The organism is Crossiella sp. SN42 (genome assembly GCF_023897065.1).
Lineage (GTDB): Bacteria > Actinomycetota > Actinomycetes > Mycobacteriales > Pseudonocardiaceae > Crossiella.
In genome coordinates this window covers 1-56,274 of record NZ_JAMHIV010000030.1, presented here as the reverse complement: position 1 = coordinate 56,274, position 56,274 = coordinate 1, and the positions used below count along the sequence as shown (strand labels likewise).

52 protein-coding genes (1 of these 52 only partly in view) are annotated in these 56,274 nt (G+C 73.2%); 33 read left to right on the top strand and 19 right to left on the bottom strand.

The annotated features are described in order from the left end of the window. On the top strand, window positions 1–966 hold the 3' portion of the coding sequence (locus M8C13_RS31880; protein WP_252484468.1) for an SGNH/GDSL hydrolase family protein. It extends 132 nt beyond the left edge of the window; the window shows 966 of its 1,098 coding nt (coding positions 133–1,098); its start codon lies off the left edge, out of view; it ends in the stop codon at window positions 964–966. Window positions 967–987: 21 nt separating this feature from the next. On the opposite strand, the gene M8C13_RS31875 is transcribed toward M8C13_RS31880, so the two are convergent. After that, the gene (locus M8C13_RS31875) at window positions 988–2,016 is read right to left on the bottom strand and encodes a DUF3466 family protein (protein ID WP_252484467.1); all 1,029 of its coding nucleotides are present in this window, start codon (window positions 2,014–2,016) and stop codon (window positions 988–990) included. Window positions 2,017–2,164: 148 nt separating this feature from the next. On the opposite strand from M8C13_RS31875, the gene M8C13_RS31870 reads away from it, so the two are divergent. Both M8C13_RS31870 and M8C13_RS31865 read left to right on the top strand, forming a co-directional pair. Then, window positions 2,165–3,370 (top strand): aminotransferase class I/II-fold pyridoxal phosphate-dependent enzyme, encoded by a 1,206-nt coding sequence (locus M8C13_RS31870; protein ID WP_252484466.1) that lies wholly within the window; start codon window positions 2,165–2,167, stop codon window positions 3,368–3,370. A 136-nt stretch (window positions 3,371–3,506) separates the two neighbouring features. Then, the gene (locus tag M8C13_RS31865) at window positions 3,507–5,348 is read left to right on the top strand and encodes a BTAD domain-containing putative transcriptional regulator (protein WP_256510058.1); all 1,842 of its coding nucleotides are present in this window, start codon (window positions 3,507–3,509) and stop codon (window positions 5,346–5,348) included. Window positions 5,349–5,360: 12 nt separating this feature from the next. Here the strand turns inward: M8C13_RS31865 and M8C13_RS31860 are convergent, their stop codons facing one another. From M8C13_RS31860 to M8C13_RS31840, 5 genes are read right to left on the bottom strand one after another with little or no spacing between them, the layout of a single operon-like run. Next, window positions 5,361–6,551: a cytochrome P450 gene (locus M8C13_RS31860; protein WP_252484464.1), complete on the bottom strand. Its 1,191-nt coding sequence runs from the start codon at window positions 6,549–6,551 to the stop codon at window positions 5,361–5,363. After that, a complete protein-coding gene (locus tag M8C13_RS31855) occupies window positions 6,548–7,699 on the bottom strand; it encodes a cytochrome P450 (protein ID WP_252484463.1) in 1,152 nt (383 codons plus the stop codon). Before M8C13_RS31855 ends, M8C13_RS31860 begins: the two co-directional genes overlap by 4 nt. A 2-nt stretch (window positions 7,700–7,701) precedes the next feature. Continuing rightward, window positions 7,702–8,745, bottom strand: a complete 1,044-nt coding sequence (locus tag M8C13_RS31850) for an acetylserotonin O-methyltransferase (RefSeq protein ID WP_252484462.1) — start codon at window positions 8,743–8,745, stop codon at window positions 7,702–7,704. Then, window positions 8,742–9,770 (bottom strand): Gfo/Idh/MocA family protein, encoded by a 1,029-nt coding sequence (locus tag M8C13_RS31845; RefSeq protein ID WP_252484461.1) that lies wholly within the window; start codon window positions 9,768–9,770, stop codon window positions 8,742–8,744. Before M8C13_RS31845 ends, M8C13_RS31850 begins: the two co-directional genes overlap by 4 nt. After that, window positions 9,767–11,128 (bottom strand): NDP-hexose 2,3-dehydratase family protein, encoded by a 1,362-nt coding sequence (locus M8C13_RS31840; RefSeq protein WP_252484460.1) that lies wholly within the window; start codon window positions 11,126–11,128, stop codon window positions 9,767–9,769. Before M8C13_RS31840 ends, M8C13_RS31845 begins: the two co-directional genes overlap by 4 nt. Window positions 11,129–11,237: 109 nt before the next feature. Between M8C13_RS31840 and M8C13_RS45165 the strand changes: the two genes are divergently transcribed. Genes M8C13_RS45165 through M8C13_RS31810 form a run of 5 tightly spaced genes read left to right on the top strand, consistent with a single transcriptional unit; the run spans window position 11,238 to window position 16,819 of the window. Continuing rightward, window positions 11,238–14,357 (top strand): AMP-binding protein, encoded by a 3,120-nt coding sequence (locus M8C13_RS45165; protein WP_308202877.1) that lies wholly within the window; start codon window positions 11,238–11,240, stop codon window positions 14,355–14,357. Window positions 14,358–14,389: 32 nt separating this feature from the next. Beyond that, complete coding sequence (locus M8C13_RS31825) at window positions 14,390–14,860, top strand: MarR family winged helix-turn-helix transcriptional regulator (RefSeq protein WP_252484459.1); 471 nt, start codon at window positions 14,390–14,392, stop codon at window positions 14,858–14,860. Window positions 14,861–14,917: 57 nt separating this feature from the next. Continuing rightward, window positions 14,918–15,595, top strand: a complete 678-nt coding sequence (locus M8C13_RS31820) for a VC0807 family protein (protein WP_252484458.1) — start codon at window positions 14,918–14,920, stop codon at window positions 15,593–15,595. 11 nt (window positions 15,596–15,606) lie between these two features. Continuing rightward, entirely contained in the window at window positions 15,607–16,044 is a 438-nt protein-coding gene (locus M8C13_RS31815) for a DUF1772 domain-containing protein (protein ID WP_252484457.1), read from the top strand. A 31-nt stretch (window positions 16,045–16,075) separates the two neighbouring features. Beyond that, window positions 16,076–16,819, top strand: coding sequence for a tyrosine-protein phosphatase (locus M8C13_RS31810; protein ID WP_252484456.1), 744 nt, complete (start codon window positions 16,076–16,078; stop codon window positions 16,817–16,819). Here M8C13_RS31810 and M8C13_RS31805 read toward each other — a convergent pair. From M8C13_RS31805 to M8C13_RS31795, 3 genes are read right to left on the bottom strand one after another with little or no spacing between them, the layout of a single operon-like run. Further along, window positions 16,797–17,792, bottom strand: coding sequence for a zinc-binding dehydrogenase (locus M8C13_RS31805; RefSeq protein ID WP_252484455.1), 996 nt, complete (start codon window positions 17,790–17,792; stop codon window positions 16,797–16,799). The two genes, M8C13_RS31810 and M8C13_RS31805, sit on opposite strands and share 23 nt — an antisense overlap. 9 nt (window positions 17,793–17,801) lie before the next feature. Then, window positions 17,802–18,404, bottom strand: coding sequence for a malonic semialdehyde reductase (locus M8C13_RS31800; RefSeq protein ID WP_252484454.1), 603 nt, complete (start codon window positions 18,402–18,404; stop codon window positions 17,802–17,804). Beyond that, window positions 18,401–19,585: a nucleotide disphospho-sugar-binding domain-containing protein gene (locus M8C13_RS31795; RefSeq protein WP_252484453.1), complete on the bottom strand. Its 1,185-nt coding sequence runs from the start codon at window positions 19,583–19,585 to the stop codon at window positions 18,401–18,403. Before M8C13_RS31795 ends, M8C13_RS31800 begins: the two co-directional genes overlap by 4 nt. Window positions 19,586–19,712: 127 nt before the next feature. On the opposite strand from M8C13_RS31795, the gene M8C13_RS31790 reads away from it, so the two are divergent. Genes M8C13_RS31790 through M8C13_RS31720 form a run of 15 tightly spaced genes read left to right on the top strand, consistent with a single transcriptional unit; the run spans window position 19,713 to window position 31,969 of the window. Then, on the top strand, window positions 19,713–20,762 hold the full coding sequence (locus M8C13_RS31790) for an LLM class flavin-dependent oxidoreductase (RefSeq protein ID WP_252484452.1): 1,050 nt from the start codon (window positions 19,713–19,715) through the stop codon (window positions 20,760–20,762). Window positions 20,763–20,796: 34 nt separating this feature from the next. Further along, on the top strand, window positions 20,797–21,117 hold the full coding sequence (locus tag M8C13_RS31785) for a TcmI family type II polyketide cyclase (protein ID WP_252484451.1): 321 nt from the start codon (window positions 20,797–20,799) through the stop codon (window positions 21,115–21,117). After that, complete coding sequence (locus M8C13_RS31780) at window positions 21,114–21,533, top strand: cupin domain-containing protein (protein ID WP_252484450.1); 420 nt, start codon at window positions 21,114–21,116, stop codon at window positions 21,531–21,533. The genes M8C13_RS31785 and M8C13_RS31780 overlap by 4 nt, the downstream gene beginning before the upstream one ends. Next, complete coding sequence (locus M8C13_RS31775; protein WP_252484449.1) at window positions 21,533–22,795, top strand: beta-ketoacyl synthase; 1,263 nt, start codon at window positions 21,533–21,535, stop codon at window positions 22,793–22,795. The genes M8C13_RS31780 and M8C13_RS31775 overlap by 1 nt, the downstream gene beginning before the upstream one ends. After that, window positions 22,792–23,988 (top strand): ketosynthase chain-length factor, encoded by a 1,197-nt coding sequence (locus M8C13_RS31770; protein ID WP_252484448.1) that lies wholly within the window; start codon window positions 22,792–22,794, stop codon window positions 23,986–23,988. The genes M8C13_RS31775 and M8C13_RS31770 overlap by 4 nt, the downstream gene beginning before the upstream one ends. After that, complete coding sequence (locus M8C13_RS31765) at window positions 23,970–24,218, top strand: acyl carrier protein (protein ID WP_252484447.1); 249 nt, start codon at window positions 23,970–23,972, stop codon at window positions 24,216–24,218. The genes M8C13_RS31770 and M8C13_RS31765 overlap by 19 nt, the downstream gene beginning before the upstream one ends. Before the next feature lies 1 nt (window position 24,219). Beyond that, the gene (locus M8C13_RS31760) at window positions 24,220–24,678 is read left to right on the top strand and encodes an SRPBCC family protein (RefSeq protein ID WP_252484446.1); all 459 of its coding nucleotides are present in this window, start codon (window positions 24,220–24,222) and stop codon (window positions 24,676–24,678) included. Continuing rightward, on the top strand, window positions 24,675–25,115 hold the full coding sequence (locus M8C13_RS31755) for an anthrone oxygenase family protein (RefSeq protein WP_252484445.1): 441 nt from the start codon (window positions 24,675–24,677) through the stop codon (window positions 25,113–25,115). The genes M8C13_RS31760 and M8C13_RS31755 overlap by 4 nt, the downstream gene beginning before the upstream one ends. A gap of 21 nt (window positions 25,116–25,136) precedes the next feature. Beyond that, complete coding sequence (locus M8C13_RS31750) at window positions 25,137–25,865, top strand: SDR family NAD(P)-dependent oxidoreductase (protein WP_252484444.1); 729 nt, start codon at window positions 25,137–25,139, stop codon at window positions 25,863–25,865. 2 nt (window positions 25,866–25,867) lie between these two features. Further along, window positions 25,868–26,182: an antibiotic biosynthesis monooxygenase gene (locus tag M8C13_RS31745; protein ID WP_252484443.1), complete on the top strand. Its 315-nt coding sequence runs from the start codon at window positions 25,868–25,870 to the stop codon at window positions 26,180–26,182. Next, window positions 26,179–26,499, top strand: coding sequence for an antibiotic biosynthesis monooxygenase (locus tag M8C13_RS31740; protein ID WP_252484442.1), 321 nt, complete (start codon window positions 26,179–26,181; stop codon window positions 26,497–26,499). The genes M8C13_RS31745 and M8C13_RS31740 overlap by 4 nt, the downstream gene beginning before the upstream one ends. After that, entirely contained in the window at window positions 26,496–28,808 is a 2,313-nt protein-coding gene (locus tag M8C13_RS31735) for a PEP/pyruvate-binding domain-containing protein (protein WP_252484441.1), read from the top strand. The genes M8C13_RS31740 and M8C13_RS31735 overlap by 4 nt, the downstream gene beginning before the upstream one ends. Window positions 28,809–28,810: 2 nt before the next feature. Further along, a complete protein-coding gene (locus M8C13_RS31730; RefSeq protein ID WP_252484440.1) occupies window positions 28,811–29,980 on the top strand; it encodes a nucleotide disphospho-sugar-binding domain-containing protein in 1,170 nt (389 codons plus the stop codon). Beyond that, window positions 29,970–31,157 (top strand): glycosyltransferase, encoded by a 1,188-nt coding sequence (locus M8C13_RS31725; protein ID WP_252484439.1) that lies wholly within the window; start codon window positions 29,970–29,972, stop codon window positions 31,155–31,157. The genes M8C13_RS31730 and M8C13_RS31725 overlap by 11 nt, the downstream gene beginning before the upstream one ends. Further along, window positions 31,154–31,969 (top strand): bifunctional 2-polyprenyl-6-hydroxyphenol methylase/3-demethylubiquinol 3-O-methyltransferase UbiG, encoded by an 816-nt coding sequence (locus M8C13_RS31720; protein WP_252484438.1) that lies wholly within the window; start codon window positions 31,154–31,156, stop codon window positions 31,967–31,969. Before M8C13_RS31725 ends, M8C13_RS31720 begins: the two co-directional genes overlap by 4 nt. A 428-nt stretch (window positions 31,970–32,397) precedes the next feature. Here the strand turns inward: M8C13_RS31720 and M8C13_RS31715 are convergent, their stop codons facing one another. From M8C13_RS31715 to cysC, 3 genes are read right to left on the bottom strand one after another with little or no spacing between them, the layout of a single operon-like run. Continuing rightward, window positions 32,398–33,741: a nucleotide disphospho-sugar-binding domain-containing protein gene (locus tag M8C13_RS31715; RefSeq protein ID WP_252484437.1), complete on the bottom strand. Its 1,344-nt coding sequence runs from the start codon at window positions 33,739–33,741 to the stop codon at window positions 32,398–32,400. Window positions 33,742–33,746: 5 nt separating this feature from the next. After that, entirely contained in the window at window positions 33,747–34,634 is an 888-nt protein-coding gene (locus M8C13_RS31710) for an FkbM family methyltransferase (RefSeq protein ID WP_252484436.1), read from the bottom strand. After that, window positions 34,628–35,635, bottom strand: a complete 1,008-nt coding sequence (cysC, locus tag M8C13_RS45850) for an adenylyl-sulfate kinase (protein WP_374213212.1) — start codon at window positions 35,633–35,635, stop codon at window positions 34,628–34,630. Before cysC ends, M8C13_RS31710 begins: the two co-directional genes overlap by 7 nt. Window positions 35,636–35,683: 48 nt before the next feature. Here cysC and M8C13_RS31695 point away from each other — a divergent pair, with 48 nt between their 5' ends. From M8C13_RS31695 to M8C13_RS31685, 3 genes are read left to right on the top strand one after another with little or no spacing between them, the layout of a single operon-like run. After that, the gene (locus M8C13_RS31695; RefSeq protein ID WP_252484435.1) at window positions 35,684–36,628 is read left to right on the top strand and encodes an NAD(P)-dependent oxidoreductase; all 945 of its coding nucleotides are present in this window, start codon (window positions 35,684–35,686) and stop codon (window positions 36,626–36,628) included. Then, window positions 36,628–37,944: a lipopolysaccharide biosynthesis protein RfbH gene (gene rfbH, locus M8C13_RS31690; protein WP_252484434.1), complete on the top strand. Its 1,317-nt coding sequence runs from the start codon at window positions 36,628–36,630 to the stop codon at window positions 37,942–37,944. Before M8C13_RS31695 ends, rfbH begins: the two co-directional genes overlap by 1 nt. Further along, window positions 37,932–39,119 carry a nucleotide disphospho-sugar-binding domain-containing protein gene (locus M8C13_RS31685; RefSeq protein WP_252484433.1) on the top strand — a complete coding sequence of 396 codons (1,188 nt, stop codon included), beginning with the start codon at window positions 37,932–37,934 and terminating at the stop codon, window positions 39,117–39,119. Before rfbH ends, M8C13_RS31685 begins: the two co-directional genes overlap by 13 nt. Here M8C13_RS31685 and M8C13_RS31680 read toward each other — a convergent pair. From M8C13_RS31680 to M8C13_RS31660, 5 genes are all read right to left on the bottom strand, one after another. Beyond that, window positions 39,097–40,290: an FAD-dependent monooxygenase gene (locus tag M8C13_RS31680; protein ID WP_252484432.1), complete on the bottom strand. Its 1,194-nt coding sequence runs from the start codon at window positions 40,288–40,290 to the stop codon at window positions 39,097–39,099. The genes M8C13_RS31685 and M8C13_RS31680 overlap by 23 nt on opposite strands. Window positions 40,291–40,299: 9 nt before the next feature. Continuing rightward, on the bottom strand, window positions 40,300–41,355 hold the full coding sequence (locus M8C13_RS31675) for an NAD(P)-dependent oxidoreductase (protein ID WP_252484431.1): 1,056 nt from the start codon (window positions 41,353–41,355) through the stop codon (window positions 40,300–40,302). 2 nt (window positions 41,356–41,357) lie between these two features. Beyond that, a complete protein-coding gene (locus M8C13_RS31670) occupies window positions 41,358–42,104 on the bottom strand; it encodes a bifunctional 2-polyprenyl-6-hydroxyphenol methylase/3-demethylubiquinol 3-O-methyltransferase UbiG (protein WP_252484430.1) in 747 nt (248 codons plus the stop codon). A 68-nt stretch (window positions 42,105–42,172) separates the two neighbouring features. Then, window positions 42,173–43,108, bottom strand: coding sequence for an NAD-dependent epimerase/dehydratase family protein (locus tag M8C13_RS31665; RefSeq protein WP_252484429.1), 936 nt, complete (start codon window positions 43,106–43,108; stop codon window positions 42,173–42,175). Between the two features lie 9 nt (window positions 43,109–43,117). Further along, window positions 43,118–44,062 carry an amidohydrolase family protein gene (locus M8C13_RS31660; RefSeq protein ID WP_252484428.1) on the bottom strand — a complete coding sequence of 315 codons (945 nt, stop codon included), beginning with the start codon at window positions 44,060–44,062 and terminating at the stop codon, window positions 43,118–43,120. Window positions 44,063–44,160: 98 nt separating this feature from the next. Here M8C13_RS31660 and M8C13_RS31655 point away from each other — a divergent pair, with 98 nt between their 5' ends. The 4 genes from M8C13_RS31655 to M8C13_RS31640 all read left to right on the top strand — a co-directional run bounded on the left by M8C13_RS31655 (window position 44,161) and on the right by M8C13_RS31640 (window position 47,519). Beyond that, a complete protein-coding gene (locus M8C13_RS31655) occupies window positions 44,161–45,168 on the top strand; it encodes a methyltransferase (RefSeq protein WP_252484427.1) in 1,008 nt (335 codons plus the stop codon). Window positions 45,169–45,240: 72 nt separating this feature from the next. Next, complete coding sequence (locus M8C13_RS31650) at window positions 45,241–45,927, top strand: VC0807 family protein (RefSeq protein ID WP_252484426.1); 687 nt, start codon at window positions 45,241–45,243, stop codon at window positions 45,925–45,927. Next, complete coding sequence (locus tag M8C13_RS31645) at window positions 45,924–47,159, top strand: sulfotransferase (RefSeq protein WP_252484425.1); 1,236 nt, start codon at window positions 45,924–45,926, stop codon at window positions 47,157–47,159. The genes M8C13_RS31650 and M8C13_RS31645 overlap by 4 nt, the downstream gene beginning before the upstream one ends. A 9-nt stretch (window positions 47,160–47,168) precedes the next feature. Beyond that, window positions 47,169–47,519, top strand: a complete 351-nt coding sequence (locus M8C13_RS31640; RefSeq protein WP_252484424.1) for a hypothetical protein — start codon at window positions 47,169–47,171, stop codon at window positions 47,517–47,519. Here M8C13_RS31640 and M8C13_RS31635 read toward each other — a convergent pair. After that, the gene (locus M8C13_RS31635) at window positions 47,516–51,229 is read right to left on the bottom strand and encodes a hypothetical protein (protein WP_252484423.1); all 3,714 of its coding nucleotides are present in this window, start codon (window positions 51,227–51,229) and stop codon (window positions 47,516–47,518) included. The genes M8C13_RS31640 and M8C13_RS31635 overlap by 4 nt on opposite strands. Before the next feature lie 110 nt (window positions 51,230–51,339). After that, the gene (locus M8C13_RS31630; protein ID WP_252484422.1) at window positions 51,340–52,512 is read right to left on the bottom strand and encodes a nucleotide disphospho-sugar-binding domain-containing protein; all 1,173 of its coding nucleotides are present in this window, start codon (window positions 52,510–52,512) and stop codon (window positions 51,340–51,342) included. Window positions 52,513–52,614: 102 nt separating this feature from the next. On the opposite strand from M8C13_RS31630, the gene M8C13_RS31625 reads away from it, so the two are divergent. The 3 genes from M8C13_RS31625 (at window position 52,615) to M8C13_RS31615 (ending at window position 55,724) form a co-directional block, all read left to right on the top strand. Continuing rightward, a complete protein-coding gene (locus M8C13_RS31625; protein WP_252484421.1) occupies window positions 52,615–53,580 on the top strand; it encodes an ABC transporter ATP-binding protein in 966 nt (321 codons plus the stop codon). Next, window positions 53,577–54,395, top strand: coding sequence for an ABC transporter permease (locus tag M8C13_RS31620; protein WP_252484420.1), 819 nt, complete (start codon window positions 53,577–53,579; stop codon window positions 54,393–54,395). The genes M8C13_RS31625 and M8C13_RS31620 overlap by 4 nt, the downstream gene beginning before the upstream one ends. A gap of 675 nt (window positions 54,396–55,070) precedes the next feature. Continuing rightward, complete coding sequence (locus tag M8C13_RS31615; protein WP_252484419.1) at window positions 55,071–55,724, top strand: fasciclin domain-containing protein; 654 nt, start codon at window positions 55,071–55,073, stop codon at window positions 55,722–55,724. The last annotated feature ends 550 nt before the right edge of the window (window positions 55,725–56,274 follow it).

Genomic DNA, 56,274 nt, shown 5'->3' with positions numbered 1-56,274 from the left:
AAGTCCGCGCAGTACACCTGGCCCGGCGTCTACTTCGAAGGCCGCTTCCGCGGCACCGGCGTCGGCATCGTGCTCAACGACGCGGTGAACGACTACGACGTGCAGATCGACGGCAAGACCGTGGCCACCCTGGTGACCCCGGGCCGGACCACGCACTGGGTGCGCGGTTTGAGCAACGGCGCGCACCGCGTCCGGCTGGTCAAGCGCACCGAGAGCACCTGGGCCGCGGGGGAGTTCGGCGGGTTCGTGGCCGCGCCCGGCGGCGCGGTGCTGGCCAAGCCGCCCGCGCGGGCCAGGCAGATCGAGTTCATCGGCGACTCGATGACCGCGGGCTACGGCAACATGTCCACCTCGCGCGACTGCTCGGCCACCGGCGGGGTCAGCCGCAACACCAACACCGACCAGAGCTTCGGCGCGCTCACCGCACGCGCCCTCAACGCCGACTACCAGGTCAACGCGCAGTCCGGCCTGGGCATGGTGCGCAACTACAACGGCGGTTCCCCCGAGCTCACCTACCGCACCTTCTACGACCGCGGCTTGCAGCACGTGCCCGGCGACGTGTGGCACAACCCGGCCTGGCGACCGCAGCTGGTCGTGGTCGGCCTGGGCGCCAACGACTTCTCCACCGCGATCAACCCCGGCGAGCAGTGGACCCCGGAGCGCCTGGTCGCGGCGTACAAGGCCGCCTACCACGGGTTCCTGGACAAGCTGAGGGCCCGCTACGGCCCCGGCACGACGATCGTGGTCAGCGCCACCGCGGTGTCCAGCACCACCACCTTCGCCGATGCCACCGGGCAGGTCGTGCAGGAGCGCAACCGCAAGGGGGACAACCGCATCCGCCACTGGTTCTACAACGACCCGGCGCTGGACCGCCTCGGCTGTGACTGGCACTTCTCCCAGCACGACCACCGGCTGATCTCCGGCCTGCTCACCGACTACCTGGCGAAACTGCCCCTGAGTTGGTGACGGCGATCCAGCACCGCGTGGTCAGCGGTCCCAGCGGGTCGCGCGGCTGAAGGTGCGCGGGTCGCCGCTGAGGCCGACCACCGTGCCCGAGTTGTTCACCCCGGAGGTGAGCCCGGCCTCCTCACCGTGCAGCACCGGCAGCACGGTGAGGGTGCCGTCCAGCTCGCGCAGCACGGGCCTGCTGTCGCCGAGCTCGTGGAAGCGCGACTCGATGGTGATCAGCCCGTCGTCGTTGATGTCGTTGGCGATCCCCGCCCGGCCACCGGGCACCAGGCCGAGGTCGGTGACGGTGCCGTCGAGGTTCCAGCGCACCGGCCTGCTGCCGGAGAGACCGACGATCACGCCGTGCCGGTTGACCGCCTCAGCGCGGCTGGAGGTCTGGCCGGGCAGCGCGGGCAGCGGCGTGACGGTGCCGTCCGGCAGCCACCGGACCGCGACCTGGGTGTTGCCCACGCTGGAGGAGCCCACCGCGGTGCCGTCCGCGCCGACCGCGCGGGCCAGGGACCGCTCGTGCCCCGGCAGCGGGTCCAAAATGGACATCGCGCCGTCGGGGCTCCAGCGCAGGCCGCGCTCGAACCACCGGTCCTCGGTGTAGTAGAAGGAGTGGCCGACCACCACGCCGTCATCGTTGACGCCCACGGCGTAACCGCTGCTGTTGCCCTGCTCGTCGGCAGGCAGGGTGAGCACCTCGACCCGGCCCTGGGCGTCCCAGCGCACCGGCCGCTCCAGCTCCGGGTCCTGGGTGTCGCCCACCACGACCCCGCTGCTGTTGATCGCCCAGGCCTGCGTGGACTTGCGCCCCTCGGGCCGGGCCAGCTCGGTCATCGAACCGTCCGGCGCCCAGCGCACGGCCCGCCGGTAGTCGCTGTTCCTGGACTCGCCGACGATCACGCCGTGGTCGTTGATCGCGGTGGCGTGCGAGCTGCCGGTGCCGGGCAGCACCCCCAGGTCGGCAGGCGTGGCCGCGGCCATGGCCGGTGTGGCGCCGCCGAGGACCAGCAGCGCGGTCAGCGCGAGCGTGCCCGCGACGGACGCACGTCGAATACGCACGAAGATGTTCCTTCCCCAGTGGGTTGAGCTTCCCGGGCAGCGTATATCGCCGGTGAGCCGCGGCGGACCAGCGTCGCCCCAGTCCGGTCCTACCGGCGCCGCTCAGGATCGGGCCGCTGGTTCCGCCGGGCGTCACGGGGGTGGGTTTGTGAAGGCTGTCGTGGGTGAGCTGGCCCGGTTCGGCGGGACACCGGAGTTCCGCACCCCGCTGCGCCTGGGCAGGCCCAACATCGGTGACCGGGCGCGGTTCTTCGCCAGGCTCGGCGGCGCGCTGGACCGGGGCTGGCTGTCCAACGGCGGGCCGCTGGTGGCCGAGTTCGAGGACCGGGTGGCCAGGATCACCGGCGCCCGGCACTGCGTGGCCACCTGCAACGCCACCCTCGCCCTGCAACTGGCCATCCGCGCCGCGGGCTGGCGGGGCGAGGTGATCGTGCCCGCGCTGACCTTCGCCGCGACCGCGCACGCGGTGGCCTGGCTCGGGCTCACCCCGGTGTTCTGCGACGTGGACCCGGTCACCGGCGGCCTGGACCCCGGGCACGCCGCCACCCTGATCGGCCCGCGCACCTCGGGCATCCTCGGCGTGCACCTGTGGGGCCGGGGCCACCGCCTGGACGAGCTGACCGAGCTGGCCCACCGGCACGGCATCGGGCTGCTCTTCGACGCCGCGCACGCCTTCGCGTGCAGCTGGCGCGGGCGGCCGATCGGCTCCTTCGGCGCGGCCGAGGTGTTCAGCTTCCACTCCACCAAGTTCGTGCACGCCTTCGAGGGCGGGGCGCTGGTCACCGACGACGACGCGCTGGCCGAGCGCGCGCGCAGCCTGCGCAACTTCGGCCTCACCGGGCCGGATGAGGTGGCGCAGGTCGGGGTCAACGCCAAGATGAGCGAGGCGTCCGCGGCCATGGGACTGACCTCTGTGGACAGTCTGGAGGAGTTCCGCGCGCACAACGCGCACAACCACGCCCGCTACACCGCCGGCCTGGCCGCCGCGCCGGGAATCCGGTTGCTGGCCTTCGACCCGGCCGAGGACAACAACTTCCAGTACGTGGTCGCCGAGGTCGACGAGACGGTGACCGGGCTGGGCCGGGACACCCTGCACGAGGTGCTGCTGGCCGAGAACGTGCTGGCGCGCCGGTACTTCCACCCCGGCTGCCACCTGATGGCGCCCTACCGGGACGGCACCCGGCTGCCGCACACCGAGGCGCTGGCCGCGCGCAGCCTCGCCCTGCCCACCGGCACCGCGGTGGGCGCGGAACAGATCGACCGGCTCTGCCGCCTGCTGCGCTTCGCGGCCAGGAACGGGCGGGCCATCCAGGACCGGATCGGCGCCGAGCCGGTGATCGCCCGCGCGTCCTGAAATACCGGAATTCCACTGTTCCTTTACCGGCTCTTGGGAATTCGGCCGGTTTGTTGCAGAAGGGAGAAGCTGGCGGTAGCGTGTAGTTGTCCACCTTTTCTGGGTGATGAATTAATGCATTGCTGGGGTGTTCATAATGCGTATTTCCGTGCTTGGACCGCTGGCGGTGACCGCCGGCGGGGAAAACATCACGCCCAGTGCGCAGAAACTGCGAAGTTTGCTCGCACTGCTGGCCTTACGCCACGGCCACGTCGTCACCACCGGCACGCTGATGGAGGAGATCTGGGGCGACCACGCGCCGGCCAGCGCGCTTGCCACCCTCCAGACCTACATCTACCAGGTGCGCAGGCTGATGATCGGGGCCGATCCGGCCGAGCGGCGGACCCTGCTGACCAAACCGCTCGGCTACCTGCTGGAGCTCGCCGACGGCGACCTGGACCGGGACGTCTTCGAGCAGCTGGTCGCCCAGGGCCGCACCGCGCTGGAAAGCGGCGAGCCGGACAAAGCGGCGGAAATTCTCGCCGGTGCGCTGAAACTGTCCTCGGCCGCGCCGCTGGCCGATGTCGAGGCGGGCCCGGTGCTGAGCGCGCACCTGAACCAGCTCGCCGAGGCCAAACTCCAGGCGGTGGAATTGCGCATGGAGGCCGAACTCCAGCTGGGCCGCCACCGCGAGTTGATCAGCGAACTGAAGTCGCTCACCGTGGAGCACCCGTTCCACGAGAACTTCCACGCCAAGCTGATGATGAGCCTGGAACGCTGCGGCCGCCGCTCCGAGGCCCTGGAGACCTACCAGCAGCTGCGCCGCACCCTCATCGAGGAGCTCGGCATCGAGCCCTCGGCCGGGCTGCGCGGCCTGCAGGACGCGCTGCTGCACGCCGACGAGGCGCCCTGCCCGCCGCAGCTGACCGGCGCGCTGAACCTGGGCACGCTGGGCGCGTTCACCCGGCCCGCGCAGCTGCCGCCGGACATCGGCGACCTGGTCGGCCGCGCCGCGGAGATCCGCCGGGTCCGGGAGCTGGCCACCGCGGACCGGGACGGCACCGCGGTGCGCGTGGTGTCGCTGACCGGGATGACCGGGGTCGGCAAGTCGGTGCTGGCGGTGCGCGCCGCGCACCAGGCGCGGGCGGAGTTCCCGGACGGCCAGTTCCACGCCGAGCTGGGCGGTTCCGGGGAGGATCCGGCTGATCCGTTCGAGGTGCTCGGTGACTTCCTGCGCGCCACCGGGCTGCCCGGCGAGGCGCTGCCGGGCACCCTGGCCGAGCGCAGCAGCCTGTTCCGCAGCTGGACCGCGGAGCGCAAGGTGCTGGTGCTGCTGGACGACGCGGCCGCGGCGGGGCAGGTGCGCCCGCTGCTGCCCGGGGGCGCCGGGTGCGCGGTGCTGGTCACCAGCCGCACCTACCTGCCCGGCCTGGCCGGGGCAGGCATCGTGGAGGTGGACACCCTGCCGCTGCCGGACTGCCTGGAACTGCTGGCCAGGCTGGCCGATCGGGCGCGGATCCAGGCCGAACCGGAGTCCGCGCGGGCGATCGTGCAGCTGTGCGGGCAGCTGCCGCTGGCGGTGCGCATGGTCGGCGCGAAGCTCGCCGCCCGGCCGAGGACCCCGCTGTGCCGGGTGGCCGCCCGGCTGGCCGATGAGCGGCGGCGGCTCACCGAGCTGCGCTTCGGCGAGCTGGACCTGGGCGCCCGGCTCACGCCCAGCTACCGGCGGCTGGCCGGTCCGGCGCGGCGGGTGCTGCAACGGCTGGCCCAGCACAACGCCACCATCTTCATCGCCGCCGGGGTGGCCGCGCTGATCGGCCTGGACGCGCCCGCGGTGGAGGTGCTGCTGGACCAGCTCGCCGACGCCAGGTTCCTGCAGCTGGCCGATCTGGACATCAGCGGCGAGACTGGGTTCGTGCTGCCCGCGCTGGTCCGCTCGTTCGTGCTGGGCGCGGCGGGCGCCGAGGACCAGCCCGCCGCGCTGGACACCGTGGCCTGAGCCACGCCCGAGCTACCAGGTCACCGGCACCGCCAGGAACCCTTCCAGCAGGGCGTGTTCCTGGCGGTGCAGCTCGGTCGAGGGCACCGCCAGCCGCAACGTGGGGAAGCGGCGCAGCAGGCTCTCGGTGGCCACCTGGAGCTCCAGCCGGGCCAGGTGGGTGCCGACGCAGTAGTGCGGGCCGAGGCTGAAGGTCAGGTGCTCGTTGCCGGTGCGGGTGATGTCGAAGCGGCGCGGGTCGGCGAAGACCGTCTCGTCCTGGTTGGCCGAGTCCACCGCGGGGATCACGCTGGACCCGGCTGGCAGCACGCCCTCGTCGAGCGGGATGTCCTCGGTGGCGTAGCGCAGCATGGACACCGAGGAGCCGACCAGCTTCCAGCGCAGCAGCTCCTCGATCGCCTGCGGCAGCAGGCCGAAGTCCGCGCGCAGCAGGGCCAGCTGGTCCGGGTGCGCCAGCAGCATGGCCACCCCACCGGCCAGCTGGGTCGCGGTGGTCTCGTAGCCGACCAGCAGCATCAACCGGCACCACCAGTGCAGCTCGTACTCGGTGAGCCTGCCGTCCTCGTTGTCCCGCACCGAGATCAGCGCGCTCACCAGGTCCTCGCCGGGGTCGGCGCGTTTGGCCGCGATGAGCTTCGCGATGTACTCGCTCAGCTCCAGCATGGATCGGCGGATCCGCTCGGGCTCGTGCCCGCCGATGGACAGGAAGGCATCGGTCCAGCCGCGGAAGGCGGCCACGTCCCCGGCGGGCACGCCGAGCAGGTGGCAGACCACCCGGATGGGCAGCGGGAAGGCCAGCGCCGCGTTCAGGTCCACCGGTCCGTCCATTGTGGACATTCGGTCCAGCAGCTCGTCCACGATGCCCTGCACCAGCGGGCGCAGGGCGGCCACCCTGGCCGGGGTGAACGCCTTGGTGACCAGCCGCCGCACCCTGGTGTGCGCAGGCGGGTCCGGGTCGATGTTGACGTCCTGGAACAGCGCGTTGCCGCGGCTGATCCGGGCCGCGCCGGGCCGGTTGAGGTTGCGGCTGAGCCGGTGGTCGGTGAGCAGGCGGCGCACGTCGGCGTAGCGGGTCACCAGCAGCGCGGTGTCCCCGCTGGGCAGCCGCACCGGCAGCACCGGCCGCTGTCGCAGGGTGGCCAGCTCGCGCGGTGGTTCCAGCGGGCTGGGACGGCGGAACGGGTAGGCGATCGGGTCGGTCATCGGGGCTCCTCCGGCGCGGGTGACCAGGTGACGGGAACGGTGGTGAAGCCCTGGAAGAACGCGTCCTCCTGCCTGCGCAGCGCCGAGGTGGGCACGGCCAGCCGCAGGCCGGGGAAGCGCGCCAGCAGGCTGGTGAGCGCGATCTGCAGGACGACCCTGGCCAGCGGCGCGCCCAGGCAGAAGTGCTGGCCTGAGCTGAAGGTCAGCTGCTGGCGCCCGGCGCGGCCCAGGTCCAGTGCCGCCGGGCAGTCGAAGGCGGCCGGGTCGGCGTTGGCGCTGTCCAGCGCGGGGATGACGCTGCTGCCGCGCGGGATGCGCACCTGGCCGAGGTCGATGTCCTCGGTGACGTAGCGCAGCATGGACAGCGAGGAGCCGACCACCTGGCGGCGCAGCAGCTCCTCCACCGCGCGCGGGGCCAGCCCCGGCCGCGCGCGCAGCCGGGCCAGCTCCCCGGGGTGGTGCAGCAGGAGCACCACCGAACCGGAGAGCTGGCTGGCCGTGGTCTCGTAGCCGGCCAGCAGCAGCAGCGTGCACCACCAGTGCAGCTCCTCGGCGCTGAGCCTGCCGTCCTCGGTGTCGCGCACCGCGATCAGCGCGCTCACCAGGTCATCGCCCGGCTCGGCCCGCTTGCGCTCGATCAGCTCGCGCATGTACTCCCACGGCGGCGCGCTGGTGCTGCCGAAGTGCGCGCGCTCCTCCGGCGGCACGCCGAGCAGCTCGCAGATGACCTGGATGGTCAACGGGTAGGAGTAGGCCGAGTTGAGGTCGACCGGTCCGTCCACTGTGGACATCTGGTCGAGCAGGCCGGTGGCGATCTCCTCGATCCGGGGGCGCAGGGCTTCCACCCTGGTCGCGGTGAAGGCCTTGGCGATCAGCCGCCGCATCCTGGTGTGCGCGGGCGGGTCCATGTCCACCTGGCGCTGGAAGACCTTGGTCTTGCGCTCGGTCATCCTGGCCATGTCCGGGCGGTCGCGGTTCTTGCTGACCCTGGGGTCGGCCAGCAGCGCGCGGATGTCCTGGTAGCGGGTCAGCAGCAGCGCGGTGTCCCCGCTGGGCAGCTCCACCTCGACCAGCGGGCACTCGTGCAGGCCGGTCAGCTCGGCAGGCTGGTCCACCGGGGAGGGCCACTGGAACGGATATCTCAGCACGGTCAGCGCTCCTGGTCGACGGGACGGGCCTCGATGACGCAGTGCGGTGGCGCGGTCTCGGTCACCGCGCACAGCTCGAACCCGGCCTCGGCCAGCAGCGAGCGCCACTGCCCGGCGTCGCGTTCCTGGCCGCCGAGGCTGACCGCCATCGCCAGGTCCATCAGCTTGCTGTAGTGCCAGTCGTTGTCGCCGGGCACCACCGCCTCCACGATGAGCACCCGGCCGTCCGGACGGCCGGCCAGCGCGGTGCGGATGTTGCGCAGGATGCGCAGCGCGTCCCGGTCGTTCCAGTCGTGCAGGATCGCCTTGAGCACATAGGCGTCCGCGCCAGGGGGCACCGAGGCGAAGAAGTCCCCGACCACCCGCTCGACCCGGTCGGCCACCCCGTAACCGGAGAGCACCGGCTCGGCCCCGCCGATGGCCGAGGCGGTGTCGAACAGGATGCCGCGCTGACCGGGGTTGCGGTTGAGGATCGCGGCCAGCAGCCGTCCCTGCCCGCCGCCGATGTCGGCCACGGTGGCGAACCGGTCGAAGTCGTAGGCGGCGGCGACCGCGGTGGCGCGCTCGCTGACCCCGGTCATCGCGAGGTGGAACACCTCGGCGTACTCCGGATCCCCGGCCATGTACTCGAACCAGCCCTTGCCGCCGCGCAGCGCCGGTCCGCTGGGCTCGCCGGTGCGCAGGGTGTCGATGGCCGAGCCGAAGCAGTTCCACACGCTGGTCTCGCCGTAGAGGTAGGCCAGGTAGCGCAGCGTGCCGGGCACGTCCGAGCGCAGCAGCTCGGCGGCCGGGGTGAGCGCGAAGTCGCCGCCGGGCGTTTCGGCGAAGACCCCGACCGAGGCGGTGGCGCGCAGGAACCGGTACAGCGTCGGCGGGTGGCAGCCGGTGCGCCTGGCCAGCTCGGCCACCGGCAGCGGGCCGTGCGCCAGCTCGTCGGCGACGCCGATCCTGGCCAGCACGCAGAGCGCGGCGGCGACCATCTTGCCGCCCAGCAGGCCCAGCAGGTGCTGGTGCGGGGAGACCTCGGTCGTCGGTTGCACGGTCATCTCGGGAGTCCTCCAGTCTCGGGAACCTCTGCCTCGGCAGGCACTCGCACGGCGGCCAGCCGGATCTGCTCGGTCAGCCACACCGTCTCCACCGCGGTCGCGCCGCGGGCCCGCTCGGCCGGGGAGTTCGCCTCCGTCCCGGCCAGCACGGCCTCGGCGAAGGCGCCGACCGAACCGGCCACCTGGTCGCTGGGCGGGAGCGGGATGTGCTCGGTGCCGTCCTGACTCCGCAGGCGCAGCACCGGCGGATGGTCGGGCGGCGGGGTGAACGCGCGGTCCACGTGCAGCCGCGCGGCGCTGCCCCAGAGCGTGTAGCGGGCGGCGTAGCTGTGCTCGAAGCCGAACTCGATCCCGGCCAGCACCCCGTCCGGGGAGACCAGCAGGGCCTGCCCGGACAGGTCCACCCCGCGCCGCCGGTCCATCCGCAGGCTGGCCCCGGCCACCCGCAGCCCGGGGCCGAGGAGCAGCTGCGCGGCCCGCAGCGGGTACACCCCGGCGTCCAGCAGCGCGCCGCCGCCCAGCGCTGCCACGTAACGGATGTCGTCCTCGGCGCGGGGCGGGAAGCAGAACGCGGCGTGCAGCGAGCGCAGCCGCCCGAGCGCGCCCTCGGCGAGCAGCTTGCGCGCGGCCTCGTGCTGCGGGTGCCGCGGGAACAGGAAGTTCTCCCACAGCAGCAGTCGCCGCCGCCGGGCCAGCGCGATGAGCTCCCGCGCCTGCGCCGTGGTGGCCGCCAGCGGCTTCTCCACCAGCAGGTGCTTGCCCGCCGCCAGCACCCGGACACCCCAGTGGTGGTGCAGGGCCGGGGGCGCGGGCAGGTACACCGCGTCCACATCGGCGCGGGCCAGCAGGCCGGCGTAGTCCGTTGCCGCGCAGTCGAACCGGGCGGCGAAGCGAGCGGCCTTGGCCGGGTCGCGACTGGCCACCGCGGTGATCTCGGTGCGCGGATGGTCCTGGAAGGCCGGGCCGAGCCGCCGCCACAGCACCTCGGCGCAGCCCAGCGCGCCGATCCGCAGCCTGCCGGTCATCGCAGGCTCCGCAGGCAGGTCACCAGGGTGCGGGCCTGCACGTTGAGGTAGTGGCTGTGCTGGAGCAGCCCGGTCAGCTGCGGCATGGTCATCCAGCGGAAGCCGGGTCCATTGTGGACAGGAAGCCCGGTGGCGTCGATGATCAGGTAGCGGCCCTGCGCGTGCTGGAACCGGCCGCCCTCCTCGGAGAGCACCGCGTCGAAGAGCACCTGCTCCGGGCGGCGGCGGGTGACCAGGTCCAGGAACGGCGGCTGGTCCTGCGGTGGCAGGTGCGCGTAGTTCTCCGGTGTGCACTGCACGGTCGGCGCGAGCTCGACCACGCCGAGGTAGCCGGGTTCGACCCTGGCGTTGACCAGCGCGTGCGGCACCCCGCCGAACCGGGCCACCAGCAGCGCGTGCACACCGACGCCGTGCGGGCGGATCAACGGCTGGGTCCACCCGCCCACCTCGCGGCCACGGGCGCGCACGTCCACCGCGACCACGCTGAAGAACCGCCCGTGCTCGTGCTCGATGGCCACCGGGGTGCGCCGCCAGCCCTGGATGTCCTGTAATGGCAACAGGTCGGTGCGCAGCTCGTGCTCGGTCTGCCGGGTGGTGAGCCAGCTCAGGATCTCCGCCGTGCTGTGCAGGCTGCCGCCGTCACCGGCAGGCCAGGGCAGGCAGGACAGCACGGTGCGGGTGTCCATGCCGACCAGGTTGGGCACCGGCAGCAGCTGGTGCAGCTGACCGAGGGTGAGCCAGTGGAAGTCCGGCCCCGGCACCACCTCGGGCCCGACCTCGACCACGATGTTGCGGTTGCGCTTGCGGTAGAACCAGGCCCCCTGCTCGGACTGGAGCACATCGGCGACCACCCGGCGCGGATCCGGCTGCCGGAAGCAGTCCAGGTAGGGCACGGCCCGGCCGCGGTGCACCCCGGTGTAGTTGCTCCTGGTCGCCTGCACGGTCGGCGCGAGCTGCACGCCGTTGACGTTGCCCGGCTCGGTCTTGGCCTGCACCAGGCAGTGCAGCACCCCGCCGAACTCGCGCACCGCGATGCCCAGGATGCCCACCTCGGGCTGGTTGATGATCGGCTGGGTCCACTCCGCGACCGGCCCGTAGTCGGTGCGCACCCGCAGGCCGGCCACGCTGAAGAACCGCCCGCTCTCGTGCACCAGGTCCCCGGTCCCCGCCGCGAAACCCCAGCCGCGCAGCTCCGCGAACGGAATCCGCCGCACCCGCTGCCGCTGCCGCACCCGGCACTCCGCCAGCCAGGCGGCCACCTCCGCGCTGTCGTGCACCCCGTCCCCGGCCAGCGCCGACTCGGCCACCCGCCGCGGCAGCACGGTGTCCTCGTACCGCAGCACCCCGAGCTTCGCCATCACTGCCCTCCCGCCGACCGGAACCCCAGCCATGCAACGCCCCCGGTCTGGTGTTTCGGTCCAGGCCCGCGCCAGCACTTCTCGACCACCCAGAGCTGCCATGCCCCTCGTGCACGGACCCGAGATCGCCTACCCCGCCACCGGCCGCCTCGACGCCCTGGTGCTGCGCTGGGCCCAGACCCGCCCGGACGCGCCCGCCCTCCGTTGGCGGGGGCGGGAGATCAGCTATGGCGAACTGGCCGAGCGGGCCGCGGCGATGGCGGCCGGGTTGCGGGCGAGGGGAGTGCGGCCGGGGGAGCGGCTGCTGGTGTGGCTGGGGCGGGGGCCCGAGCAGGTGGCGGTGCTGCTCGGGGCGATGATGTGCGGGGCGGTGCCCGCGGGCGCGGCGCTGGACTGGCCGGTGGCGCGGGTCGCGCGGGTGGCCGAGCGCATCGGCGCGGTGCTCGCGGTGGTGGAGGACGCACTGCCGATCCCGCCCGCGCCGCACGCCGCGCCAGCTCCGGTCGCGTCCGCGCCGCACGCCGCCCCAGCCCCGGTCGCGCCGGCGTTGCTCGCCGCGCCAGCCCCGCCCGCCTCAGCACCGCTCGCCGCGCCAGTCCCGCCCGCGCCACCGCCGCTTGCCGCCCCAGCCCCGGGTGGCTCGGTGCCGCCTGCCCCAATGCCGCTCGCCACGGGCGATCCGCTCCTGCCCTGCCCCGTGGCCCGCGTCGCCGAGCTGCCGAGTTTTCCCGCCCGCCCCGATCCCTTCCCCGGCACCGCCGCCGACCCCTGCTGCGTCTTCACCACCTCCGGCACCACCGGCGGCCCCCGCGCCGTGCTCTCCCCGCACGCCGGCACCGTCCGCATCGCCCTCGACCCGCACCTGGCCATGGACCACACCGTCCAGATGCTCCAGATCTCCCCGCCCGGCTGGGACGCGGCGGCCTGGGAGCTGTGGGCACCGCTGGTCAACGGCGGCGTCTCGGTGCTCTTCGACGGTGTGCACCTGACCACCGGCGAGCTGCGCCGGGAGATCTCGCACGGGCTCACCACCGTCTTCCTGACCACCAGCCTGTTCAACGCCCTGGTCGACAGCGATCCCAGTGCCTTCACCGGGCTCCGGCACGTGCTCACCGGCGGCGAGCGGATGTCCCCGCACCACGCCGCGCGGTTCCGCGCCGGGCAACCCGGGATCCGGCTGACCAACGTCTACGGACCGGTCGAGTGCGCCATCGCGGTCACTTGGTGGGACGTTCCACAGTGGACGGACGGTGAGCTGCCGGTCGGACTGCCCTCGGCGAACACCGGCGTGCACGTGCTGGACGAGTCCGGTGATCCAGCGCCGCCCGGCACGATGGGACAGGTGGTGGTCACCGGGGACGGGGTGGGGCTGGGCTATCTCGGTGATCCGGCGGCCACCGCGGAGCGTTTTGGCGAGCTGGCGGGGGAGCGGGCGTACTGGACCGGGGACCTCGGGGTGCGGGACGGGGCCGGCGTGCTGTGGTTCCGGGGGCGGGTGGACCGGCAGTTCAAGCTGCGCGGGGTGCGCGTGGACCCGGAGGAGATCGAGGCGGTGCTCGCCGCGGCCCCGGGCGTGCGCCGCGCGGTCGTGCTGGCCCTGCCGCTGGGCGAGGTGGCCAAGCGGCGGGTGGTGGCCTTCTGCACCGGGACCGGCGAGGGGCTGCGGGAGCGGGTCGCGGCCGCGCTGCCGCCGGCGTTCGTGCCGGAGCGGGTGTTCACTGTGGACAGTGTGCCGCTGACCCCGAACGGCAAGGTGGACACCGCGCGGCTGGCGGCACTGGCTGAACCACCCCGGCCGGTGGCTCCGGCGGCAAGCGGTCCGCCCGAGGTGACCGCGCTGGCCGAGGCGGCCGCCGAACTGCTGGGCTTCCCGGTCGGTCCGGACACCGACCTGTTCGCCGTGGGCGCGGACTCGCTCACCGCGATCCGCCTGGTCAGCCGCCTCCAGCCCGCGCTGGGTCCGGGCCTGACCGTGCGGTCGGTGCTGGAACACCGGCGGCCACAGGACATCGCGGCCCGGCTGACCGGCCCCGCCCGGCGGGGCGAGCGGCGCGGCCGGGACTGGCGCTGGGTCGGCGGGCTGCCGATCAGCCAGTACCGCATGTGGTACCTGGAACAGCAGGCCCCCGGCACCCCGGACCTGGTGCACCCCATGCTGTTCCACCTCACCGGCCCGCTGGACCGGGCCGCGCTGGCCACCGCGCTCCGGCAGGTGTTCGCCCGGCACGAGGCGCTGCGCACCCGGCTGCACAGCGCCGACGGCAGGCACATCACCGCCGAGCTCACCGACGCGCCGGCGGATCCGCTGACCTGCCTGCCCACTGGTGACCTGGCGAGCACGGTGGCGGAGCTGACCGCGCGGCCCTTCGACCTCAGCGCGGACCTGCCCCTGCGCGCCTGGCTGCTGCGCGAGGGACCAGAACGGCACCAGCTGCTGCTCCTCGCGCACCACACCGCCTTCGACGGCTGGTCCGAGGCGGTCCTCTGCCGCGACCTGTCCACCGCCTACGCCACCGGCAGCCTGCCGCCCGCCCCCGGCTACCGCGCGGTCGCCCGCACCCAGGCCGGCCTGGTGGACACCGCCGACGACGACTACTGGCTGGACCAGCTGCGCGGCGTGCCGGAGCTGCCGCTGGAACCGGACCCGCCGGGCGGGCACGGGCTGCGCGAGGTCCCGGTGGACCGCACCGGCCTGGACCGGGTGCGGGCCGCCGCGGCGCTGGCGGCCTGGGTGCTGGCGCTGCGGGAGGAGACCGGGGCGGCGGACTTCGCGGTCGGCCTGCCGCTGGCCGGGCGCACGGTGGCCGAGGCAGACTCGGTGATCGGCTGTTTCGCCAGCTCAGCGGTGCTGCGGTTCCCCGCGTCGGTGCGCACCCCGTCGGCCTGCCTGGACTGGGCCGGGACGCAGCTGGCCAGGGCGCTGGAGGCGCAGTCGCTGCCGCTGGAGCGGGCCTACTGGGAGCTGGCGCCGCCGGCGACCGGGCGCAACCCGTTCTGCCAGGCCGGGTTCGTCGTGCAGAACACCGAGCAGGGCGAGCTGGTGCTGCCGGGGCTGACGGTGCGGCGGGAGCGGGTGCCGCAGCGGGACTCGGTGTTCGAGCTGGCGCTGGTGCTGTGGCCGGACAGTGGCTACGTGTGGCACCGGGCCGACGTGGTGTCACCGGGCCGGGCGCAGCGGCTGGCCGCGCGCTGGCGGCACTGGATGCGGGAGTTTCCGCCAGATGTGTGATTGCCGAGAGCAAGTAGTTCTACGATGGGGGCATGCGGCCGAGCATGGATGACGTGGAGCGGATGGCGGTTCCGCTGGTCAGTGTCAGCGTGGGCGTGCAACGGGCCTGGCGCGGCCGCTCCGGCGCGACCGCGCTCACCGTGCTGCAGGCCGCCGCCACCCGGGACAACGTGCGCCCCTCCGAGATCGCCACCGCGCTGGGCGTGCACCAGTCCTCGATCACCCGCCAGGTGCGCGCGCTGGAGGAGTCCGGCCACGTCACCCTGGCCATGGACCCGGAGGACCGGCGCTCCTGCTTCATCACCCTCACCGACTCCGGCCGCGCCGAGGTGGACCGGCTGACCAAGGTCGGCCTGGAGCGCTTCGCCACCTTCGTCGCCGACTGGGACCCGGCGGACGTGCGCACGCTGGGCAGGCTGCTGGGCAAGCTGGAGGAGGCCATGGCAGCGGCCAACCGGCAGGAGCGGCGCCAGGGCGGGCGGCACTGGCAGCAGAAGGACTGAAGCCGCGTCCCAGAACTGCCCCAGCGGCACGCGATTCGCCCCGCCCACGATGACCGGGTGAAGGAGCAGTCCACCCGGCGGTTCGCCGCCCTCGCGCCCCTGTTGCTCGACATGGCCGCCCCCGTGCTCAGCTACTACCTGCTGCACTTCCTGCTCGGCCTCGACCCGGTGCTCGCGCTCAGCGCGGGCGCGCTGGTGGCCGGGGTGCGGACCGCGGTGCGCAGTGTGCGGGAGCGGCGGATCAACGCGTTCTCGCTGATGATGGTGGTGATGCTCGGCGCGACCCTGGCGCTGGTGTTCGTCACCGGGGACGGGCGGCTGGTGCTGGCCAAGTCGGCGGTGATGCCCTTCGTCGGCGGCCTGTACGGGCTGGCCACCACCTTCTTCGGGCGCACCCTCATCTACGACGTCGGCCAGCCCTTCGTGACCAGGGGCGACCCGGCCAGGGTGGCGGCCTGGCGGGAGTGCTGGGCGCGGGATCCGGAGTTCGTGCGCCGGATCAAGCTGCTGAACGTGTTGTGGGGCATCGGTTTTGTGCTCAGCGCGGTACTGCGGGTGGTGGTGGTCTACCGGGTTCCGCTGGATGTCGCGGTGCTCGCCGGGCAGATCCCGACGGTGGCGATGCTGGTGGTCATGGCGGTGAGCACCTGGGCGCTGGGCGGGCCGGTGCGCAAGGCACTGGCCGGGCGGGTTTCCGCGCCCGCGAGCCCCGGTCTGCCCGCCGTGGCCGCCTGAGGCGGGCGGTCATGACGGGGTGGCTGGAAGTCCTGGTGCTGACCGGGAGCGGGCTCACCGCCGGGGTGCTGTTCGCGGTGGCGATCAGCGTGGTGCCGATGTTCCTGGCGCTGCCGCCTGCCGACTACGTGGCGGTGCACCGGCTGGTGGGACGGCACTTCGACCGGGTGATGCCGCCGGTGGTGCTGCTCTCCGCGCTGGGCGGCCTGGTGCTGGCCGGGCGCACCGGCGAGCTGGCGCACCTGGCCGCGGCGCTGTGCCTGGCCGGGGTCTCCGCGGTCTCCCAGCTCGGTAACGTGCCGATCAACCGGCGGGTGAAAAGCCTTGCCGGGCAACAACTTCCCGTGCGGTGGGTGGATCCGCGGCGGCGCTGGCGGGGCTGGCACCTGCTGCGCACCGGGCTCGCGGTGCTCGCCCTGTTGCTCAACGCGTACGCGGTGGCGCACTGACCGCCGCGCGAGGTCCCCGAGGAGCCCTACGATGAACCTGATCAGCCGACGCTCGGTGCTCGGCGCCACCCTGCTCGTCCTGCTCACCCCCGCGCCCGCGCTGGCCGCGACGAGCGCGGTGACCGTCGACGGCGCGGTGAACATCCGCGATCTCGGCGGCGCCACCACCGGCGACGGGCACACCGTGCGCACCGGACTGGTGTACCGCGGCGGCTCGCTGTCCCGGATCAGCGACACTGGTTTGACCCAGCTGCGCGGCCTGGGCCTGCGCTGGGTGGCCGACTCCCGTGGCCAGGACGAACGGCAGCGGCAGGGCGAGGACCGGTTGCCCCCAGGGGTTTCGCTGCTGTCCGCGCCGATCCCGAACAACTGGAACGGCGCCACCGGCGGCCGCAGCACCCCGGACCCGGCCGTGCTGGCCATGTTCCGCGCCTTCGTCACCGACGCCCAGGCCAGGGCGGGCGTCGCCGCGCCGCTGACCAAGCTCGCCGGGGCCGGGGTGCCGCTGTTCTGCCACGACAGCGCCGGGGTGTTCCGCACCGGCTGGCTGGCTGCGGTGCTGCTGACCGCGCTGGGCGTGCCCAGGGCGCAGGTGGACCGCGACTTCCTGCTCAGCAACGAGGCCCTCGGCGACCGGTTCGCCTTCACCGAGTACCTGGACGCCGCCTTCGACCAGGTGCGCCAGGACTACGGGTCCTTCGAGGAGTTCCTCAGCCGCGGCCTCGGTGTCACCGCGCAACAGCAGCAGCGGCTCAGGGCCGTGCTGCTGCGGTGAACACGATCTTGCCGCTGACCCGGCCGGTGAGCATCAGCTCAAATCCCTCCGCCGCCCGGGTCAGCGGCAGCTCCGCCGCGATCGGCGGCCGCACGCCGGTCATTTCCAGGAAGGCCAGCAGCTCGGCCAGTTCCGCCGCGGTGCCCATGGTCGAACCGGCCAGGCGCAGCTCGCGGAAGATCAGCTCGTTGAGCAGGTGCGCGGGCGGCTCCCCATCCGGCGCGCCGGTGCGCCAGCCCGCGCAGACCAGCGTGCCGCCCGGCCGCAGCCAGCGCAGCGCGTGCGTCCACCCGGTCTCCTCCACCCCGGCGTCCAGCACCGCGTCCACCTGCCCCGGCAGCCGGTCCGCGAGTGCGAAAACCCGGTGTGCGCCAAGGGAAACAGCCAGCTCGTGCTGGGCTTGCGGCAGTGCGGCCCACACCGTGCACCCGGCGGCCGCGGCCAGCTGGAGCACCGCACCGGCGATGCTGCCCAGCCTGCGCCGCCCGTGCACCAGCACGGTCTGCCCAGGTCGCGCGGCGGCGGTGGTGAACAGCATTCGGTAGGCGGTCAGCCAGGCCGTGGGCAGGCAGGTCGCCTCGGCGAAGGACAGCGCGGCGGGTTTGCGCACCAGGTTGGCCTCGGGCACCGCCACCCGTTCGGCGAAGGTGCCCTGGTGCAGCTCGCTGAGCACAGTCCGTTGTGGATCGAGCTGCTCGGGGCCGTGCCAGTCCGGTGCGCCGATGAGGCTGTGCAGCACCACCTCGGCGCCGTCGGCGAGCACTCCCGCGCCGTCGCAGCCCAGGATCATCGGGTACCGCTCGGGGCTCATCCGCACCCCGCGCAAGGTGTTGAGGTCGTGCATGTTCAGCGAGGCCGCGCGCAGGGTCACCTCGGCCCAGCCCGGTGGCACCTCGGGCTCGGGGCGCTCACCGGTGCGCAGCGCGGCCAGCGGGTCGGCGGGGTCGGGACGGGTGGCGTAGACGGCGAACACGGCGCTCCCTCACAGCGTGCGGACCACATCGGCGTAGGACAGCCGCGGCAGCCGGGCGTGCGCGCGGGGCAGCGGCCTGCCCAGGTTCACCACCAGCAGCGAACGCAAAGCGGTGCCGGGGAAGAACTCGCGGTCCACGCCCTCGGCGTCGAAACCGATCATCGGGCCGGCGGCCAGTCCGGCGGCGCGCACGCCGATGATGAAGTAGCCGATCTGCAGCCAGGCGTTGTACCTGGCCTGCTCCAGCCGCCGCTCCGGCTGGCCCTCCAGCAGCTCGGCCAGGCCGGGCGCGTGCGGGAAGACCTCCGGCAGCCGGTGGTGGAAGTCCAGGTCGGTGGCCAGCACCACCGGCAGCGGGGCGGCCGCGGTACGCCGCCGGTTGCGCTCGTTGAGGTGGGGCAGCAACCGTTGCCGCGCCTGCGGGCTGCGGATGGCCAGGATGCGCAGGGGCTGCTGGTTGAACGAGGTCGGCCCGTAGCGCACCAGGTCGTGGATGGCGGCCAGCTGCTCCTCGGAGACCTCTTCGGCGCTGAACTCGGTGGCCGAACGGGCTTGGCGGAACAGCAGGTCCTGCGCCGGCTTCGGCAGCAGCAGGCCGTCGGAGCCGGTCATCGCGCGGCGAGCTTTTCCAGGTCCGCCACCACATCCAGCGGCGACGGCCGGGCCAGCATGTCCGCCCGCGCCGCCGCGGCGGCCTGCCGGTAACCGGGTTCGCTCAGCAGGCTGTGCACCTGGTCGCGCAGCACGGGCACGGTGGCCTGCTCGCCGGCGAGCGTCCGGCCGACGCCGCCGCGGGCGAGCTGCCTGCCGTGGAAGACCCCGTCCGGCATGTCCGCGACCACCAGCTGCGGCACCCCGTTGACCAGCGCGGTCATCGTGCCGCCCGCCCCGCCCTGGTGCACCACCGCGGCGCAGGTGGGCAGCAGCAGGTGCAGGGGCACCGGCCCGAGGAAGCGGACGTTGGCGGGCAGCTCGCCGAAGAGGGCCCGCTGGCTCTCGGTCATCGCCAGCACCAGCTCCACCTCGCTGTCCGCCAGCGCCGCCACCACCCTGGGCGCGTGCACCAGGTGGCCGAAGCCGAAGCGGTCCAGCGAGGTCCCCCAGGTGACGCAGACCCTGGGCCGCTCCGGTGGTTCCAGCAGCCAGTCCGGCAGCACCGAGGGCCCGTTGTAGGGCACGAACCGGATCGGCTCGCGGGGCAGCTCGTCGGCCACCTGGACCTGCGCCGGGCACGGGTCCAGGGTGCGGTCGCCGTTCAGCCGCGGACTGTCCACTGTGTACTGTCGCCACAGCTCGCCGACCAGGTCCTCGGCGAACTCCGCGACCGGCGCGGTGAGGTCCACGCTCCACAGGTGCCGCACCGCGGGGATGTCCAGCAGGCTGGCCACCAGCGGCCCGGCGAAGCCGGTGGGCTCGAACACCACCAGGTCCGGCCGCCACTGGCGGGCGAAGTCCACCAGCTCGGCCGCCTGCGCCGCGGCGGCCTGTGCGCCGACCCGGTGACCGAGCAGACCGCGCCGCCGGATCCGTTGCGGGGCAGTGGGATCGCCGTCCCGGTCCACCGGCGCGCTGGGCTGCCAGCCGCGTTCGCGCACCTGCCGGGCCAGCTCGGCGAAGGAGTCGAACTCCGGCCCGACCGGCAGCGCGGGCAGCCCGGCCGCGGTGACCACCGGCGCGAAGTGCGGGGCGCAGGCCACCAGCACCTCGTGCCCGGCCGCCCGCAGCGCCCAGCCCAGCGGAACCATCGGGTTGAGGTGCCCGCTCATGTCCCAGGTGGTGCACAGCACTCGCATGCGCCGACCCTCGCGCCGGCCACTGGTGCCGCGCTGGGGCAGCGCTGTTGACCGACCGGCGCGCCACCCCAGACCCCGCGCGCACCCTGGCCAGGACAGCGCACCAGCGGAGAGCGGGGTGGGGCCGATGCGGCTCGGGGTGTTCCTCAACCAGGACGGCGCGGTCGGGCTGGCCCGGCGCGCGGAGGAGCTGGGCTATGCCACCGCGCTGGCCCCGGAGGGCTTCCGCTCGGACGCGGTGAGCGTGCTCGGCGCGGTCGCCGGGCGCACCAGCCGGATCGGCCTGGCCTCCGGGGTGCTGCAGATCGCCGCGCGCGCCCCGGTGCTGACCGCGCTCACCGCGGCCACCCTGGACTCGCTCTCCGGCGGCCGGTTCCGGCTCGGGCTCGGGGTCTCCAACCCGGACGTCTCCCTGGGCTGGTACGGCGTGGACTTCGACCGCCCGCTGCGCCGGCTGCGCGAGTACGTGGAGATCGTGCGGCTGGCCCTGCGCGGCGAACCCGTGCGCTACCACGGCGAGCACTACCGGCTGCCGCCGCCGGGCGCGGCGGAGACCGCGCACCTGCGGGCCGCCCCGGTGCGCGCCGACCTGCCGATCCACCTGGCCGGGGTCGGCCCGCGCAGCCTGGAGCTGGCCGGGGAGGTCGCCGACGGCTGGATCGGCGTGTTCAGCCCACCCGAGCGGATCAGCACCGCCCTCCAATATGTCCACAAAGGACGAACGAAGGCGGGGAAGACGCTGGCGGGCTTCGAGGTCATGCCGTCGGTGCCGATCGCGGTCGACGAAGACGCGGAGCGCGCGGCCCGGTCGCTGCGCGGCTACTTCGCCCACTTCATCGGCCTCGGCGACCCGGCAAGGAGCATCTACTACCGCCTGGCCACCGAACTGGGCTTCGAACGCGCCGCCGCGGAGATCCACCGCCGCCGCGCCGCGGGCGATGCCGAGGGCGCGGCCGAGGCGGTGCCCTTCGAGCTGATCGACGCCACCGCGCTGCTCGGCGACCCCGGCCGGATCGCCGCCCGGCTGGCCCAGTACCGCGAGGCCGGGGTCACCACCCTCGGCCTGACCCTGCTCGCGGCCACCCCGCACGAGCGGCTGAGCGTGCTGGAGGCCGCCGCCGACGCGGCTGAGCGCCTCCCCAGCACCACACCACCGGCCGCGGCGAGCATCGGCTGAAGCCACAAGGGAAACGACAGAAGGGAGTCCGGCAGTGCACCGCAGCCTCATCGTCGCCCGACTGGACCCGGCCCACACCGGGGAGGTCGCGCGGCTGTTCGGCGAGTCCGACCAGACCGAGCTGCCGCACCGGGTCGGGGTGACCAGGCGGACGCTGTACTCCTTCCACGACCTCTACTTCCACCTGGTGGAAAGCGAGCACGAGGTCGGCGAACGCCTGCGCGAGGTCCGGGAAACCCCGCTGTTCCAGCAGCTCAACACCGACCTGGCCGGGTACGTGCGCCCCTACCACCCGAGCTGGCGCGGCCCCAAGGACGCCATGGCCACGCCCTTCTACCAGTGGGACCGGCCATGACCGGGCTGCGCAAGGTCAGGGCCGAGGACATCCCGGCCAACCGCAGGCGCGGCGGCGACATCCGGGTGCTGCTCAGCCCGCGCACCGTCGGCGCCTCCGCCGGGTTCCTCGGCGTGCTCACGCTGCGGCCCGGCGAGTTCGTCGCCGAGCACTACCACCCCTACTCCGAGGAGTTCCTCTACCTGGTGCGCGGCCAGGTGGACGCCTGGATCGACGGGCAGCTGCTCAGCCTGGCGGCTGGCGAGGGCGTGCTGGTGCCCATCGGTTCCCGGCACCGCATCGAGAACAACGCCGAGCAGGAGGCCTTCGCGGTGTTCCAGCTCGGCCCGCTGGCGCCGGAACCGAGCCTGGGACACGTGGACACCGAGGAGCTGCCGAACCCGGATGCGCCCCATCCGGAGATTGCGAGCCGGTGATGACCGCCGTCGCCGTCACCGGTATCGGGGTGGTCGCGCCCGGAGGCGTTGGCGTGCCCCAGTTCTGGGACCTGCTCACCGCGGGCCGGACCGCGACCCGGCCGATCTCGCTGTTCGACGCCACCGGGTTCCGCTCCCGGATCGCCGCCGAATGCGACTTCGACCCCCGGCGGCACGGCCTGTCCAAAGAGCAGGCTCGCGACCTGGACCGGGTCGCCCAGTTCGCGCTGGCCGCGGCCCGTGAGTCCATTGTGGACAGCGGATTGGACTTTCCTTCGCTTGCCCCTGAACGGCTTGGGGTGGTGCTGGGCAGCGCGGTCGGCAACACCACCCGGCTGGAACAGCACTACCTGGAGGTCAGCGACTTCGGCCGGAACTGGCAGGTCGACGCGGCCAAGGCGGAGGAGCACCTCTACGACTACCTGGTGCCCAGCTCGATCTGCCGCGAGGTGGCCTGGCTCTGCGGTGCCGAAGGACCGGTCAGCCTGATCTCCACCGGCTGCACCGCGGGACTGGACGCGGTGGCGCACGGCGCGGCGCTGATCGCCGAGGGCAGCGCCGAGGTGGTGCTGGCCGGGGCGGCCGAGGCCCCGATCTCGCCGATCACCGTGGCCTGCTTCGACGCCATCCGCGCCACCTCGCCCAACAACGAGGAGCCTGCCCAGGCCTCCCGGCCCTTCGACGGCCGCCGGGACGGGTTCGTGCTCGGCGAGGGCGCGGCCGTGCTGGTGCTGGAGGAGGCCGGGTCCGCCCGCCGCCGGGGTGCCCGGATCTACGCCGAGATCAGCGGATTCGCCAACCGGGGCAACGCCTTCCACATGACCGGGCTGAAACCGGACGGGCGGGAGCTGGCCGAGGCGCTGCGCACCGCCCTGGACCGCGCCCGCACCGATCCCGCCGCGGTGAACTACGTCAACGCGCACGGCTCCGGCACCCAGCAGAACGACGTGCACGAGACGGCCGCGGTCAAGACGGTGCTCGGCGCGCACGCCTACCGGACACCGATGAGCTCCATCAAGTCCATGGTCGGCCATTCCCTTGGCGCGATCGGCTCGATCGAGCTGGCCGCCTGCGCGCTCGCCTTGCACCACCAGGTGATCCCGCCCACGGCCAACCTCGCGGTGCCCGATCCGCGCTGCGATCTCGACTACGTGCCAAGGGAAGCCAGGCAGACGCGGCTGGACACGGTGGTCAGCCTGGGCAGCGGCTTCGGCGGCTTCCAGAGCGCCATGGTGCTGACCAGGGCGGGCGGTGTGCGATGACCGGCCGTGCGGTGATCACCGGGCTGGGTGTGGTCGCGCCCAACGGAATCGGCGTCGAGGCGTACTGGGCGGCCACCCTGGCCGGCAAGAGCGGCATCGACCACGGCGTGCGCGCCGGGGTGGTGCCGGAGTTCGCCGCCGCCGACCATCTGCCCTCCCGGCTGCTGGTGCAGACCGACCGTTGGACCCAGTTCGGCCTGGCCGCGGCGGAGCTGGCGCTGGCCGACGCCGCGCTGGACCCGGCCACCCTGCCGGAGTACGAGTTCGGCGTGGTCACCGGCAGCTCCTCCGGCGGCAACGAGTTCGGGCAGCGGGAGATCGCGAAGCTGTGGACCGGCGGGCCGGAGCACGTGGGCGTCTACCAGTCCATCGCCTGGTTCTACGCGGCCACCACCGGCCAGGTGTCCATCCGGCACGGCGCCCGCGGCCCGTGCGGGGTGCTGGTCTCCGAACAGGCCGCCGGGCTGGACGCGCTCGGCCAGGCCCGCAGGATGCTGCGCACCGGCGCGAGCGTGCTGCTCTCCGGTGGCGCCGAAGCCCCGCTGTCCCCATATGCCAAGCTGTGCCAGGAAACCAGCGGCCGGATCAGCCACACCGGCTACCGGCCCTTCGCCCGCGACGCCGACGGCCACCTGCCCGGCGAGGGCGGCGCGCTGCTGGTGCTGGAGTCCGAGGCCTCGGCGCGGCGGCGCGGGGCGCGCGGCTACGGGGTGCTCGCCGGGTACGCGGCCACCTTCGACCCGCCGCCGGGCAGCCACCGGCCACCCGCGCTGCGCCGCGCGATCGAGCTCGCCATCGCCGACGCCAGACTGTCCACATCGGACATCGACGTGGTCTTCGCCGACGCCGCGGGCACCCCCGGGCTGGACCGGCGGGAGGCCCAGGCGCTGGCCGAGGTCTTCGGCCCGCACGGCGTGCCGGTCACCGCGCCCAAGTCGATGACCGGCCGCCTGTACGCCGGTGGCGCGCCACTGGACGTGGCCGCCGCCCTGCTCTGCCTGCGGGATCAGGTGATCCCGCCGACCACCGGGATCGGCGAGGTGCCCGAGGGGTACCTGCTCGACCTGGTCAAGGACGAACCGCGGCCGGACACGCCGCGCACCGCGCTGGTGCTGGCCAGGGGTGCGGGCGGCTTCAACTCCGCCGTGGTGCTCACAACAGCTGGAGGGAACCCATGTCCGGATTCACCCTGATCGACCTGAAGAAGGTGCTCACCGAGGCAGCGGGGGAGGAGAACGCCGACCTCGCCGCCGGCCTGGACACCCCGCTGGCCGACCTCGGCTACGACTCGCTGGCCAAGCTGGAGGTGGCCGCGCTGCTGCGCCGGGCCTACCGCCTGCCGGTGCCGGATGAGGCCGTGGACCGGATGACCACACCGAGGGAGACGGTGGCCTACCTCAACGACCTCGCCGGGCAGGCCTGAGATGGCCGCGCGCACCGAGAACACCGTGCTGGTCCAGGCGCCGATGGACCTGGTGTGGCGGATGACCAACGACGTGGCCTCCTGGCCGGAGCTGTTCAGCGAGTACGCCGCCGCGGAGATCCTGGAGCAGGGCGAGAACCGGGTGCGGTTCCGGCTCACCACCCACCCGGACGAGGCAGGCCGCACCTGGAGCTGGGTGTCGGAGCGGCACAGCGACCCGGCCAGTCGCACGGTCCGCGCGGAACGGGTGGAGACCGGGCCGTTCGAGTACATGCGCATCCACTGGGACTACACCGAGGTCGACGGCGGGGTGCGGCTGCGCTGGGTGCAGGACTTCGCGATGAAGCCCGCCGCGCCGGTGGACGACGCGGGCATGGCCGAGCGGATCAACCGCAACACCCCGGTCCAGCAGCGGCGGATCAAGGAGATCGTGGAACGCGCCGCCAAGGGCGAAGGGTGAGCGTGCTCGCCCTGGTCGCGGCGCTGGCCAACGGGGTCGCCGCCGGGATCATGCTGTCCACGGTGATCGGCATCGTGCCGCTCATGCTGGCCCTGCCCTACGGCCAGTACGTGCAGCTGGTGCGCTTCCTGTGGCGGCGCTACGACCCGATCATGCCCGCGCTCAACGGCGGCGTGCTGCTGCTGGACCTGCTGCTGGCCGCGCTCGCTCCGCAGGGCCGGGCCGCGCACACCGCGGCCGCGGTCCTGCTGGCCGCGGTGGTGCTGATCTCGGTGAGCCGCAACGTGCCGGTCAACCGCTACGTCACCGCGCTCGACCCCGCGCACCGGCCTGCCGACTGGGCGCGGCGGGATCCGCGCCGCCGCTGGCGGAACTGGAACCTGCTGCGCACCGGGCTGGCCACGCTGGCCTTCCTGCTCAACCTCATCGCCCTGTGAACCGCAAGGGAGAGGAACAACATGACCGCACTGACCGGGAAACGCGCACTGGTCACCGGAGGCACCAGGGGCATCGGCCGGGGCATCGTCCGCGCGCTCACCGCGGCCGGGGCCGAGGTCCTGGTCTGCCACCGCACCGACACCGAGCACTCGGCCAGCCTGAAGGCGGAACTGGCCGGGCTGCCCGGCGAACACCACGTGGTGCGCGCCGATGTCACCGAGGAAGCCGAGGTGGACCGCCTGCTCGCCGAGGCCCGCGAGGTCTACGGCGCCTTGGACGTGGTGGTCAACAACGCCGGGGCGATCAGCCACGTGCCCTTCGCCGAGCTGCCCCTAGCGGAGTGGCGGCGGGTGCTCGACACCGGGCTCACCGCGCCCTACCTGGTGACCAAGGCCGCGCTGCCGCTGCTCGGGCCGGGTTCCTCGGTGGTCAACATCGGCTCGAAGGTCGCCACCGTCGGCATTCCGCTGCGCGCGCACTACACCGCGGCCAAGGCCGGGCTGATCGGCCTGACCCGCTCCCTGGCCAAAGAGCTGGGGCCCCAAGGCATCCGGGTCAACCTGGTCGCGCCGGGGGTGATCGCCACCGAGGCCGAGCTGCCGCCGGAGGTGGTGCGCCGCTACCAGACGCTCACCGCGCTCGGCAGGCTCGGCGACGTGGCCGACATCGGCGCGGTGGTCGCCTTCCTGGCCGGTGACCAGGCGGCATACCTGACCGGGGAGACCATCCACGTGGACGGAGGGATCTGAGCATGGCCGAGACGTTCCGGGTGCTGCTGCGCATGTGCACCCACCCCGGCCGGGCCGGGGAGTTCGAGGCGGCCTGGCACGCGGGCGCGGACATCATCACCACCCAGCCCGGCAACCTCGGGCAGTGGCTGGCCCGCAGCAGTGAGGAGGAGGGCGTCTACTACATCACCAGCGACTGGACCGACGAGGACACCTTCCGCCGCTACGAGCGCAGCGAGACCCACCTGGCACACCGCCGGCGACTGCACCCCTTCCGCAGCAGCGGGTCGATGACCACGATGACCGTGCTGCGCGCGATGACCGGAGCGGCCGGATGAGCGCGCGGGCCAGGGTGCTGCTCTTCGCCGCGGCCGAGCGGCCGCAGGACGTGGTGGCCGCATACCACCGGATCAGCCAGGACCTGGACGGCACACCGGGGCTGCTCGGCAACGAGCTGCTGCGCGAGGTCTCCGCCCCGGCAGGCCGGTTCGTGGTGATCAGCGAGTGGGCGAGCCTGGCCGCCTTCCAGGACTGGGAGCGGGGCAGCGCGCACCGGGACACCACCGCACCACTGCGGCCCTACCAGGACACCAGCCGGGGACGCTTCGGTGTGTACGAAGTGCTCGCCGGATACGGGGGAGAGGGCCGCTCGTGAGGTACCTGCTGCCACTGTCCGCAGTGGACCTGGACGACACCGGGCAGATCGGGCGCAAGGCCGCCGTGCTCGGCGCGCTGCGCGGCCAGGGCTTCCCGGTGCCGGACGGCTTCGCGGTGACCACCGAGGCGGTGCGGGCGCCCGCGGAAGAGCTGCGCGCCGAGCTGGCCGAAGCCCTGCGCGAGCTCGGTGACCCGCCGGTCGCGGTGCGCTCCTCCGGGGTGGCCGAGGACCTGGCCGATCAGTCCTACGCCGGGCAGTACGAGTCGGTGCTGGACGTGCGCGGGCCTGCGGCGGTGCTGGACGCGGTGCGGCACTGCTGGGCCTCGGCCGACTCGGCGCGGCTGGCCGTCTACCACCGCGGCGAGGGCGCCCCGCCCCCGATCGGCGTGCTGGTGCAGCGGATGGTCCCGGCCGTCGCGGCCGGGGCCGCCTTCTCCGCCAACCCGGTCACCGGGGACACCGGTGAGGTGCTCATCAGCGCGGTCCGCGGCCTCGGCGAACAGCTGATGGCCGGTGCGGTCACCGCGGAGGAGTGGGTGGTGCGCGGCGACACCGCCGAACGCACCTCCGGCGACCAGGACGCGCTGACCGCCGTGCAGGCCAAGGAGATCGCCGCGCTGGCCCGGCGCGTGGCCGAGCACTTCGGCGTGCCGCAGGACATCGAGTGGGCGATCGCGGACGGCGAGCCCGCCCTGGTGCAGGCCCGGCCGATCACCGCGCTACCGGAGCAGGTCGAGCAGATCCCGGTGGACGCCGCGCCGCCGCCGGGGTTCTGGGTGCGGGACCGCAACTCCGACCGGCCGTGGACGGCGATGCAGCGCTCGGTGTTCCTGCCGGTGTTCGCCGAGGTCTCCCGGCACGTCTTCGCCTTCACCACCGGCGCGCGGCCCGCGGTGGCCCAGATCGGCGGCTGGCTGTACCTGAGCCTGCCCCCGGACACCCCGGCCGAGCGCGCCCAACGGCTGGCGCACATCGCCGCGCGGATCGCCGCCGGGGAGCCCCTGGCCCTGGTGCGCCGCTGGCAGCAGGAGTGGAAACCCGCCTTCGCCCAGCGGATCGCCGCCCTGCGCGAGACGGACCTGACCGCACTGTCCGATGTGGACTTCGCCGCGCACTTCCGGCGGATCGCCGAGTTCTTCGGCGAGCTGCACGAGGTCTACTTCCGGCTCAGCGGCGCCTCCATCGCGCTGCTCGGCGAGCTCGGCCTGACCTGCCGGGAACTGCTGGACTGGACCCCGGAGCAGACCCTGCGGCTGCGCGGCGGCCTCACCGGCGACCACATGCCGGCCGCGGTCCGCCTCGGCGAGCTGGCCGCGCTGGCCGCCGGGCACCAGGATCCCACCGGCGGCCCGGCCTTCGCGGCCGCCTTCGCCGAGTACGTGCGCGACTACGGGCACCGCACGGTCGGCTTCGACATCACCGAGCCCACCATGGCCGAACAGCCCGGCATGCTGCTGAACCTGGTCCGCGCCCAGCTCGACTCGCCCTATGACTTCGACCGCGAGCAACGCGCGCTCGCCCAGCGCCAGCAGGCCGCGCTCACCGAGGCCCGCGCCGCGCTCGCCCCCGCCGACCGGGAGAAGTTCGAGTCGGCGTTCGCCGGCAGTGAGGCGGCCGGGCCGGTGCGCGATGAGAAGGTCTTCTACGCGGTCTCGCTGTGGGCCCAGTTCCGCTACGCCACCCAGGAGCTTGGCCGCCGCCTGGCCGCCCGCGACCAGCTCGCCGATCCCGGCGACGCCTTCCACCTCGACCTCGAACCCGCGCTCACCGCACTCGCCCAGGGCGGCGACGTGCGCGAACCGGCCAGGCTGGGCCGGGGGCAGCACGCCTGGGCGCTGGCCCACCCCGGCCCGAAGTTCCACGGCGACTACCAGCCACCGGACTCCGGCGACCTCACACTGTCCCCGGCAGCCCAGCGGGTCGCCGAGGCCGGGCAGTGGTCGATGTCGCTGTGGGGCGGCGGCCCGGCAGGTGAGGCCGAGGACGGTTCGCTGCGCGGCATCGCGGCCTCGGCCGGTCGCTACACCGGGCCGGTGCGGGTGATCACCTCGGTCACCGAGTTCGGCAAGCTGCGCAGCGGCGACGTGCTGGTGTGCCCGGAGACCACCGCGCAGTGGGCGGTGCTGTTCCCCAGCATCGGCGCGCTGGTCACCGACAACGGCAGCCTGCTGTCCCACCCGGCGATCCTGGCCCGCGAGTACGGCATCCCCGCGGTGGTGGCCACCGGCAACGCCACCGGCGCCCTCCGCGACGGCCTGCTGGTCACCGTGGACGGCGCCGCGGGCCTGGTCCGCCCGGCGGGCTGACCATGCGCGTGCTGTTCACCACCTGGGCCTGGGCCTCGCACCTGTCCCCGCTGGTCCCGCTGGCCTGGGCGCTGGCCTCGGCCGGGCACGAGGTGCGGGTGGCCAGCCAGCCCGGCCTGACCGCGGAGATCACCCGCGCCGGGCTCACCGCGGTGCCGGTCGGCGCGGACCTGGACATCCGCCCCCGGCTGGCCCCGCTCTCAGCCCGGCTGGCCGCCGCCGGACGGCCGATCGAGATGCCCGAGCTGATCACCCGCTTCGGCGCGGGCACCGTCTCGCTCTACCTGGAGCTGGCCGAGGCCATGCTGCCGGACACCCTGGCCTTCGCCCGCCGCTGGCGACCGGACCTGGTGGTGCACGAGCCCACCACCTTCGCCGGCCCGCTGGTCGCCGCCGCGCTCGGCGTGCCCTCGGTCCGGCACCTGTGGGGCATGGACTTCACCTACCTGACCAGCCCGCTCGAACCCGTCGCGCTGACCCCGCTGGCCCGCCGCCTCGGTCTGTCCACTGTGGACACCCTGGGCGTGGTCAGCATCGATCCCTGCCCACCCTCGTTGCAGGCGGGCTTCCCGGTGCGCCGCCTGCACCTGCGCTACACGCCCTACAACGGGGCCGCCGAGCTCCCGGACTGGCTGCGGCGCCCGCCGCAGCGGCCCCGGATCTGTGTCACCGCGGGCACCGTCGCCGGTCGCTTCGGCGGGGCCGAACCCCTGGACGCCAGGGTGGTGGCCGCACTGTCCGAAGTGGACGCCGAGCTGGTCGTGCTGGCCCCGGCAGGCGAGCTGCCGCGGCGGCCGAACCTGCGCACCGCGCCGCGGATCGCCGCGCACCTGCTGCTGCCCGGCTGCGACCTGGTGATCCACTCCGGTGGCGGCGGACTGGCCATGACCGCCCTGCACGCCGGGGTGCCGCAACTGCTGCTGCCGCTCAACCCCGACCACCAGTTCAACGCGCGCCGCCTGGCCAAGGCCGGGGCAGCCCGCCTGGTGCACGCCGTGCACGCGGACCCCGGGGCCATCCGGGCCGCGGCCGCCGACCTGCTGCACACCCCGTCCTACCGCGCCGCGGCCAGGGGCCTGCGCGCGGAGATGGCCGCGCAACCCAGCGCCCGCCAGGTGGTCGGCGAACTGACCCGGCTCGCCGGGGAACGGACGGTGTGCCATGCCGGCTGAACCACTGCGCATCCTGTTCACCACCCAGCAGGCCAGCGGCCACCTGCGCCCGCTGATCCCGATCGCGCAAGAGGCCGCCGCCCGCGGCCACGACGTGCGGGTGGGCAGCACCGAACGGCTGCGCGCCGAGGTCACCGGCTTCGGCCTGACCCTGCACCCGGCAGGCTACGAATGGGGCCCCGACCTGCTGCCCCTGCTGCCCGCCGGATACCACCGCTTCGGCTTCGCCGAGGCCGCCGACGCCCTCACCGCGCTCACCCCCGCGGTCACCGCCCTGTTCGCCGGTCCGGCCGCCCGCGCCACCGCACGGGACATCCTGGCCGCGGACTGGCACCCCCAGCTGGTCGTGCGCGAGGCCGACGAGTTCGGCGGCTACCTGGCCGCCGAGGCCCTGGGCATCCCGCACGTCTCGGTGGCCTCCTTCGGCGGCCTGGACGGCATCCGCGGCCCCGATCTCGCGCCCGTGCTGGACCTGGGCCGCGCCGAGCTCGGCCTCACCCCCGACCCGGCGGGCGAGCGCCTCTACCACTGGCGGCACGCCACCTTCGTCCCCGAGGCCTACGGCGCGGCGGAGTTCATCCTGCCCCGCACCAAGGCTTTCCGGCACGCCAACGTGGAACAGCGGCGGGGCAGGCTGCCGGACTGGCTGACCGAGCTCCCGGCGGACCGGCCGTTCGTCTTCGCCGGGTTCGGCACCGTGGTCTACGAACTGCCAGGGGCGCAAGCCTTCCTGCGCGAGGTGCTGGCCGCGCTCGGCGCGGTGGACTGCACCGCGGTGCTCGCCGTCGGCGCCGGCCACGACCCGGCCGACCTCGGCAGGCCACCGCCCAACGTGCGCCTGACCGACTTCGTGGACCAGGCGCTGATGCTGGAGGGCTGCGACCTGTTCCTCACCCACGGCGGCCTCAACAGCGTCAAGGAGGCGCTGCGGCTGGGCGTGCCCATGGCAGGGGTCGGCCCCGGCGCGGACCACCGGCACAACCTGCGGATGTGCGCGAAGGCCGGGGTGGCCGAGGTGGTCGACGTGCACGAGGCGACCACGGACAACCTCGCCGCGGCAATGAGAACCGTCCTCACCCAGCCGCGCTACCGAGCCCGCTCGCGGTGGCTGCAACGGCACCTGCACGCCCTGCCCCCGGTGGCGGTGCTGGTCGACGAACTGGAGGAGCTGGCATGATCGGCCGCAGTGCGGTGCCGGCGGAGTACCGCCGGTGGAACAAGGAATGGGGCGCGCCGTTCGGTTTCCGCGTGCCCGGCTCCCTGGAGCACCACCACCGCCTCACCGACGCCGATCCCGCCCGCTACGGCCCGTTCGGCTTCCAGCAGACCAGCTTCACCCGGATCGTGGAGTACCCGTGGGCCTTCCACACCGCCGACCTCCGGCCCGGCCTGCGGGTGGTCGATGTCGGCGGCTGGCTCAGCGGTTTCCAGGTCGTGCTGGCCAAAGCCGGGTGCTCAGTGGTGAACGTCGACCCCTCCGAACCGGCCGACCAGCGCTGGACCCCGGACCACCGCGCGGCAGGCGCGGACACCCACGCCGAGACGCACCGCCGGTTCACCGCGCTGTTCGAGGTGGACGTTCCCCTGGTCCGCAAACGCCTGCAGGACGCGGAGCTCGCGCCCGGCTCGGTGGACCGGATCTTCGCGCTGTCCGTGCTCGAACACGTCGGCCAGGCCGAAGCCCGCGACATGCTGGAGACCATGGCCAGCGCGCTCGCCCCCGGTGGCCTGGCGCTGCTGACCATCGACCTGTTCCTGGACCTGCGGCCCTTCGGCCTGCTGACCCGCAACTACTGGGGCACCAACCTCGACGTGCGGGCGCTGCTGGAGGGCCTCGGGCTGGAGCTGGTGGCCGGGGATCCCGCGGAGCTGCTGGGATTCCCGGAGTTCGACCCGCGGCGGGTGGTCGACCGGGTGGGGGAGTACAACCTGAGCCCGCTGTACCCGGTGATGAGCCAGCTGGTGGCGCTGCGCAAACCGGCCCCCTGACAGGATCAGGCCAGTGGGGTGAGCCCGCTGGTCCGGCTGGCCTAGCATGGACCGCGACACCGGCGGACTCGGAGTGCGGGGGCAGGGCGATGGCGAAGGTCGGGGAGCACCCACGGGTCCGCCTGACACACGTGTTCAGCGAGCAGGACCGCCTGTACGGCCCCGTCCTCACGAGCAAGATCCAGTACTCGCTGCACGAGATTCCGGTGCCCAGGCCGACCACGGGTGTGGTGACGGCCACGGTGTCGTGTGGCACCTGCGACGCGCGCCTGGAAACGCGGGTGTTCAGTCCGGCCGAACGGCTGCGGGCGAAGCTGCGCTGGCTGGCGATCCTGCTGGCGGGCGCGGTGATCGCCGCTGTGTTCATCACCATCCAGATCAGGCTGGAGCAGGCGGACGAGGACCTGAGCCTGGGCACGATGCTGCTGCTACTGCTCGGCAACGTGACCGGCCTTGGCGGAGCGGTCACCGGCGCGGTGCTGCTGTTCCTGGAGGACGGTGTGCGGCTCTCGTTCCGGGGCGCCGGCAGCCACCAGCTCCGCCGCTGGTGAACCGTTGCGCGCCAGCGCCTCCAGCACCGGCACCAGCTCCGCCGGAGTGGGCAGCGCCAGCGCCTCGGTGCGCAGCTCCCAGGCGGCGGCCCGGTAGTCCTGGTCCGCCAGCAGCTCCTTGGTCGCGGTGCGCATCCGCTCCGCGTCCGCTTCCCCGGCCCGCAACCGGATCCCGGCCCCGGTCCCGGCCAGCTGGGTGGCGTTGCACAGGGTGTCCTGCAAGGTCGGCACCAGCAGCTGCGGCACCCCGGAGACCACCGCGGACATGGTGGTGCCGCCACCGGCCTGGTGCACCACCGCGGCGCAGCCCGGCAGCAGGTCGCGCAGCGGCACCGGGCCGAAGTGCGTCACGTTGTCCGGCAGCTCGCCGAAGAGGGGCCGCTGCGACTCCAGCGCGGCCACCACCACCTCGGCGTCCACAGTGGACAGTGCTCGGACTGCCCTGGGGGCCAGGTAGGTCTCGTGCAGGCCGACGCCGTGGATGGTGGTGCCCCAGGTGACGCAGATCCGTGGCCGCGCGCCGCGCCGGTACAGCCAGGGCCGCGGCGCGATCCGGCCGTGGTACGGAACATACCGCTGGTGCCTGCGCGGGATGTCGGCCGGAACCTGCAACCGCGGCGGGCACGGGTCCAGGGTGAGCGTGCCGGTCAGGTTGATCTCGGTGCGGCCGACCCGGCGCAGCAGCGGACCCATGATCCGGTCCGCGATGCCTTGCAGCGGCAGGCTGAAGTCCGGCGCCCACAGCTGACGCGCCGACGGGATGTCCAGCGCGGCGGCCAGCAGCGGGCCGAGGAAACCGGTCGGCTCGAACACCACCAGGTCCGGTCGCCAGGTGCGGGTCAGCGCGAGCGCGTCGTCCAGCATGGCGGCGCAGCCGTCCAGCACCACCCGCAGCATCTCCCGCCCGAACTGGTTCTGCGCGAGGTCCCTGGTCCGCCCGGACACCGGCGGCGCGGCCGCGGTCCAGGACGCCGGGCGCTCGAAGGTGCTGGGCGCCAAGGCTTCCGCGGGCAGCGCGCCGAAGCGCCGCCGCAGCTCCGCGGTGACGTCGAGGTCCGGACCCAGTGCCACCGCGGTCAAACCGGCCTCGGCGACCGTGCCCGCGAAGCCCGGCGTGGTGGCCACCAGCACCTCGTGCCCGGCCGCGCGCAATGCCCAGCCCAGCGGGGCCAGCGGCTGGAAGTGCCCGGTCTGCGCCCAGGTGGTGAACAGCACCCGCATACCGGCTACACCGCCTCCGCGTCGAGGCGGGAGAACACCAGGTCGGCGTCCCCGGTCAGCTCGCCGCGCACCCGCAGGGCCGGGCCGGGCGCGGTGTCCACATAGCTGGACGGCCGGTAGCTGTTGGCCAGCCGGTAGGGGTGGAAGCCTTGGCTGGTCAGCAGTTCCACGGTTTCCGCGACGGTGTGCGACTGGCTGGCCAGCAGCCGCTGGCTGACCTCCACCACGATCTCCGCCTCCGGCCGCAGCTCGCCCAGCACCGGCCGCAACCCGGCCAGCGCGACGTGCTCCCCGCCCTCCACATCGATCTTGATCAGCCGGGCCCGCCGGAGCTCTTCGGGCCGCACCAGCTCCGCCAGTGGCAACGCGTCGACCTCGAACACCGGCACGTCCGCCTCGGACGGCCGCACGCTGGTGGTCACGCTCGGCGCGCCCGGCACCGGCTGGTAGAAGGCCAGCGTCTGCGCCCGGTCGGACACCGCCTTGGGCACCGTGCGCACCGTGCCGACCCGGTTGAGCGCGAGGTTGCCGCGCAGCACCGCGCACACCGAGGGCGAGGCCTCCACCGCCACCACCCGGCCGGCCGGGCCGACCAGGTGCGCGGCCACCAGGCTGAAGTAGCCGATGTTGGCCCCGCAGTCGACGAAGACGTCCCCCGGCCGCAACCGCCGCCGCAGCAACGCGGTCAGGTTCGGCTCCCACACGCCGAACTGGTAGAGGTAGCGCTGCACGATGTCCCTGGTGTCCACCCGCACCCGCTGCCCGGTCCACAGCCGGGCCAGGCGTACCACCGGATCGGCCTTGAGCGCGGCGTTGAGGTAGCGGTCCACCAGCAGTGCCTTGCCCGCTCGCCACGGGGCGTACCGCACGTAGTCGCGGGCCAGGGTCAGCACAGCCAGCTCCCCTCGGCCATCACGGTCCGGCCGGGGATCTCCGGCAGCCCGCGCCAGGCCTGGATCCGGTGCGGGGTCAGGCGCAGCACCACCGCGCCGGGCACCCGGCCGGGGTCCAGTGGCAGCCCCGCGGTGCACTCCGGCGGCAGCTCGCCCGGCGGGTGCACGCTCGCGGTGGCGTCCAGCAGCACCACGTCCCTGGTGCTGCCCACGGCCAGCCGGACCCGGCCGTCGCCGGCGAGGTTGCCGATGCTGCGGTTGCGCCGCTTGGTGGTGGCGTAGACGTGCGTGCCGTCCCAGGTGAAGGCCAGCGGGACCAGGTGCGGGCCGCGGCCGTTCGCGGTGGCCAGCCACAGGTGCCGCTCGGTGCGCAGCAGCTCCCGGACATCGGCTGCCCGTAGCTCCGGCGGCCGCGGCGGGGCGCTCAGCAGCGCCAGCACGGCATCGGCGGCCTGCTCCGGGGTGCTCACGGTGGTGTCCAGGCGCAGATCAGGGTGTTCCGGCGGCTCGTACGGCGAGTCGATCCCGGTGAACTCGGGCAGCTCCCCGGCCCTGGTCCTGCGGTAGAGGCCCTTGGGATCGCGTCGCTCGGCCACGGCCAGCGGCGCGTCCACGAACACCTCCCGGAAGTCGTGCCCGCCCACGGTGTCCCGCGCGAGCGCCCGGTCCGCGCGCAGCGGCGAGATCAACGCCACCAGCACCACCAGCCCGGCATCGGCCAGCAGCCGGGCCACCTCGGCCGCCCGCCGCACGTTCTCGGTCCGGTCCGCCAGGGAGAAACCCAGGTCCCGGTTCAGCCCGGCGCGCAACCGGTCCCCGTCCAGCACGCACACCGCGCGCCCGGCGGCCCGCAGCCTGCCTTCGACCACGGCGGCGATGGTGGACTTGCCCGCACCGGACAGGCCGGTGAACCACAGGATGGAGGCCATGCCGGCACCGTGCCGCGCCCGGCTGGTGCCGCGTTGGTGGCCTGCTCGGACCGGCCCGGTAGGACGCCGCACCAGGACGACCGGAGCGGCACCCGGTTGACCAGACCTAGCGTCCCTGCCGTGTCAGCCAGAACAGTCAGGGCCGTGGTGCTCGGCGGAACCGGGTTCCTCGGCCGCCACCTGTGCCGCCACCTGGCCCGCTCGGGGTACGAGGTGCTCGCGCTGGCCCGGCGGCCCGCGCCGCTGCCCGCCGGGTGCCGGTTCCAGCGGCTCGACCTGACCGGCGTGGCCCCCGACCGGCTGGCCGCGCTGCTGGCGGCCGAGCGCGCCGCCGTGGTGGTCAACGCCGCGGGCGCGCTGTGGGAGGCCGACGACCCGGCCATGGTGGCGCTGAACGCGGCCGCGGTGGACATCCTGCTGACCGCGCTGGGCATGCTGCGCCCCGCGCCCCGGCTGGTGCACCTGGGCTCGGTGTATGAGTACGGCCGCCAGCCCGAGGGCGCGGAGCTGACCGAGACCAGCCCCGCCGATCCGCGGACCACCTACGCGCGCACCAAGTTCCGCGCCACCCAGGACATCCTCAGCGCGGGCGGGCACGTGGCCGCGCTGGTGCTGCGGCTGAGCACGGTCATCGGCCCGGACGCGCCCCGGCAGAGCCTGCTCGGGCAGCTGGCCGCCCAGCTCGCCGGGCACCCAGCGGACCCGGTGCCGCTGGAACTGCCGCCGCTGTCCGGGAACCGGGACTTCGTGGACGTCCGGGACGTGGCCGGGGCGGTGCTCGCCGCGGCCCGGCGGCCCGGCGTGACCGGGGTGCTCAACATCGCCTCCGGGCGACTGGTTCCGGTGCGGGCCGCGGTGCGCGAGCTGATCGAGATCAGCGGCCGCCCGGTCACCGCGGTCACCCGGCTGCGCGGGCGACCGCGCCGCGACGACGGGTTCGGCGCACACCGGATCGTCATCGACCAAGCTCGCCACCGCCTCGGCTGGACACCGACGCGCGGGCTCACCGACGCGCTGCACGCGCTGTGGGCACAGGCGAGCCCGCCGCAGAAGGAGAGGCCGTAGTGGACGAGCTCATCCTGGCCCGCACCCGCGAGCTGCACCGGGAGATCGAGGCAGGCCAACGGTTCGTGCCGGGGGTCACGCCGATCCTGCCCTCCGGCGCGGTGCTGGACGCGCAGGACCGGGCGGCGCTGGTGGAGCAGGCGCTCGGGCTGCGCATCGCCGCCGGGGCCACCGCGCTGCGCTTCGAACGGCAGTTCGCCAAGACCATGGGACTGCGCAAGGCGCACCTGACCAACTCCGGCTCCTCGGCCAACCTGCTCGCGCTGACCGCGCTGACCGCACCGGGCCTCGGCGATCGGCGGCTGCGGCCCGGCGATGAGGTGATCACGGTGGCCGCCGGGTTCCCCACCACGGTCAACCCGATCCTGCAGAACGGGCTCATCCCGGTGTTCGTGGACGTGGCACTGGGCACCTACAACACCACCGCCGACCTGGTCGCCGCCGCGATCGGCCCGCGCACCAGGGCGATCATGCTCGCGCACGCCCTGGGCAACCCGTTCCCCGCCACCGAGATCGCCGAACTGGCCGCCGCACACGGACTCTTCCTCATCGAGGACAACTGCGACGCGCTGTGCGCCACCTACCAGGGCAGGCAGACCGGCACCTTCGGCGAGCTCAGCACGGTCAGCTTCTACCCGGCGCACCACCTCACCATGGGCGAGGGCGGCTGCGTGCTCACCGACGACCTCGCGCTGGCCCGGATCGTGGAGTCGTTGCGGGACTGGGGCCGGGACTGCTGGTGCCAGCCGGGGGAGGACAACCGCTGCCTGAAACGGTTCGACCAGACCGTCGGCGAGCTGCCGCCCGGCTACGACCACAAGTACATCTTCTCCCACGTCGGCTACAACCTGAAGACCACCGACCTGCAAGCCGGGCTCGGCCTGAGCCAGCTGGCCAAGCTGCCCGGGTTCGTGGCCGCCCGGCGGCGCAACTGGCGGCGGCTGCGCGCCGGACTGGACGGCCTGCCCTGGCTGCTGCTGCCCGAACCCACCCCTGGCAGCGACCCGAGCTGGTTCGGGTTCGTGCTCACCGTCGCCGAGGACGCCCCGTTCACCCGGCGGGAACTGGTGCGGCACCTGGAGTCCCGGCGGATCGGCACCCGGTTGCTCTTCGCGGGCAACCTCACCAGACACCCCGCCTACCGGGATCAGCCACACCGGGTGGTCGGCGGCCTGCGCGTCAGCGACATCATCACCGAGCGGACCTGCTGGATCGGGGTGTACCCGGGCATCACCGAGGAGATGCTGGACTACATGATCACCACCATCACCGAGTTCACCACCGGCGCGGCGGGGCGGGGCCGATGCGCGTCCTGATCACCTGCTGGGCCTGGCCCTCGCACTACCTGCCGCTGGCGCCGGTGCTGTGGGCGTTGCAGGCCGCCGGGCACGAGGTGCGGGTGGCCAGCCAGCCGCGGCTGACTCCGGTGATCACCGCTTCCGGCGGCGTCGCGGTGCCGGTCGGCCCCGACCTGGACCACGAGACCGTCCGCCGGGAACGCATGCCGGCCATGACCTTGCCCTCGGTGCCGGACGCGCCGGCTCCCGGTGAGTCCACATCGGACTGGTCGCCGGCCCGCAAAGCCAAGGTGCGCCAGGTCTTCGGCGTGTTCACCGCCTACACCGAGGCGATGATCGAGGACCTGCTGGACTTCGCCCGCCAGTGGCGGCCGGAGCTGGTGATCCACGACCCCACCACCTACGCCGGGCCGCTGGTCGCCGCCGCCCTCGGCGTGCCCTCGGTTCGGCACGTGCACGGGGTGGACGTCACCTACCAGGCTCGCGAGCTGGTGCCGGAGCTGATCGAACCGGTGCGGCGGCGGCTCGGCCTGCCCGCGGCGGACCCGCTCGGCGTGGCCACCCTGGACCCCTGCCCGCCGGCCATGCAGATCAGCACCGGCCTGCGGCACATCCCGGTGCGCTACCTGCCCTACAACGGCCCCGCCGTGCTGCCCGACTGGCTGCACCGGCCCGCCGATAAGCCGCGGATCTGCCTGACCTGGGGCACTTCCACCAGCCGCCTGGCCGGTGCGGAGACCTTCCGCCCGCCGCTGCTGCTGGAACAGCTGGCGGGGCGGGACCGCGAGGTCGTGGTGTCCCTGGCCGAGCACGACCTCGCCGCGCTCGGCCCGGTGCCGCCGGGTGTGCGCGCGGTGGCCGCGCTGCCGCTGCACCTGTTGCTGCCGCACTGCCAGGCGATCGTGCACCAGGGCGGCAACGGCACCCTGCTGACCGCCGGGTACCACGGGGTGCCGCAGGTGGTGCTGCCCCAGCTGCCCGACCAGCGCTTCCTCAGCGCACAACTGGCCGCCACCGGGGCGGGCCGGGTGGTGGCCGAAGCCGAGGTCGGCGTCGCGGTCGAGCAGGCGCTGGCGGATCCGGGCTGGCGCGCGGCGGCGGCCGGGCTGCGGGCGGAGATCCTGGCCCAGCCGGCCCCGGCCGAGGTGGTGCCCGAGCTCGTCGAACTGGTCAGCGGGTCAGCGCCGGGCTGAACTCGCGGGGGTCCGCGCGGAAGATCCTCTCGGCCCCCAGCAACGAGTTCCGCACCGCCGCGCTGCCGTACTCGCGCATCTCCGCCTCGTACCCGGACACCGCCTCCCGCAACCCGGCCGCGCCGGTGAGCACCGGCCGCAGCCGTTGAGTGAGCAGGGCGGCATCGCGCAGCGCGGTGTTCGCGCCGGTGCCGCCCACCGGCGTGGTGGCGTGCACGGCATCGCCCAGCACGGTCACCGGCCCGCTCGGCCACGCCGGCACCGCGCTGCCTGCCCGGATCGCCAGCGGAAAGGTCACCGGGACCACCGAGCGGGCCAGCAGTTCCGCCAGCGCGGGATGCCAGCCCGCGATCGCCTGCCGCGCCTCCTCCAGCAGCCGTCGCGGGGTCGCCGTCCACAGTTCCGGCTCGGTCAGGGTGAACCCGGGCGCCACCAGGGTCCACTTCAGGTAGGCGGCCACCGGATCCAGCCGGGGATCCGCCACGGCCGGTGGCGTCACCGGCTCGAAGGAACCCAGGGCCAGGGTGCGCCGGTGCGGGCCGAGCACGGGGCAGGAGCCACCGAACAGCCCGGCGGGCAGCAGCTCGCGCAGTGCCGAGGTCAGCGGGGCCTGACCGTAGATCGCGCGCAGGCCGGTGTCCACCACCCCGGCGGCGGGCAGCAGCTGCCGCCGGATCACCGAGTTGATGCCGTCCGCGCCGACCAGCAGGTCCGCCTCCGCGCTGCCGCCACCGGCGAAGTGCACCCGGACTCCCTCACCGGTGGACGAGTAGCCCAGCACGGTGTGTCCGAAGTGGACGGTGTCGTCGAGCCCGGCCAGCAGGACCTGGCGCAGGGTCAGCCGGTTCACCCCCCGGCTGGCCTGGGCCGGGTCGAAGGGGGCCGGGTCGCGGTGGGTGTGCCGCAGGGTGAGGTGGTGGTCGTAGACGCTGCCCCTGGACATGTACGGCGGGCAGGCGGTGGCCAGGAACAGCTCGTGCAGCTCCGGTGGCAGGCAGGCCCGCAGCGCCGCGTTCCCGTGCCGGTCGACGCGCAGCCGGTAGCCCTGGTGCCGGCTGCGCACGGCCGGATCCCGTTCGTACACAGCGACTTGCGCCCCGGCTGCGCGCAGGCCCTGGGCCAGGCACAGCCCGCCCACCCCGGCCCCGGCGATCGCCACCCGCAGTGCCACAACGCTCCCTCAGGACGGGCCACCGCGCATCGGCGCGGTGGCGAACTCCTTCATGCCGGTCTCGAAGTCCACGGCAGGCCGCCAGGCCAGCTCGCGGAGCGCCCGCGCCGGCGCGGCCACGATGTGCCGCACGTCGCCGATCCGGAACCGGCCGGTGACCACCGGTTCGGGCGCGCCCACCGCGGCCGCCAGCGCGGCGGCCACCTCACCGATCGAACGCGGCACGCCGCTGGCGATGTTGAACGCGCGGAAGCCGCCGCCGGTCCAGGCCAGGGCCGCGGTGTGCGCGGCGGCCACGTCGCGCACGTGCACGAAGTCGCGCAGGCTGCCACCGTCCTCGTACACCTCCGGCGCCTGACCCCTGGCCACCGCGCTGCGGAACACCGCGGCCACCCCGGAGTACGGGCTCTGGTAAGGGATGTGCGGCCCGTACACGTTGTGGTAGCGCAGCACCACGGCCTGGCCACCGGTCTCCCTGGCCCAGGTCCCGGCCAGCAGCTCCTGGGCGAACTTGCTGACCGCGTAGATGTTGCGCGGCGGGTCGGCCACGTCCTCCTCGGTGACCGCGCTGGCCACCAGCTCCGCCCCGCACTGCCCGCAGCGCGGCTCGAACCGCCCGGCCGCCAGGTCCGCGCGGGAGCGGCGTTCCGGCCGCACCCGCCCGTGCACCGGGCAGTCGTAGCGGCTGTCGCCGTAGATGGCCACCGTGCCCGCCATCAGCAGCCGCGGCACCTCGCGCCGGGCCATCGCGGCCACCAGGACCGCGGTGCCCAGGTCGTTGCAGGAGACGTGGTGGGCGGCGTCCAGGACCTCCCGGCCCCGCCCCACCACCGCGGCCTGGTGGCTGACCAGGTCCACCCCGCGCAGCGCCCGGTCCACGGCGTCGGCGTCCCGCAGGTCGCCGTGCACGAACTCCACCCCGGCGGGCAGTTCCGGCGGTGCGCCACCGGGATGGCTTTCCGGCAGCAGCGCGTCCAGCACCCGCACCTCGTGCCCGGCGGCGGCCAGTTCGGCGACCAGGTGCCTGCCGATGAACCCAGCGCCGCCGGTGACCAGCACCCGCACGCTCAGCCCCGGCAGGCGAAGGCGGTGAAGTACGGGTCGGCCGAGACCTCCAGCACCTCGCCGAACTCCTCGGCGAGCAGCCGCTGCCCTTGGGCGGAGGGCAGCAGCTGGGTGCGGTGCGAACCGGAGCGCAGCCTGCCACCGCTGGCCCTGATCAGCACCGCGGAGCCGAGGAACATCGTGGTGCGCCACAGGTGTTCCAGCGCGCCGTAGCGCAGCCGCTCGAACTCGTGGAAGTTGTCCAGGGTGAACAGGTTGCCGATGAACACCCCGCCCGGCTTGACGAAGCTCCGCAGCCGCCGCAGCACCGCGCGCACGTCGCCGAGGTGGTGGATCGCGTCCACGCACACCACCAGGTCGGCCGGGGCCAGGCCGTGCTCGGCCCAGAAGTCCCCGCGCACGAACTCGATGTTGGCGTGCTCGACCTTGCCCCTGGCGATCTCGATGGCCTGCGCGGAGATGTCCAGCGCGGTCATCTCGGCCACCGGGGTGCCCAGCGCGGTCAGCCGGGTGAACTCCCCGGTGCCGCAACCGAACTCCAGCGAGGTCGCCGCCTGGCCGCCGTACTCGCGCAGGTAGCGGGCGATGGTCTCCCGCTGGCGCAGGAACTCCGGGGCCAGCACCGGATGCCGCTCGGCCTTGTCCCGGTCCCAGAACCGGGCCGACCAGTAGGCCCGGCCGTTCGGCGGGGTGGTCCCGAGCAGTCCCTGGCCGGCGCGGGCCATGGTTTCGGCTAGCACGACACTCATCTCCCATCGGTGTGCCGAAAGCGTTGTCGGAGCAGATGGTGCGGGCTGGCGCTGGTGCCGTGCTCGGATCACGGCCGGGCGCGCAGCCACCGCCACATCCCGGCCACCCCCTCGGCGAGCCCGGTGACCGGCCGCCAGCCCAGCACCGCGGCCGCCGCGCGCACGTCCAGCCACACGTGCTGCCGGTCGTAGCGCCGCGCCGGCAGCAGCTCCACCGGCACGTCCCGGCCGGTGGCCGCGCGCACCACCCGCACCAGCTCGGTCAGCGAGGTGGGTCGCCCGGAGCCGATGTTGAGCACCAGCGGCTCGCCCCGCCCGGCCAGGCCGCCGGTGCGGATGTGCCGGTCCAGCAGGTGGATCGCGGCCACCAGGTCGTCGATGTGCACGTAGTCCCGGCTGGCCGCCGGATCGCCGACTATCCTCAGTGGACGATCGTCCAGCACCGCGCCGAGCCAGTGCGCCAGCACCCCCTGGCCCTTGACCGCCCGCTGCCCCGGTCCGTACACATTGGACAGACGAAGGATCGCGCCCGGCACCCGATCGGAGTGCCGGAACAGCTCCTGCTCCAGGGCCAGTTTCGCCGCGCCGTAACGACCGGTGGCCCGCACCGGGTCGGTTTCGGCGTAGGGCGGCGGCACGGCCTGGTCGTAGACCGTGCCGCCGGAGCTGGTCAGCACCACCGCCGGTGGCTCCGCCAGCCGGGCCAGGCGGCGCAGCAGGCGCCCGAACAGCGCCAGGTCGGCGGCCGCCCAGTCCGGGTGCGCCTCACCGAGCGCCGGGTTGATGCTGCTGGCCAGGTAGTAGACGATCCTGGTGGTGTGCAACGGATAGCTCAGCTCGTCCTGGTGCAGGAACGGCGAGCGCCTGGTGAAGCAGGCGGTGTCGATGTGGCAGCTGGTCAGCGCCGCGCTGAGACTGCTGCCGATGAACCCGGCGCCGCCGATGATCACCGCCCGGTGGATGGCGCGGCCGGTGCGGTCGAGTTCCGGTGCGGTGAGCGGCACGGTGCCTCCTCAGGCCGAGGGGTCGAGTCGCCTGGCCAGTGCGGGGAACAGGCGCAGCGCGTTGTCCCGGTCGATCAGCGCCCTGGCGCGCTCGTCCAGTCCGGGCGCGCGCCGGTAGCCCTCGGTGTTGGCGGCCACCAGCTCCGGCGGCACCGCGCACCAGTCGGTGCCGAAGAGCACCCGCTCCGGCGGCACCGCGGCCAGCAGGCTGGGCAGCGCGGAGGGCGCGGACAGCGCCAGGTCGTAGTGGAAGCGGCCGAGGTAGTCGCGCAGCCGCGCGGGGGACAGGCCGAAGAACTGCCCGCCCAGCGCGCCGATCCGGGCGGCGGCATAGGGCAGGAAACCACCGGCGTGCGCGAGCACAAAACGGATCCGCGGGTAGCGGTCGGGCACCTCGGCCAGCATCAGGCTGAGCGCGCCCCTGGTGGTGTCCAGCAGGAAGTCGGCCAGCACCGAGGGCGGATCGGCCACCGGCCCGCCGGGCAGCATCATCGGGTGCACCAGCACCACCGCGCCCCGCCGGTCCAGCTCGGCGAAGACCGGGTCGTGCTCGCCGGAGCCGAGATAGCGGCCCTCGGCCTGCGGGATCAGCACCACCCCGTCCGCGCCCAGCACGTCATAGGCGTGGGCGAGCTCGGCCAGCGCGGCGTCCACGTGCGGCATCGGCAGCGCGGCCAGCAACCCGAACCGGGCCGGATACTCCCGCACCAGCTCGGCGGAGGCCTCGTTGGCGGCCCTGACGAACCCGGCGGCCTGCCGCGCCCCGTGCAGGAACCCGCCGGGAACCGGATTGGACACCAGCCCGGCGGCGATCTTGTTCTCCGCCAGCACCCGCCAGGTCTCCGTCAGCGACCAGGCGGGCACGAACGGCGCGCCCGCCGCCCGCATCGCCTCGGCGATCTCCGGCGGCACGGCGTGCTGGTGGACGTCGATCCGGTGCGCTGTGTGCTCCACGACGGCAGCCCAGCACCGCCCGATCCAGCGCCGCTCCAGCGGTTCTGGGCTCAGCGCCACACCAGCACGAGCCCAGCCGCCCCGGGCAGGCTGGCCGCATGACGGCACAACTCACCGGTGCGGCCGACCTCCGACGCCTGGGCTACGCCTTCGCCGAGGCCAAACTCCTGCTCACCGCCGTGGAACTGGACCTGTTCAGCGCCTTGGCGCGCGGCCCGGCCACCGCCGCGGAGCTCGCCGCCGAACTGGACCTGCACCCCAGAGGCGTGCCGCACTTCCTCGCCGCGCTGACCGCGCTGGGGCTGCTGGCGGAGTCCGATGGCCGCTACCGCAACACCGAGGTGGCCGCCGAGTTCCTGGTCCGCGACCGGCTCTCCTTCCTCGGCGGCTTCCTGGCCAGGGCCGACCGGATGCTCTACCCCGCCTGGCAACACCTCGGCCAGGCCCTGCGCACCGGTGTGCCGCAGCACCGCGCCCCGCTGTCGGCGGTAATGGCCGAACCCGCCGAGCTGCGCCGGTTCCTGGCCATGATGGACGCGGTCAACGGCCCGCTGGCGCCCGCGCTGGCCGAGGCGTTCCCGTGGGCGGAGCACCGCACGGTGGCCGACATCGGGGGAGCCCGCGGCAACCTGCTCGGCCGCCTCGCCCAGGCCCATCCCGGCCTCAGCGGCGCGGTGTTCGACCTGCCCGCGGTCAAGGCGGAGGCCGAGCAGCACCTGGCCGGGCTCGGCGTGGCCGACCGGGTGCGGTTCGAGCCGGGGGACTTCTTCACCGACCCGCTGCCGCGCGCCGAGGTGCTGGTCTTCGGGCACGTGCTGCACAACTGGTCGCCGGCGCAGCGGGTGGCCCTGCTGCGCAAGGCGCACGAGGCGGTCGAACCGCGCGGGGCGGTGCTGGTCTACGACGCGATGCTCGGCGACCCGGCCGAGCTCGGCCCGCTGATCGTCAGCCTGAACATGCTGCTGGTCACCGAGGGCGGCGCGGAGTACAGCGCGCGGGACTGCGCCGGATACCTCCGAGATGCCGGGTTCACCCCGGTTTCCGCGGTGCCGCTGGGCGCTCGGGACACGCTCGTGGTGGCACGCCGGGCCGAGATACTTGATTAACACGCGCAAGTAATTCTATGGTGGCGGAGGCGGCACCGCACCGCCCTGCGGCCTTTGAGAGGAACCTCAGCTATGTCCACATCGCCCGCGGCGACGCCCCGGCAGAGCAGGGGCCTGCTCGGCGTCCTGCCGTACGCGCTGGACGTGATCATCCCCATCGCGACCTACTTCATCCTGAAGTCCCTCGGCGCCAGCGACTTCTGGGCCCTGGTCACCGGCGGCCTGCTCACCGCGGCGAACTCCCTGGCCAACACCATCCGCCGGGGCAAGCTGGACAACCTGGGCGTGCTGGTGATCGTGGAGGTGGCCGTCGGTCTGGTGCTGGACTTCACCTTCCAGGACCCCAGGCTGATCCTGGCCAGGGGCTCGCTCTACATCGCCATCGCCGGCATCTGGATCCTGGTCAACACCTTCACCTCCCGGCCGATCACCGTGGATGTGTCCAAACCCATGGCGTACAAGGGAGATCCGCACCGGCTGACCGCCTACGAGTGGTGCGCCGAGCACTCCCGCGAGTTCCTGCGCATCCACCGCGCGCTCAGCGCCACCTGGTGCGTGATGTTCCTGGCCTACGCGGCGATCCGGGTGGTGATCATCTACCACGTCAGCAGCGTGCAGGAGTCCATCTGGCTCAACGAGATCCCCGGCGTCATCGGCGTGCTGGTCTGCCTGGTGGCCGCGGCGCGGGCGGGCAAGCGGCTGGAGAAGATCGTGGACGCCCAGGTGGCCCGGATGTTCCCGGCCGCCGCGGGCGCATGAGCGGCCCGGCGGACTTCCGCATCGAGGACCTCGCCACCCCCGGCCTGCCCCCGGAGCTCGCGCGCTGGAACCACAACCTCGACCCCGCGAAGCTCGCCGCCCGGCTGCACCCCGACCGCCTGCTGACCGAGGCCGCCGAGGCCACCGGCCACGAGGACTTCGGCCCGGATTGGTTCCACGAGCCCCTGTCCGTGCTCTGCACCGCGCTGCGCACCGAAGCCGCCCTGAGCCCCCTCGGTTTGCTCAGCCAGTACCACCAGCTACTCGGCTTCCTCCGCACCCGCCTGCGAGTAGAGGCCTTGATCAAGGCGCACCCGGAGATCCTGGCCGAACCGGTGCCCGCGCCCATCATCATCGCCGGCCTGCCCCGCTCCGGCACCACCTTCCTGCACGGCCTGCTCGCCGCCGACCCCGCCCTGCGCCACCTCACCGAGTCCGAAGCCCAGACCCCAGGCGAGGACCCAGAACCGGACCCCGCCGCGCAGCACTACGCCGAGGTGGTCGAGCAGGCCCTGCCGCACCTGAAACGCATGCTGGAGGTCAGCCCCGACTCGGTGCACGAGGAGATCCGCCTGCTGGCACTGAGCTTCTCCTCGATCCTGTTCGAGACCCAGGCCGTGCTGCCCACCTACCGCGACTGGTACCTGGCCACCGAGCAACGCCCGGCCTACGCCTACCTGCGCCGGGTCCTGCAGGTGCTGAGCTGGCGCCACAGCGGCGGCCGCTGGGCCCTGAAAACCATGCAGCACATCGAACAACTCCCCGCCCTGCTGACCACCTTCCCCGACGCCACCCTCGTCCTGACCCACCGCGACCCAGCCGCGGTGACCCCGTCCCTGGCCACCATGCTCGCCTACGCCCAGCGCCTCGCCAGCGCCCAGGTCGACCCACGCCGCATCGCCGCGTACTGGACCGACCGCGTGACCGGCATGACCGACCGCTGCCTGCGCGACCACACCCGGATCCCGCCCGGCCGGTCCGTCCACATCGGACTCCACGAGATCAGGGACGACCCAGCGGCGGTGGTGCGCCGCGTCTACACCACCGCCGGCCTGCCCCTGACCGACCCCGCGCTGACCGCGATGACCGAGCTGCACACCCAACGCCACCCCCACCGCTTCGGCCGCATCCGTTACCGCCCCGGCGAACTGGGCCTCGACCTGTCCGCCCTCCGCCACCGCACCGCGGCCTACCGCGCCGAATTTGATGTGCCCACGGAGGATCCGGCCTAGAGTGGTCCGGTGCCGCTCGTGGAAGTCATTCATGCCCCGCAGGTCGCCGAGTCGCTCCTCCGCGAACTCGGCTCGGTGTTGCCGCACCTGGTGTCGGTGGCGGTGGAGTGCCCGGAGGAGCCCTACGACGGCGATTTGCAGCCGGGGGATGTGGAGATCCGGTTCCGGCAGTTGGGGCCACTGGACCGCTGCGGGCTGGACGTGGTGATCGAGATCAAGTCGAAGTGGTTCGAGAGCCGGGCCGCCAACCGGCAGGAACGGGTGGACCGGTTGCACGCCGACATCGCGGCGGCCACCGGACTGGCGGACTTCGGCGTGTACCTGTCGCTGCCGGTGGCGGCTTGGGCGCAGGGGGACTAGGCGCGGGGGACGCGGGCCAGGGCCGCGCGGAGGGCGATCCGGGGGTCGGGCACGTCGATGCCGAGGCCGCGCCACCAGGAGACGAGCTGGTCGATCGACACGCCCAGACGCAGTGCACCATCCAGGAATTCTTCGAGCGAGTTGTCGATTCTACTGATGACGCTGCCACCTTCGACGGCTTGGCACTCCAGGAGCTCGCACGCGAGGTCAAAGGTAAGTCCGTCTGGCAGCTCCGTCGCTGACAGCGAGAAGCCGTAGTGGGTGACATGGCGCACGGCCTCTTCAAGGGGCATGCGAAGCTCGACAGCGGCCACAACCACCTCAGCCAGGGTGATCGAGGTGTTGCTGGTGACGTCTGCCCAGCGCATCGGGCCGCGGGGGCCGAACAGGTTCCGCTCATCCGGACTGGGTTGGGCAGGCGGGTCGACCTCGATGAGAAAGCCGTAGTCTCGAAGTCGCCCGACCACCTGCGAGATCGTAACTCCCAGGACATCTGCCGAGCGCACTAGGTGCTGCGCGGGTATTGGGCCGGAGAGCTGATAGTCACCCAACAGAACATGCTCGGCTGCAGTGGCGTTAGCTGGGAGCACGGGCACCTCGAAACCGAAGCGCTCCAGCTGCTCCAGCACGGTGGCCACGGACATTCCCAAATCAGCTGAGGACCGCATGATGTGGCCTGGCGGCACCGGCTCACCGCGGGTTAGCCACCGTGATCGCCTGGTTCTGTTACCGCTGAGCAACGTCACGACCTCCGCCTGCGGATACTCCGGCAGGTTGACCGTGTCGACGCGAAATCCCAGCTGTTCCAGTCTCGTGCGGACCTCGGATACCGGGCGACCGGAGTTCAGGCTGGCAAGGGCGAGATGTCCAGCAGGAACGGCACTATTGGGATCAAGCCAGTAGTATTGGTCCTCGGGGTCCGGCTGCAAGAACCACGTGTCCTCACCGTTGGCGACAATGCGCACAACCGCCTCAGGGACATCTATACCCCGTGCACGCCATTGACGAGCGACCTCCTCAGCGTTCACCTGCCACGACCGTTGCGCTTTGCGCAGGTCATCGACTTCTGCAGGACGTGGTGTGCCAGCGCTGGTGGATGCGCTGTCGAACCCCAGTTGACGAGCGACGGCGGACACCTCCGTCGAGGTGACGCCCATGCGGTGCGCGAAGCTGGCAATGTCCTGATCCGATACGCTAGTCCACTGATCGAGCCATCCCCCTTGTCTGTCCAAGACAAGTAGCATCTCGTCGGACGGACGCGCTACGCGCACAGTGACCTCGGACAGAGTCGGGTCGAGCGCAGTGAGCACTCGGAGGGCCTGTGTGACCCTGTTGGCGAGCAAGCGCCACAACAAGATGTGATCCGGCACTGGGAAGTGCGTCGCCCCAACCCACTTCGCGAGATTTGCGATGCCCTGCCGAACACCGTACTTGTTGAGGATGTGCCAGTCTCGTGAGAAACAACCCGCGCGGGTCATGTCGAAGGTGAATGAGCCACCTTGTAGTTGCAGGCCAGCCTCTGCAGTAGCCAGCGTGAAGTGGTCTGCCAGCGCTACGTTCGTTCTGGCCAACTCGCATATCCACCCGTAGCTCGGAAGAGACCCGTTCATGGCGATCAGTGGGCCTATCGCAACTTCCAATACCTCGCCTACTCGGCTGGGCAGATCTTCGTCCTGCACCTCTGTTCGATCCGCCGACAGCTTGCGAGGAGCGGCGGGGCCGAACAGGTTGACCACCACGCCGGAAAGCCCCGAGGACGAAGTTCCGAATGGTGGCCGACGCTCGGAGGGCTCCACCACCAGCCCGTCCACCAGCACACCGCCACCATGTTCACACCAGATGACCTGGATCCCCGCTGGCGCCCCATCCCATGGTACGAGCTCCCCGTAGGCGTTGAGCCCGAACCTCTCCTCGGGAGCCTTGCGGCTCCGCAGCCGCCTTGGCGCCCACGTCTCAACCCGGTCCCCGTCCTCCGCCGTCGTCTCGAACTCCGCGATCCCCAGCAACCGCTCCAGCACCTCCACGCAAGACCACCGCTCCGGATCCCGCAGGTACAACCGCACCCGCGTCCCCGGCTCCGCCCCACGCTCCGCCCGCTGCTCGATGCGGAACAGATGCCCCGGCCCATGAATCGCCGCTTCCAGTACGGGCCCTGGTATGCCGTCCATGCCCATTCGGCAGGTGGTCACCAGGATTTCGTCGGCCAGCATGAAGTAGCTGAAGACGCCGATGCCGAAGCGGCTGTTCGGGTACAGCGTCACCGGCGGCGCCAGCTGTTGCCAGCGGGCCAGTTCGTGGCGGTAGTCGTCCTGGTCGGTGAAGCGCGCGGTGGCGTCGCAGAACACACCGCGCAGTTCGGCGGTGCCCATGCCGATGCCGTTGTCGTGACAGTCGACGTAGTGCCTGCCCTGGTCGTCCACGCCCTGCTCGAACCGGATCCGGCCGGTGTAGTCGTAGGTCGCCGGGTGGGTGCGGTCCAGGTATTCGGTGCGGGCGGTGCGGTAGCGACAGGCGTCCAGGGCGTTCTGGTAGAGCTCGCGGATGGCCAGGTCCGGGTCCTTGTACAGCTGAACGCCCATCAGCAGGCTCCGGACGCCGGTGCTGCTGTGCCGGAAACGTGCGTAGCCCGCGAAGGTGCCGGTGACCTGGTCGGCGGAGAACCGGGTGGGAAGGGTCTTGGCGAGTGGGGCGCCCGCGGCGAGGTGTGCCTCGTGCAGCAGTTCGTCCAGGCGGGCAGTGTGTTCGCGCAGCGCCTCCACCACGGCCTCGTGCTCGCAGCGTGCGGTGAGCACCGGCAGTTCCGGTGGGCCGCCCCATTTCACGGCCGCCAGGGTCCGGCGCAGGTCCTCCGGGGTGACCGGGTGCGGGATGCCCAGGTGTTCGCCCACCACCTCCGGCAGGGCGGTCAGTTCGATGGCCATGCCGTGGGCCAGCGCGGCGAGCAGGGCCAGTTGTCTGCCGCGCAACTTCTGCCGCCCGGGTGCGCGCAGTCGGTCCTCGGCGGGGAAGTTGCCGAGAAACTCCGGGTTGCAGACCCCTGGACCACGGCGAAGTCCTTGCAGGAGAAGGAACATCCGCTCTGCCGCGAACGTCTCTTCCAGCGCCAGCGCCGGTTCCCCGAGCAGGTTCAGCAGCTTTGCCACCTGGCCGGGTTCGGCGGCTGGGTTCCGGTGGCGGAGCCAGCGGTGGAACAGCCACCAGCCGATCGCGGGCGCTGCCTCCGGCCGCAGCCGAGCCCGTTCGCGCAGCGGCGCGAAGCCTGCCGCGAACGAGTCGAACTCCGCCCTTTCCGCCTCGTCGCCCGGTTCCGGGGTCAGCTCCGCCGGGCGTACACCGGACAGCGCGGCCGCCAGTCGCCGGTCGTGCGTCACGCGCAGGAACGGCAGCAGCACGAGCACTGCGGCCTCGGCCGCGCTCAGCTCCATGTCGCCCAGCAGCCAGTGCAGCTCGTGCAGGAACCGTGCCGGATAACCGGGGTCCTGCCACGGATCGGCGGCGAGCACCGTGTCCACCGCCTGCCGAATTTCGCTCAACCGGGTGACCACTTCGGCGGTTCTCTCCCGGTACAGCGCGGCATCGGCCGCGGGGTGCACGTGCCGCCAGATGTCGGCCTCGGCGGCCGGTGCCGCGCCGATGTCCCTGGCCTGTACGACATCGGACCCGGTGATCGACGAGTTGATGATCAGGTTGTAGGTGTGCGACCGGTCCACGGCGTTGCCCCCTTCGACCCGGCTCGCCTCCCCGCCGGGCCGTACAGTCTAGGCGTGCCGCGGACCGCGCACTTAGCCGGCCCGACCTGCTCCGTGCTGCCGCACCACGGTCAGCCCGCGCGCTCCAGCACCGACACCACCTCCGCCGGACTCGGCTGCGCCAGGTGCTCGGCGTGCAACCGCTCCGCCCCCGCCCGATACCCCGCCAGCCCGTCCAGGAACTCCGCCAGCTCCGCCCGCAGCACCGACGCGTCCGCCGTCCCGCCCCACACCCACCGCGCCGCCCCGGTGGCCGCGATGTGCCGGGCGTTGAACGTGGTGTCCGGCAGGTACGGCAGCACGAACTGCGGGATGCCCGCCTTCATCGCCGTCATCGTGGTCCCGCCGCCGCCCTGGTGCACCACCGCGACACAGCTGGGCAGCAACAGGTCCAGCGGCACCGGGCCCAGGTGCACCACGTTGGGCGGCAGGTCGCCGAAGAGCTCGCGCTGGCCGTTGACCACCGCCACCACCACCTCCACCTCCCGCTCCGCCAGGGCCTGGACCACCTGGGGCGCGAGGAAGTAGTCGTTGAGGCCCATGCCGTCGATGGAGGTGCCCCAGGTGACGCAGACCCGGGGACGGCGGGGCGGGGTGCGCAGCCAGTGCGGCAGCACCGCGGGGCCGTTGTAGGGCACGAAGCGGATGGGCTGGCGTTCGTAGTCGCCGGGGCCGCGCAGGCTCGGCGGGCAGGGGTCCAGGGTGCGGTCGCCGAGGGCGTTGGGGGTGTCCGCGCCGAGGCTGGCGGCCAGCTCGCCCAGGATCTCCTGTTCCACCTCGGGGATGTCGGCCAGGAAGTCCACCGTCCACAGTTGGCGCAGGGACGGGATGCCCATGGCGCGGGCCAGCACCGGGCCGAGGAAGCCCATCGGCTCGTACACCACCAGGTCCGGTCGCCAGGACTCGGCGAAGCGGCGGGTGTCCCCGGCCATCGCGGTGGCGCTGTCGGCGGCCAGGCGCAGCACGGTCAGGCCCTTGCGGCGGCGCAGCGGGTTGTCGGCCTGGGGGAGGGCCCCGGGGCTGGGCCGCCAGGTGCTGGTGCGGATCGCGGCGCTCAGCACCTCGGGCAGGTCGACCTCGGGGCCGGCGGGCAGCGCGGGCAGACCGGCGGCGGTGATCGAGTCCGCGAAGGACGGGTGGCTGGCGACCATGACCTCGTGCCCTGCCGCGCGCAGCGCGTGGCCGAGCGGGACCAGCGGGTTGTAGTGCGAACGCCAGGCCCAGGTGGTGAACAGCACGCGCATGGCGACCAGGTTTCGGCGTGGACCTCGGACGGCGCTGGGGGCGTGCTGAAACGCCAGGACAACTTGCTTGCGTTAGGCAAATATCGGGGTCATGCTGCTGGGGTGAGCGGGGAACGAGGTGCGGAGCCAGTGCTGCGGACCGTGGCGCTGCGCAAGACCTACCGCAGCCGCAGCGGCCCGGTGGAAGCCTTGCACGGCATCAGCGTCGAGGTCAGGACCGGCGAGCTGTTCGGCATCCTCGGCCCGAACGGGGCAGGCAAGTCCACCACGATCGGCATCCTGACCACGCTGGTGCGGCCCAGTGGCGGCAGCGCGAGCGTGGCCGGGATCGACGTGGTGCGCGACCCGGTGCGGGTGCGGGCGCGGATCGGCGTGGTGTCCCAGGCCGGGAACCTGGACCGGGAGCTGAACGTGCTGGAGAACCTCGTCTTCCGCGGCCGCTACTTCGGCCTGACCGCCTCGGCCGCCCGGCGGCGGGCCGCCGAGCTGCTGGAGCGCGGCGGGCTGGCGCACCGGAGCCGGGCCATGGTCACCGAGCTCTCCGGCGGGCAGGCCAGGCGGGTGGCCATCGCGCGGGCGCTGATGCACCGGCCGGAGGTGCTGTTCCTGGACGAGCCCACCGCCGGGGTGGACCCGCAGACCCGGATCTCGTTGTGGCAGACCGTGCGCGAGTACCAGCGGGACGGCCTGACCGTGCTGCTGACCACCCACCACCTCGCCGAGGCCGAGCAGCTCTGCGACCGGGTGGCGATCATCGACCACGGCCGGGTGCTGGCCTGCGACACGGTCTCCGCGCTGACCACCCGGACCGGCGGGGACACCGTGCTGACCGTCCGCTACGACGGCCCCGCCCAGGACCTCACGCTGCCGGAGCTGCCGCCGGGGGTGCGCAAGACCGAGGTCGACGGCGACCGGATCCGGGTCTTCGCCGCGCACACCGACGGCCTGCTCGGCGGCCTGATCACCGCGGGGGCGGCGCGCGGCCTCGGCGTGCGCGACGTCACCACCGTCACGCCCAGCCTGGAGAGCGCTTACCTCGCCTTGACCGGAAAGGAGTACGCCGGATGACCGCCGCCGTGCCGCGCCAGTCGAGGGTGTTCTGGGCCATGCTGGCCAGGGAGCTGCACCTGTTGCGCCGCAACGCTTTCTCCTTCGTGCTGCACACCGCCATGCAGCCCGCGCTGTTCGCGCTGGTGTTCACCTACGTGCTGCCCACCATCAGCGCCGGCGGCGCCGGTTCGCCCGGCCTGCTCGGCTCGGCGTTCTCCTCGGTGCTGGTGCCGGGCATGGTGGGCAACGCGGTGGTGCTCAACGCGATGACCGTGGTCACCCTGGGACTGGTGCGCGAGCTGTCCTTCGGCCGGGCGATCGAGGACCGCATGCTGGCGCCGTTCCCGCTGTGGGCGCTGGGCCTGCAGAAGATCGCCTGGGGCGCGGTGAACGGGGTGCTGTCCGGACTGGTGGTCTTCCCGCTGGTGTTCCTGCTGCACGCGCCGGGCCTGGCGCCCAGCGTGCACATCGCGGACTGGCCGTTGTTCCTGGCCTGCCTGGTCTTCCTGCCGCTGCTGTCGGCGAGCATCGGACTGCTGCTGGGCACCCTGTTCGACATCGGGCAGACCAGCCTGCTGATCAACCTGGTCATGGTGCCGGCCACCCTGCTCGGCTGCGTCTACTACCCGTGGGCCGCGCTGCACCCGATCCCGTGGCTGCAAGCCCTGGTGCTCATCGACCCGGTGGTCTACGCCAGCGAGACGCTGCGCGCGGTGTTCACCCCAGAGGTGCCGCACATGCCGATCGCGGTGTCCCTCACCGTGATCATCGCGGGCACCGTGGTCATCGGCGCGCTGGCCCTGCGTTCCTTCCAGCGTCGGCTGCTCACCTGAGCGACCGGACCGGCCGGTGCACACCCCCACCACCGGCCACGGGCGTCCCCGCGTTCCCCCGATCCCCCAGCCGGGGCGGGCGCGGGGACCGCCTGTGTTCGGCGCGCCGCGCGTTCGGCCAGCAACCGGGCCAGCTCCGCCGAGGGCACCTCCGGCACCCGCTCGGTCTGGGCGACCAGCGCCCACCGGTCGCCGTCCTCGGCCGGTGACCAGTGCGCCGCGGTGTCCAGGTGGTGCCGGACCAGGCGGGACAGCGCGGCGTGGCAGGCGGACTCGCCGTCCTCGGTGAGGGCGTGCGCGCGGGCGGAGCGGCGCAGCGGGGCGCGCAACCGATACCGGCCCTCGGCGACCGGTTCGAGCAGATGCGCCTCGACGAGTGCGGTGGCCAGGGTCCAGTCGGGGCGGGCGGCCAGCCGGGCGGCCACGTTGTGCAGCACCTGGGGCAGGCCGTCGGCGTGCGCGAGCAGGGCCGCGGCGGCGCTGGGGTCGGTGGCCAGCCGGTCGCCGCCGATGGTGCGCGCCAACAGTGCCGCGGCAGCCGTGGCCCCGCCGCAGCCGGTTCAGGCCCCACCAGAGGTAACGAAGGAATAACGGTCGGTGATGGACCCGATCCGTGTTCCCCCTGGCGCCGAATGCGAGGTGTTCGACCGACCATCCGGAAGAGAGAAGCCAGTCATGACCAACATCGCCCGCCGCACCACCGCCACCCTCGGCGTCGCCTCGATCGCCCTGCTCGCCGCGGCCTGCGGTTCCGGCGACATGGCAGGCAACTCCAGCACTCCCGCGGCCGCCCCCAGCAGCGCCGCGGCCCCCAGTTCCAGCGCGATGGCCGACCCCGCCCGCGACCTGGTCGGCCCCGGCTGCGCCGACTACGCCAAGCAGGTCCCCAGCGGCGGCGGCTCGGTCACCGGCATGGCGGCGGACCCGGTCGCGGTCGCCGCGAGCAACAACCCCCTGCTCAAGACCTTGGTCAGCGCCGTCTCCGGCAAGCTCAACCCCAAGGTCAACCTGGTCTCCACCCTCAACGGCGGCGAGTTCACCGTCTTCGCCCCCACCGACGCGGCCTTCGCCAAGATCGACGCGGCCACCATCGAAAAGCTCAAAACAGACGACGCCCTGCTGACCAAGATCCTCACCTACCACGTCCTCCCCGGCCAGATCACCCCCGACAAGATCGCCGGCGACCAGAAGACGGTGCAGACCGGCGTGCTGAAGGTGACCGGCGCAGGCAACACCCTCAAGGCCAACGACGCCAACGTCATCTGCGGCGGCGTGCACACCGCCAACGCCACCGTCTACCTCATCGACTCAGTCCTCATGCCCAAGTAACCCCCGCCCCCCGGCCGCCAGAGCCCGCACGAACCCCTCCGGCGGCCGGCCCCGCGGCCCACTCCCGCCCCACCCCCGACCAGCGGTTATGCTGACCCCACCACCCCAGTCCCGCCCCGGTTCACCCGATCGAGCGCAGTGATCCAAAACGAAAGGCAACCAAAACCGGGGTTCGAGCGTTCCGCAGAGGAACGGTGGCGGCGGCGGACCCCGTCAGGGGCGGCAACGCGCGGTCGCTGAGCTCAGCAGCCAAGGCCGCTGGGCGCCGGTCACCGGCCCACTGGTCGCTGGCACACCGGTCGCCGGTTGCAGGCACATCGGTCACCGGCACACCGGCCGCCGGTTGCAGGCGCACCGGCCGTCGACGGGCCAGGGGGCAGGCAGGCCGGAGTCGCTGCTCGCCAGTCACCGGTCGGCAGTCGCCGGTCGCCGAGGCCGTGGGGTGAGGTCGCCGGGCAAGCGGCCGAGGTCGCCCGACGAGCAGCCGCAGCCGTCGATCAGAGGTGCCTCGCCACCCGGCGCGTCGAGCCCACGTCGCCGCGAGCCAGCC

What these genes read in the sequence shown, in the direction of transcription:
- M8C13_RS31825 (WP_252484459.1), top strand. Translation starts at nt 14,390, where the DNA reads ATGCGGCCGAGCATGGATGACGTGGAGCGGATGGCGGTTCCGCTGGTC.
- M8C13_RS31730 (WP_252484440.1), top strand. Translation starts at nt 28,811, where the DNA reads ATGCGCGTGCTGTTCACCACCTGGGCCTGGGCCTCGCACCTGTCCCCG.
- M8C13_RS31840 (WP_252484460.1), bottom strand. Translation starts at nt 11,128, where the DNA reads ATGGCGAAGCTCGGGGTGCTGCGGTACGAGGACACCGTGCTGCCGCGG.
- M8C13_RS31750 (WP_252484444.1), top strand. Translation starts at nt 25,137, where the DNA reads ATGACCGCACTGACCGGGAAACGCGCACTGGTCACCGGAGGCACCAGG.
- M8C13_RS31795 (WP_252484453.1), bottom strand. Translation starts at nt 19,585, where the DNA reads ATGCGAGTGCTGTGCACCACCTGGGACATGAGCGGGCACCTCAACCCG.
- M8C13_RS31850 (WP_252484462.1), bottom strand. Translation starts at nt 8,745, where the DNA reads ATGACCGTGCAACCGACGACCGAGGTCTCCCCGCACCAGCACCTGCTG.
- M8C13_RS31630 (WP_252484422.1), bottom strand. Translation starts at nt 52,512, where the DNA reads ATGCGCGTGCTGTTCACCACCTGGGCCTGGCGTTCGCACTACAACCCG.
- M8C13_RS31685 (WP_252484433.1), top strand. Translation starts at nt 37,932, where the DNA reads ATGCGCGTCCTGATCACCTGCTGGGCCTGGCCCTCGCACTACCTGCCG.
- M8C13_RS31655 (WP_252484427.1), top strand. Translation starts at nt 44,161, where the DNA reads ATGACGGCACAACTCACCGGTGCGGCCGACCTCCGACGCCTGGGCTAC.
- M8C13_RS31670 (WP_252484430.1), bottom strand. Translation starts at nt 42,104, where the DNA reads ATGAGTGTCGTGCTAGCCGAAACCATGGCCCGCGCCGGCCAGGGACTG.
- M8C13_RS31810 (WP_252484456.1), top strand. Translation starts at nt 16,076, where the DNA reads ATGAACCTGATCAGCCGACGCTCGGTGCTCGGCGCCACCCTGCTCGTC.
- M8C13_RS31780 (WP_252484450.1), top strand. Translation starts at nt 21,114, where the DNA reads ATGACCGGGCTGCGCAAGGTCAGGGCCGAGGACATCCCGGCCAACCGC.
- M8C13_RS31720 (WP_252484438.1), top strand. Translation starts at nt 31,154, where the DNA reads ATGATCGGCCGCAGTGCGGTGCCGGCGGAGTACCGCCGGTGGAACAAG.
- M8C13_RS31800 (WP_252484454.1), bottom strand. Translation starts at nt 18,404, where the DNA reads ATGACCGGCTCCGACGGCCTGCTGCTGCCGAAGCCGGCGCAGGACCTG.
- M8C13_RS31740 (WP_252484442.1), top strand. Translation starts at nt 26,179, where the DNA reads ATGAGCGCGCGGGCCAGGGTGCTGCTCTTCGCCGCGGCCGAGCGGCCG.
- M8C13_RS31815 (WP_252484457.1), top strand. Translation starts at nt 15,607, where the DNA reads ATGACGGGGTGGCTGGAAGTCCTGGTGCTGACCGGGAGCGGGCTCACC.
- M8C13_RS31715 (WP_252484437.1), bottom strand. Translation starts at nt 33,741, where the DNA reads ATGCGGGTGCTGTTCACCACCTGGGCGCAGACCGGGCACTTCCAGCCG.
- M8C13_RS31615 (WP_252484419.1), top strand. Translation starts at nt 55,071, where the DNA reads ATGACCAACATCGCCCGCCGCACCACCGCCACCCTCGGCGTCGCCTCG.
- M8C13_RS31775 (WP_252484449.1), top strand. Translation starts at nt 21,533, where the DNA reads ATGACCGCCGTCGCCGTCACCGGTATCGGGGTGGTCGCGCCCGGAGGC.
- M8C13_RS31650 (WP_252484426.1), top strand. Translation starts at nt 45,241, where the DNA reads ATGTCCACATCGCCCGCGGCGACGCCCCGGCAGAGCAGGGGCCTGCTC.
- M8C13_RS31860 (WP_252484464.1), bottom strand. Translation starts at nt 6,551, where the DNA reads ATGACCGACCCGATCGCCTACCCGTTCCGCCGTCCCAGCCCGCTGGAA.
- M8C13_RS31790 (WP_252484452.1), top strand. Translation starts at nt 19,713, where the DNA reads ATGCGGCTCGGGGTGTTCCTCAACCAGGACGGCGCGGTCGGGCTGGCC.
- M8C13_RS31845 (WP_252484461.1), bottom strand. Translation starts at nt 9,770, where the DNA reads ATGACCGGCAGGCTGCGGATCGGCGCGCTGGGCTGCGCCGAGGTGCTG.
- M8C13_RS31620 (WP_252484420.1), top strand. Translation starts at nt 53,577, where the DNA reads ATGACCGCCGCCGTGCCGCGCCAGTCGAGGGTGTTCTGGGCCATGCTG.
- M8C13_RS31765 (WP_252484447.1), top strand. Translation starts at nt 23,970, where the DNA reads ATGTCCGGATTCACCCTGATCGACCTGAAGAAGGTGCTCACCGAGGCA.
- M8C13_RS31725 (WP_252484439.1), top strand. Translation starts at nt 29,970, where the DNA reads ATGCCGGCTGAACCACTGCGCATCCTGTTCACCACCCAGCAGGCCAGC.
- M8C13_RS31645 (WP_252484425.1), top strand. Translation starts at nt 45,924, where the DNA reads ATGAGCGGCCCGGCGGACTTCCGCATCGAGGACCTCGCCACCCCCGGC.
- M8C13_RS31770 (WP_252484448.1), top strand. Translation starts at nt 22,792, where the DNA reads ATGACCGGCCGTGCGGTGATCACCGGGCTGGGTGTGGTCGCGCCCAAC.
- M8C13_RS31760 (WP_252484446.1), top strand. Translation starts at nt 24,220, where the DNA reads ATGGCCGCGCGCACCGAGAACACCGTGCTGGTCCAGGCGCCGATGGAC.
- M8C13_RS31865 (WP_256510058.1), top strand. Translation starts at nt 3,507, where the DNA reads ATGCGTATTTCCGTGCTTGGACCGCTGGCGGTGACCGCCGGCGGGGAA.
- M8C13_RS31745 (WP_252484443.1), top strand. Translation starts at nt 25,868, where the DNA reads ATGGCCGAGACGTTCCGGGTGCTGCTGCGCATGTGCACCCACCCCGGC.